Annotated in this window: 55 protein-coding genes, 1 tRNA gene and 1 riboswitch (2 of these 57 only partly in view); of the genes, 24 read left to right on the top strand and 32 right to left on the bottom strand. The window is 58.2% G+C overall.

Annotated features, from left to right (window positions below):
* The 3 genes from ADA16_RS07405 to ADA16_RS07395 all read right to left on the bottom strand — a co-directional run.
* Positions 1 to 835, bottom strand: partial view of an alpha/beta fold hydrolase gene (locus tag ADA16_RS07405; RefSeq protein WP_048760517.1) — the 5' portion only. 95 nt of this gene lie to the left of the window's left edge; only the first 835 of its 930 coding nucleotides appear in the window; the start codon lies at positions 833 to 835; its stop codon lies off the left edge, out of view.
* A gap of 92 nt (positions 836 to 927) precedes the next feature.
* Positions 928 to 2358, bottom strand: coding sequence for an adenylosuccinate lyase (gene purB / locus ADA16_RS07400; protein ID WP_048760515.1), 1431 nt, complete (start codon positions 2356 to 2358; stop codon positions 928 to 930).
* Between the two features lie 34 nt (positions 2359 to 2392).
* Entirely contained in the window at positions 2393 to 2842 is a 450-nt protein-coding gene (locus ADA16_RS07395; protein ID WP_048760513.1) for a MarR family winged helix-turn-helix transcriptional regulator, read from the bottom strand.
* Between the two features lie 260 nt (positions 2843 to 3102).
* Here ADA16_RS07395 and ADA16_RS07390 point away from each other — a divergent pair, with 260 nt between their 5' ends.
* From ADA16_RS07390 to ADA16_RS07370, 5 genes are all read left to right on the top strand, one after another.
* Positions 3103 to 4389, top strand: coding sequence for an MFS transporter (locus ADA16_RS07390; RefSeq protein WP_048760511.1), 1287 nt, complete (start codon positions 3103 to 3105; stop codon positions 4387 to 4389).
* 134 nt (positions 4390 to 4523) lie between these two features.
* Complete coding sequence (locus tag ADA16_RS07385) at positions 4524 to 5252, top strand: amino acid ABC transporter ATP-binding protein (RefSeq protein ID WP_048760510.1); 729 nt, start codon at positions 4524 to 4526, stop codon at positions 5250 to 5252.
* 15 nt (positions 5253 to 5267) lie between these two features.
* On the top strand, positions 5268 to 6209 hold the full coding sequence (locus ADA16_RS07380) for a glutamate ABC transporter substrate-binding protein (protein ID WP_048760508.1): 942 nt from the start codon (positions 5268 to 5270) through the stop codon (positions 6207 to 6209).
* 19 nt (positions 6210 to 6228) lie between these two features.
* Positions 6229 to 6915: an amino acid ABC transporter permease gene (locus ADA16_RS07375; protein WP_048733083.1), complete on the top strand. Its 687-nt coding sequence runs from the start codon at positions 6229 to 6231 to the stop codon at positions 6913 to 6915.
* Positions 6915 to 7853 (top strand): amino acid ABC transporter permease, encoded by a 939-nt coding sequence (locus tag ADA16_RS07370; protein WP_048760569.1) that lies wholly within the window; start codon positions 6915 to 6917, stop codon positions 7851 to 7853. The genes ADA16_RS07375 and ADA16_RS07370 overlap by 1 nt, the downstream gene beginning before the upstream one ends.
* A gap of 210 nt (positions 7854 to 8063) precedes the next feature.
* Here ADA16_RS07370 and ADA16_RS07365 read toward each other — a convergent pair whose 3' ends face one another.
* Positions 8064 to 9866 (bottom strand): BCCT family transporter, encoded by a 1803-nt coding sequence (locus tag ADA16_RS07365; RefSeq protein WP_048760506.1) that lies wholly within the window; start codon positions 9864 to 9866, stop codon positions 8064 to 8066.
* Between the two features lie 209 nt (positions 9867 to 10075).
* On the opposite strand from ADA16_RS07365, the gene ADA16_RS07360 reads away from it, so the two are divergent.
* Positions 10076 to 11662 carry an alkaline phosphatase D family protein gene (locus ADA16_RS07360; protein WP_048760504.1) on the top strand — a complete coding sequence of 529 codons (1587 nt, stop codon included), beginning with the start codon at positions 10076 to 10078 and terminating at the stop codon, positions 11660 to 11662.
* A gap of 36 nt (positions 11663 to 11698) precedes the next feature.
* Here the strand turns inward: ADA16_RS07360 and ADA16_RS07355 are convergent, their stop codons facing one another.
* The 4 genes from ADA16_RS07355 to thiO are packed head-to-tail and all read right to left on the bottom strand — an operon-like array spanning position 11699 to position 15183.
* Positions 11699 to 12898 carry a ThiF family adenylyltransferase gene (locus ADA16_RS07355; protein WP_048760502.1) on the bottom strand — a complete coding sequence of 400 codons (1200 nt, stop codon included), beginning with the start codon at positions 12896 to 12898 and terminating at the stop codon, positions 11699 to 11701.
* The gene (locus ADA16_RS07350) at positions 12898 to 13743 is read right to left on the bottom strand and encodes a thiazole synthase (RefSeq protein ID WP_152680740.1); all 846 of its coding nucleotides are present in this window, start codon (positions 13741 to 13743) and stop codon (positions 12898 to 12900) included. The genes ADA16_RS07355 and ADA16_RS07350 overlap by 1 nt, the downstream gene beginning before the upstream one ends.
* A gap of 29 nt (positions 13744 to 13772) precedes the next feature.
* Complete coding sequence (thiS, locus tag ADA16_RS07345) at positions 13773 to 14006, bottom strand: sulfur carrier protein ThiS (RefSeq protein WP_048760499.1); 234 nt, start codon at positions 14004 to 14006, stop codon at positions 13773 to 13775.
* Between the two features lie 13 nt (positions 14007 to 14019).
* Positions 14020 to 15183 carry a glycine oxidase ThiO gene (gene thiO / locus ADA16_RS07340; protein ID WP_239659392.1) on the bottom strand — a complete coding sequence of 388 codons (1164 nt, stop codon included), beginning with the start codon at positions 15181 to 15183 and terminating at the stop codon, positions 14020 to 14022.
* Positions 15184 to 15190: 7 nt separating this feature from the next.
* Positions 15191 to 15313: riboswitch (TPP riboswitch) on the bottom strand.
* A 70-nt stretch (positions 15314 to 15383) separates the two neighbouring features.
* On the opposite strand from thiO, the gene ADA16_RS07335 reads away from it, so the two are divergent.
* Together ADA16_RS07335 and ADA16_RS07330 are read left to right on the top strand one after the other, a co-directional pair.
* A complete protein-coding gene (locus ADA16_RS07335) occupies positions 15384 to 16142 on the top strand; it encodes a thiamine phosphate synthase (RefSeq protein ID WP_048760497.1) in 759 nt (252 codons plus the stop codon).
* 3 nt (positions 16143 to 16145) lie between these two features.
* Entirely contained in the window at positions 16146 to 16487 is a 342-nt protein-coding gene (locus tag ADA16_RS07330) for a cupin (protein WP_048760496.1), read from the top strand.
* A 10-nt stretch (positions 16488 to 16497) separates the two neighbouring features.
* Here ADA16_RS07330 and ADA16_RS07325 read toward each other — a convergent pair whose 3' ends face one another.
* Positions 16498 to 17199 (bottom strand): potassium channel family protein, encoded by a 702-nt coding sequence (locus ADA16_RS07325; protein WP_048760495.1) that lies wholly within the window; start codon positions 17197 to 17199, stop codon positions 16498 to 16500.
* Complete coding sequence (locus ADA16_RS07320) at positions 17192 to 18511, bottom strand: TrkH family potassium uptake protein (RefSeq protein WP_239659391.1); 1320 nt, start codon at positions 18509 to 18511, stop codon at positions 17192 to 17194. Before ADA16_RS07320 ends, ADA16_RS07325 begins: the two co-directional genes overlap by 8 nt.
* A 546-nt stretch (positions 18512 to 19057) precedes the next feature.
* Here ADA16_RS07320 and trpB point away from each other — a divergent pair.
* The gene (gene trpB / locus ADA16_RS07315; protein WP_053084305.1) at positions 19058 to 20383 is read left to right on the top strand and encodes a tryptophan synthase subunit beta; all 1326 of its coding nucleotides are present in this window, start codon (positions 19058 to 19060) and stop codon (positions 20381 to 20383) included.
* A gap of 66 nt (positions 20384 to 20449) precedes the next feature.
* Here the strand turns inward: trpB and ADA16_RS11235 are convergent, their stop codons facing one another.
* From ADA16_RS11235 to purD, 3 genes are all read right to left on the bottom strand, one after another.
* On the bottom strand, positions 20450 to 20605 hold the full coding sequence (locus tag ADA16_RS11235; protein ID WP_162837147.1) for a hypothetical protein: 156 nt from the start codon (positions 20603 to 20605) through the stop codon (positions 20450 to 20452).
* 811 nt (positions 20606 to 21416) lie between these two features.
* Positions 21417 to 22544 carry an aminotransferase class I/II-fold pyridoxal phosphate-dependent enzyme gene (locus tag ADA16_RS07310; RefSeq protein ID WP_048760563.1) on the bottom strand — a complete coding sequence of 376 codons (1128 nt, stop codon included), beginning with the start codon at positions 22542 to 22544 and terminating at the stop codon, positions 21417 to 21419.
* Between the two features lie 218 nt (positions 22545 to 22762).
* Positions 22763 to 24037, bottom strand: a complete 1275-nt coding sequence (gene purD, locus ADA16_RS07305) for a phosphoribosylamine--glycine ligase (protein ID WP_048760491.1) — start codon at positions 24035 to 24037, stop codon at positions 22763 to 22765.
* A gap of 81 nt (positions 24038 to 24118) precedes the next feature.
* Here purD and ADA16_RS07300 point away from each other — a divergent pair, with 81 nt between their 5' ends.
* The 3 genes from ADA16_RS07300 to ADA16_RS07290 all read left to right on the top strand — a co-directional run bounded on the left by ADA16_RS07300 (position 24119) and on the right by ADA16_RS07290 (position 26194).
* Positions 24119 to 24541: an HIT family protein gene (locus ADA16_RS07300; protein WP_048760490.1), complete on the top strand. Its 423-nt coding sequence runs from the start codon at positions 24119 to 24121 to the stop codon at positions 24539 to 24541.
* 122 nt (positions 24542 to 24663) lie between these two features.
* A complete protein-coding gene (locus ADA16_RS07295; RefSeq protein WP_239659390.1) occupies positions 24664 to 25431 on the top strand; it encodes an esterase/lipase family protein in 768 nt (255 codons plus the stop codon).
* An 88-nt stretch (positions 25432 to 25519) separates the two neighbouring features.
* Entirely contained in the window at positions 25520 to 26194 is a 675-nt protein-coding gene (locus ADA16_RS07290; RefSeq protein ID WP_239659387.1) for an esterase/lipase family protein, read from the top strand.
* A 9-nt stretch (positions 26195 to 26203) separates the two neighbouring features.
* On the opposite strand, the gene ADA16_RS07285 is transcribed toward ADA16_RS07290, so the two are convergent.
* Both ADA16_RS07285 and ADA16_RS07280 read right to left on the bottom strand, forming a co-directional pair.
* Positions 26204 to 27046, bottom strand: coding sequence for a PaaI family thioesterase (locus ADA16_RS07285; RefSeq protein ID WP_048760485.1), 843 nt, complete (start codon positions 27044 to 27046; stop codon positions 26204 to 26206).
* A gap of 131 nt (positions 27047 to 27177) precedes the next feature.
* Positions 27178 to 27552, bottom strand: a complete 375-nt coding sequence (locus tag ADA16_RS07280) for a hypothetical protein (protein ID WP_152680738.1) — start codon at positions 27550 to 27552, stop codon at positions 27178 to 27180.
* Between the two features lie 523 nt (positions 27553 to 28075).
* Between ADA16_RS07280 and ADA16_RS07275 the strand changes: the two genes are divergently transcribed.
* Positions 28076 to 29581: a DUF5129 domain-containing protein gene (locus tag ADA16_RS07275; RefSeq protein ID WP_239659386.1), complete on the top strand. Its 1506-nt coding sequence runs from the start codon at positions 28076 to 28078 to the stop codon at positions 29579 to 29581.
* A 120-nt stretch (positions 29582 to 29701) separates the two neighbouring features.
* Here ADA16_RS07275 and ADA16_RS07270 read toward each other — a convergent pair.
* A tRNA-Thr gene (locus tag ADA16_RS07270) sits at positions 29702 to 29777 on the bottom strand.
* A 360-nt stretch (positions 29778 to 30137) separates the two neighbouring features.
* On the opposite strand from ADA16_RS07270, the gene thrE reads away from it, so the two are divergent.
* The 3 genes from thrE to ADA16_RS07255 all read left to right on the top strand — a co-directional run bounded on the left by thrE (position 30138) and on the right by ADA16_RS07255 (position 32913).
* Complete coding sequence (gene thrE / locus ADA16_RS07265; protein WP_048760482.1) at positions 30138 to 31790, top strand: threonine/serine exporter ThrE; 1653 nt, start codon at positions 30138 to 30140, stop codon at positions 31788 to 31790.
* Between the two features lie 254 nt (positions 31791 to 32044).
* Positions 32045 to 32422: a hypothetical protein gene (locus ADA16_RS11185; protein ID WP_016421440.1), complete on the top strand. Its 378-nt coding sequence runs from the start codon at positions 32045 to 32047 to the stop codon at positions 32420 to 32422.
* Between the two features lie 14 nt (positions 32423 to 32436).
* Positions 32437 to 32913, top strand: a complete 477-nt coding sequence (locus tag ADA16_RS07255; RefSeq protein WP_048760480.1) for an META domain-containing protein — start codon at positions 32437 to 32439, stop codon at positions 32911 to 32913.
* Here ADA16_RS07255 and ADA16_RS07250 read toward each other — a convergent pair.
* Together ADA16_RS07250 and ADA16_RS07245 are read right to left on the bottom strand one after the other, a co-directional pair.
* A complete protein-coding gene (locus ADA16_RS07250) occupies positions 32895 to 33518 on the bottom strand; it encodes a flavin reductase family protein (protein WP_048760478.1) in 624 nt (207 codons plus the stop codon). The genes ADA16_RS07255 and ADA16_RS07250 overlap by 19 nt on opposite strands.
* A 102-nt stretch (positions 33519 to 33620) precedes the next feature.
* Positions 33621 to 34829: a LacI family DNA-binding transcriptional regulator gene (locus tag ADA16_RS07245; protein ID WP_048760477.1), complete on the bottom strand. Its 1209-nt coding sequence runs from the start codon at positions 34827 to 34829 to the stop codon at positions 33621 to 33623.
* Positions 34830 to 35146: 317 nt separating this feature from the next.
* Between ADA16_RS07245 and ADA16_RS07240 the strand changes: the two genes are divergently transcribed.
* The 3 genes from ADA16_RS07240 to ADA16_RS07230 are packed head-to-tail and all read left to right on the top strand — an operon-like array spanning position 35147 to position 37634.
* Positions 35147 to 36088: a metal ABC transporter solute-binding protein, Zn/Mn family gene (locus ADA16_RS07240; protein WP_048760476.1), complete on the top strand. Its 942-nt coding sequence runs from the start codon at positions 35147 to 35149 to the stop codon at positions 36086 to 36088.
* 2 nt (positions 36089 to 36090) lie between these two features.
* Positions 36091 to 36771 (top strand): metal ABC transporter ATP-binding protein, encoded by a 681-nt coding sequence (locus ADA16_RS07235; protein WP_048760474.1) that lies wholly within the window; start codon positions 36091 to 36093, stop codon positions 36769 to 36771.
* Positions 36771 to 37634: a metal ABC transporter permease gene (locus tag ADA16_RS07230; protein WP_048760473.1), complete on the top strand. Its 864-nt coding sequence runs from the start codon at positions 36771 to 36773 to the stop codon at positions 37632 to 37634. Before ADA16_RS07235 ends, ADA16_RS07230 begins: the two co-directional genes overlap by 1 nt.
* 558 nt (positions 37635 to 38192) lie before the next feature.
* Here ADA16_RS07230 and rlmB read toward each other — a convergent pair.
* From rlmB to ADA16_RS07215, 3 genes are all read right to left on the bottom strand, one after another.
* The gene (rlmB, locus tag ADA16_RS07225) at positions 38193 to 39137 is read right to left on the bottom strand and encodes a 23S rRNA (guanosine(2251)-2'-O)-methyltransferase RlmB (protein WP_048760471.1); all 945 of its coding nucleotides are present in this window, start codon (positions 39135 to 39137) and stop codon (positions 38193 to 38195) included.
* Between the two features lie 38 nt (positions 39138 to 39175).
* Positions 39176 to 40579 (bottom strand): cysteine--tRNA ligase, encoded by a 1404-nt coding sequence (cysS, locus tag ADA16_RS07220; protein ID WP_048760561.1) that lies wholly within the window; start codon positions 40577 to 40579, stop codon positions 39176 to 39178.
* A gap of 137 nt (positions 40580 to 40716) precedes the next feature.
* Positions 40717 to 41292 carry a CarD family transcriptional regulator gene (locus ADA16_RS07215; protein ID WP_048760470.1) on the bottom strand — a complete coding sequence of 192 codons (576 nt, stop codon included), beginning with the start codon at positions 41290 to 41292 and terminating at the stop codon, positions 40717 to 40719.
* Positions 41293 to 41446: 154 nt separating this feature from the next.
* Between ADA16_RS07215 and ADA16_RS07210 the strand changes: the two genes are divergently transcribed.
* Positions 41447 to 42133, top strand: a complete 687-nt coding sequence (locus ADA16_RS07210; protein ID WP_048760468.1) for a hypothetical protein — start codon at positions 41447 to 41449, stop codon at positions 42131 to 42133.
* Positions 42134 to 42421: 288 nt separating this feature from the next.
* Positions 42422 to 43981: a DNA repair protein RadA gene (gene radA / locus ADA16_RS07205; protein ID WP_048760465.1), complete on the top strand. Its 1560-nt coding sequence runs from the start codon at positions 42422 to 42424 to the stop codon at positions 43979 to 43981.
* Here the strand turns inward: radA and ADA16_RS07200 are convergent.
* A complete protein-coding gene (locus ADA16_RS07200; RefSeq protein WP_048760464.1) occupies positions 43978 to 44688 on the bottom strand; it encodes a hypothetical protein in 711 nt (236 codons plus the stop codon). The genes radA and ADA16_RS07200 overlap by 4 nt on opposite strands.
* A gap of 4 nt (positions 44689 to 44692) precedes the next feature.
* A complete protein-coding gene (locus tag ADA16_RS07195; RefSeq protein ID WP_048760462.1) occupies positions 44693 to 45325 on the bottom strand; it encodes a carbonic anhydrase in 633 nt (210 codons plus the stop codon).
* A gap of 29 nt (positions 45326 to 45354) precedes the next feature.
* Between ADA16_RS07195 and ADA16_RS07190 the strand changes: the two genes are divergently transcribed.
* Both ADA16_RS07190 and ADA16_RS07185 read left to right on the top strand, forming a co-directional pair.
* Positions 45355 to 46287, top strand: a complete 933-nt coding sequence (locus tag ADA16_RS07190) for an A/G-specific adenine glycosylase (protein ID WP_048760460.1) — start codon at positions 45355 to 45357, stop codon at positions 46285 to 46287.
* Between the two features lie 62 nt (positions 46288 to 46349).
* The gene (locus ADA16_RS07185; RefSeq protein ID WP_239659385.1) at positions 46350 to 47612 is read left to right on the top strand and encodes a lipase family protein; all 1263 of its coding nucleotides are present in this window, start codon (positions 46350 to 46352) and stop codon (positions 47610 to 47612) included.
* Positions 47613 to 47672: 60 nt separating this feature from the next.
* Here the strand turns inward: ADA16_RS07185 and ADA16_RS11230 are convergent, their stop codons facing one another.
* The 3 genes from ADA16_RS11230 to ADA16_RS07175 form a co-directional block, all read right to left on the bottom strand.
* Complete coding sequence (locus ADA16_RS11230) at positions 47673 to 47849, bottom strand: hypothetical protein (RefSeq protein WP_162837146.1); 177 nt, start codon at positions 47847 to 47849, stop codon at positions 47673 to 47675.
* Positions 47850 to 50534 (bottom strand): ATP-dependent Clp protease ATP-binding subunit, encoded by a 2685-nt coding sequence (locus ADA16_RS07180; protein ID WP_048760458.1) that lies wholly within the window; start codon positions 50532 to 50534, stop codon positions 47850 to 47852.
* 263 nt (positions 50535 to 50797) lie between these two features.
* Positions 50798 to 51256, bottom strand: a complete 459-nt coding sequence (locus ADA16_RS07175; protein WP_048760456.1) for a hypothetical protein — start codon at positions 51254 to 51256, stop codon at positions 50798 to 50800.
* Between the two features lie 231 nt (positions 51257 to 51487).
* Between ADA16_RS07175 and ADA16_RS11005 the strand changes: the two genes are divergently transcribed.
* On the top strand, positions 51488 to 51682 hold the full coding sequence (locus ADA16_RS11005; protein WP_016421461.1) for a DUF4236 domain-containing protein: 195 nt from the start codon (positions 51488 to 51490) through the stop codon (positions 51680 to 51682).
* Here ADA16_RS11005 and ADA16_RS07170 read toward each other — a convergent pair.
* The 6 genes from ADA16_RS07170 to ADA16_RS07145 form a co-directional block, all read right to left on the bottom strand.
* Positions 51679 to 52554 carry a hypothetical protein gene (locus ADA16_RS07170; protein ID WP_239659384.1) on the bottom strand — a complete coding sequence of 292 codons (876 nt, stop codon included), beginning with the start codon at positions 52552 to 52554 and terminating at the stop codon, positions 51679 to 51681. The genes ADA16_RS11005 and ADA16_RS07170 overlap by 4 nt on opposite strands.
* On the bottom strand, positions 52527 to 54122 hold the full coding sequence (locus tag ADA16_RS07165) for a serine/threonine-protein kinase (protein WP_048760454.1): 1596 nt from the start codon (positions 54120 to 54122) through the stop codon (positions 52527 to 52529). The genes ADA16_RS07170 and ADA16_RS07165 overlap by 28 nt, the downstream gene beginning before the upstream one ends.
* A complete protein-coding gene (locus ADA16_RS07160) occupies positions 54119 to 54712 on the bottom strand; it encodes a hypothetical protein (protein ID WP_048760451.1) in 594 nt (197 codons plus the stop codon). The genes ADA16_RS07165 and ADA16_RS07160 overlap by 4 nt, the downstream gene beginning before the upstream one ends.
* Entirely contained in the window at positions 54712 to 56331 is a 1620-nt protein-coding gene (locus tag ADA16_RS07155) for an Hsp70 family protein (protein WP_048760448.1), read from the bottom strand. The genes ADA16_RS07160 and ADA16_RS07155 overlap by 1 nt, the downstream gene beginning before the upstream one ends.
* 115 nt (positions 56332 to 56446) lie before the next feature.
* Positions 56447 to 57346 carry a hypothetical protein gene (locus ADA16_RS07150; RefSeq protein WP_048760446.1) on the bottom strand — a complete coding sequence of 300 codons (900 nt, stop codon included), beginning with the start codon at positions 57344 to 57346 and terminating at the stop codon, positions 56447 to 56449.
* On the bottom strand, positions 57333 to 57671 hold the end of the coding sequence (locus tag ADA16_RS07145) for a hypothetical protein (RefSeq protein WP_048760444.1). The gene runs 963 nt beyond the window's last position; only the last 339 of its 1302 coding nucleotides appear in the window; the start codon falls outside the window, past its right edge — the gene reads right to left on this strand; it ends in the stop codon at positions 57333 to 57335. The genes ADA16_RS07150 and ADA16_RS07145 overlap by 14 nt, the downstream gene beginning before the upstream one ends.

Genomic DNA, 57671 nt, shown 5'->3' with positions numbered 1-57671 from the left:
AGCGCACATCCTTCTTGCCCGCATTCACATACTTGCCCACGACCTCGGTCACACAGGCAGCACCACCCGCCGGGTCAACTGCCCCGGAAACCACGAAAAGCGGCAGATCATCGGGTGCTTTCTCATAGGCATCAGGCGAGTTTGCGTAGTGCGTACCGATGAGAAGGTCGCGGAAAAAGGCATTGGTGGGAACGAAGCCACACTTGTCGTCCGCAATGTAAGCGTCGACGACCCTGCTGTCGCGGGTGAGCCAATCAAATTTAGTGCGGCGCTCAAAGCCCTTGTTGAAGTCAGCAAAGCTGAGAGCATTGAGTAGCTTGCCGGGCGCGGTAGGACGAACCTTAGCCAGCAGGTTTGCAACTTTCATTCCGGCGTCGCCCTTAGCCCCTGGCCACGGCACGGTGCCCATGATAATGACACCGGCAAGCCCCTCGCCGTACTTGGCGATGTAGTTACGGGTCAGAAGTGACCCCATGGAATGGCCGAGAATATAGTGCTTGCTGCCTGGGAATTCCGCATCAACATACTGGCGAACCGCGTGTAGGTCTTCGAGAATTAGGTTCCACCCACCGTAGTCAGCGAAGAAGCCCGGGATCCCAGCATCCGTCTTGGTCATACCGTGGCCGCGATGGTCGTGCGCGACGACGGCATAGCCTTGGGACACGAGGTACTCGGCGAATTTGGCGTAGCGGTTGGCGTACTCGACCATGCCGTGGACAATTTGCACCACTCCCTTAGGAGTAATCGGTGCGCCCTTGTCATTTTCTGGAACCCAGCGCAGCACATTCAATGTGGCACCTGGGCGGGAAAGCGAAGTCCTAACAGCCGATGTCACGTCGGGTACCTTTCGCGTAGAGGTTTCGATACTTACCGCTCATCGTACCGAGGACCTCGGCTGTTCACTGGTGGTTTCGCCAACAAAGGAAGCTACAGAATCTCGCCTGGCTTGTAGGCCGCGGCCTCTGGGTACTTGTCCACGACAGCCTGCACACGTGCAACTACGCGGTCAACCTGCGATTCTGCGGCACCGATGAAAGCGTGGCGGTCTGCCAGAGCGTCGGCAAGCCCTGCGGCATCCAGCGGGAAACGCTCATCTGTAGCGAGACGTTCAGTGAGATTCTGCTCGGCGCCCTTTTCGCGCATATCCAGTGCGGTGGCGACGGCGTGCTCCTTGATGATCTCGTGGGCTTCCTCGCGGCCCATACCAGCGCGGACGGCTGCCATGAGGATCTTGGTGGAGGCGAGGAACGGCAGGTAGCGCTCCAGCTCACGGTCAATCATGGCCGGGAATGCACCGAACTCGGACAGGACGGTGAGGAAGGTTTCGAACATGCCGTCCATGGCGAAGAATGCATCCGGCAGTGCAACGCGGCGGACCACGGAGCAGGAAACGTCGCCTTCGTTCCACTGAGTACCGGCGTATTCGGAGAGCATGGTCATGTAGCCGCGCAGGATGACCTGGAAACCGTGGACGCGCTCACAGGAGCGGGCATTCATCTTGTGCGGCATGGCGGAAGAGCCAACTTGGCCTTCCTTGAAGCCCTCGGTGACGGTCTCATTACCGGCCATCAGGCGGATGGTGGTGGCCAGCGATGCCGGCCCTGCACCGAGCTCGACCAGCGCGGACAGAGCGTCGAAGTCGAGGGTGCGCGGGTAAACCTGACCGACGGAGTCAAAGACGCGGTCGAAGCCGAGGCCTTCAGCGATTTCGTTTTCCAGGGAGGCCAGCGCGGACTCGTCACCGTCAAGCAGATCCAGCATGTCCTGGGCGGTGCCCATCGGGCCCTTGATGCCGCGCAGCGGGTAGCGGGAGATCAGGTCTTCTACGCGCTCGATACCCAGCAGCATCTCGTCCGCAGCGGAGGCGAAGCGCTTGCCCAGAGTCGTTGCCTGCGCGGCGACGTTGTGGGAACGACCCGCCATGACCAGCGACTGGTACTCGGAGGCCTTCTCGGCAGTGCGGGCGGCAACGGCAACGGCCTTGTCACGCACGACCTTCAGCGACTGCAGAACCTGCAGCTGCTCGACGTTTTCGGTCAGGTCACGCGAGGTCATTCCCTTGTGAATGTGCTCGGTGCCAGCCAGTTCACAGAACTCTTCAATGCGGGCCTTCACATCGTGGCGAGTAATACGCTCACGGGCGGCAATGGAGTCGAGATCAACCTGGTCGATGACCTTCTCATACGCCTCGACAGTGCCGTCCGGAACCTCAATTCCGCGGGCGACCTGAGCCTTCAGAACTGCGATCCAGAGCTTGCGCTCGAGGATGATCTTGTACTCAGGGCTCCACAACTCCGCCAGAGTCGCAGAGGCGTATCGGTTAGCAAGGACGTTTGCAATCTTCTTTTTCTCAGCCACGCCCTCAAGTATTCCATGACCATTGCATCCGCGGTTATCTAGGCCATGGATGACCACGCATTTCTTCCACGCCTTCGTTGAATTTGCGCATCAATCGCACGAACTCCACGAGCTCCGAGTCCTCCCAGTCATGCGTAATGTCATCGACGGTTTTCTTACGCGCCTCAATCTCCCGGTGCAACAACTCCAATCCCTTATCAGTTGCGCTATGCACTTTGGCGCTTGACGACGGCGCAGACCTCTTCGCGATATACCCCTGGCGCATAGCGGCGGCCAGTTGGCGGTGCACTGTAGAAATGTCCAACCCCAGTGCATCGGAGAGCTCCGCGACTGTCATATCCGGCTGCGCTTCCAGTCGCGCTAGCAGTGCCGCGGCGGAGCGATCTAACAGGATGTCCTTGCGGTGTGGTCGGTAGCCGCTGGAACTCACCCGGGACAGCAGCATGTTCTCGTAAACGAGCGCGGCCAGGTCGTCGTTTCGCACGGTGGCAGTCAGTCCTTATGTCGCCTTATTTCGGCCCGTTAGTGGGTCTGCGAGATGTATCTGTTTGCTTAATTCCTCACCTATTCTAGCGTGCCGCGGACAGAGTTAATCCCACGGGAATGCGTTTGCATCATACAAACAAATTGTTATAATTCGACTCCTAACTGCATTTTTGCACGATACAAATACCGGAAAGCAGTTTTGCCACAGCACTAATTCCACGATTGTTTTCAAACGAGAAAAGAGACCGTACTTTCAGCATGACAACGCATACGACCACACAGACCAGGCACAAACAGAACGAGCAGGACGAGCAGCGCGGACAAGACAAGCTCTTCTCCCCCGCCTTCATAATCAGCTGGCTGATTAACTTCAGCATGTACCTGGTGTTCTACCTTTCAATCACGGTCATGGCGCTCTACGCCGTCCAGCGCTTCTCCGCCTCCGACGCCGCCGGTGGCTTCGCCGCCAGTTCTTTCGTTGTCGGTGCCACCATCGCTCGTCTCTTCTCGGGCTACTTGGTGGACACCTTCGGTGGTCGCAAAATCATGCTCGGCTCGCTCACTGTCATCGTTGCAGCCTGCGCCGCCTATATTTGGGCCGCTTCCCTGCCGATCTTAATTACGATCCGCATCATCCACGGCCTGACCTACGCTTTCGCCTCCACCGCCGTGATGGCCGCCGCCCAGACCGCCATTCCCGCTTCGCGACGTGCAGAGGGCACCGGCTACATCTCACTCGGCACCACTCTGGCCACGGCCATTGGTCCAGCTCTTGGCCTGGCTCTCATTGGCTCGGTCGGCTACAGCGTCCTCTTCGCCACCGCCCTCGGCCTGTCCGTTGTAGGTCTGGTGCTGGCGCTAGTCCTCCCACAACACACCGAGCCCACCACCGTGGCAGACAAGGCCGAGGCCACCGAGGATTCGTCGGCAAGCGAGACGAAGCGCGCGTTTTCCTTCGATGACATCATGACACCGAGCGTCGTTCCGATTGGCCTGTTCATGCTGCTCATTGGCTTGGCGTACGCGGGCGTGATTACGTTCCTGAACCGATATTCGCAGCTGGGCGGCCTGACTAAGGGCGCCAGCTTCTTCTTCATCGCCTATGCGGTGGCGATGATGGCGGCGCGTTTCTCGCTGGGACGTCTGCAGGATCGCCGTGGCGACAACCCAGTAATTGCGATTGGCCTGGTGTGCTTCACTATCTCGTTGCTGGTTCTATCTTTCGCTAGCGCTGACTGGCACGTCATTGTCGCCGGTGCGCTCTGCGGCCTGGGCTACGGCACTCTGATGCCGGCCTGCCAGACGATCTCTGTACACCTGGCCCCGGCACACAAGCTCGGCACCGGCATCTCGACGCTGCTGTTGCTTGTCGACGCGGGCATCGGCCTCGGCCCAATCGTGTTGGGTTCGGTCGCCACCGCAGTGGGCTTCGACAAGATGTACGCGGGCCTGGCGGCTGTGGTGGTTCTCGCTGCCGTTTTCTACTGGTTCGTACATGGCCGCAAGCCTGTTGCGCAGCGCCATCACGTAACTATTCAGAACTAATCAGCCAACAAACCGCTATCACGGGACATAAACCACAATCACGGACGGCTGTCTGAAAAGGAACACCGATAACAGTTATGTGCGGTGAGTCACCTATACTTTCCCCCATGACTGAATCATCCACACCACAGAGCATGATTTCGATTGCCGGGGTGAATAAGTACTACGGCGACTACCACGCTTTGCGTGATATCAACCTGGAAATCCCAGCTGGTCAGGTCGTAGTCATCCTCGGCCCCTCCGGCTCCGGTAAGTCCACACTGTGTCGAACCATCAACCGCCTGGAAACCATCGACAGCGGCGAAATTCGCATCAACGGCAAGCTTCTTCCCGAAGAGGGCAAGGAACTCACCCGCCTGCGCGCTGAGGTTGGCATGGTTTTCCAGCAGTTCAACCTTTTCAGCCACATGACCATTCGGGACAACGTCACGCTGGCGCCGATGAAGGTCCGCAAGCTCTCTAAGGCCGAGGCTCGCGAACGTGCTGACAAGCTGCTCGCCCGTGTCGGCATTGCGGAACAGGCTGACAAGTATCCGGCGCAGCTCTCCGGCGGTCAGCAGCAGCGCGTCGCCATCGCACGCGCCCTGGCTATGGACCCGAAGGTCATGCTTTTCGACGAGCCCACCTCGGCACTCGACCCGGAAATGATTAACGAGGTCCTCGATGTCATGACCGACCTGGCCAAGGGCGGCATGACCATGGTCTGCGTCACCCACGAGATGAGCTTCGCCCGCCGCGTGGCCGACCGCATCCTGTTCATGGCCGACGGTGCGATTGTCGAAGACACCGACCCGGAGACCTTCTTCACCAACCCGCAGAGCGATCGCGCCAAGGATTTCTTGGCCAAAATCGTCGGACATTAGGCAGGGCTGGTCACTATGAAGTTTTCACTCTTACGAGGAGGCCGGGGGCGCAGTCGCAACCGGGGCCGCCGAGGTGTCGTCGGCAAGCGAGTTGCGGCGGCTGTTGTAGCTGTTGCCACGACAATGAGCCTCGCGGCCTGCGGTAGCGGCGGACCCCGAAACCTGCTGGCCGATATCGAGGCCGGACACGTGACGCTGGGTACGAAGTATGACCAGCCGGGTCTCGGTGAGCGCACCCCGGATCGCGAGTTCGCGGGCGTCGATACTGATGTCTCCCGCTACGTCATCGAGTACATCGCCAACAAGAACGGTTGGGATGTGCCCGAGATGGAGTGGCGCGAGACCCCGTCCGCTCAGCGCGAGACGCTAATCAACAACGGCGAGGTCAACATGATCGCCGCCACCTACTCCATCAACGCTGGCCGCCTGGCTGCCGTCGACTTCGCCGGCCCGTACCTGGTCACGCACCAGGCACTGTTGGTGCGCGGTTCCGAGGGCATCCAGGGGCTTGACGACGTCGCCCCGGGCACTCGCCTGTGTTCTGTTTCCGGTTCCACCCCAGCGCAGAAGGTCAAGGACGCTCTGCCGGAGGTGCAGCTGCAGGAGTTCGATACCTACGCCGCATGCGCCGAAGGTGTGAAGCAGGGCGTCGTCGATGCCCTGACCACCGATGCGACTATTCTCGCGGGCTTCGCCCAGCGCTACAAGAAACGCTTCGGCGATGACTTCCGCGTGGTCGAGCTGCGTAACCCGGATAGTTCCTACTGGACCAACGAGTACTACGGCATCGGTCTACCCAAGGGCGATGATGCCAGCCGTGAGGCCATCAATGAGGCGCTGGAGTCGCTGTACGACACCGGTGAATTTCAGAAGATTGTCAAGAAGCATTTGGGCGACAAGTTCGAGCTCGATGACAAGCCGGCAATCGGTGATTTGTCGTTCGTAGAGAAGAAGTAGGAAGGGGTGCGAGCAAACAATGAATCCAGAACTATGGAGTGAAATGGGGCCGGAACTACTTCCGGCTTTCTGGGTAACCATCAAACTGACGATTGCCTCGGCAATTGGTTCCCTGATTTTTGGCACGCTTCTCACCGCTATGCGCGTGAGCCCCGTGGGAATCCTGCGTACCCTGTCGACCTGGTACATCAATATCGTCCGCAATACGCCGCTGACGTTGATTGTGCTGTTGGCCTCGATGGGGCTCTACTACAACTTGGGGCTGCTGCTGGCTGCGGAGAATGACTCCTTTATTGTCAAGCAGAACTTCCGCCTCGCGGTGCTGGCTTTTGTTGCCTACACCTCATGCTTTGTCGCGGAGTCCCTGCGCGCCGGTATTAATACTGTGCCGTTCGGTCAGGCTGAGGCCGCCCGCTCCCTGGGGCTAAGCTTTGGCCAGAGCTTCCGCTACATCATCTTTCCGCAGGCATTCCGTGGCGCTATCGTGCCGCTTGGCAACACCCTGATTGCGCTGACCAAGAACACAACGATTGCCTCGGTAATCGGTGTGGCTGAAGCGTCGCTGCTGATGAAGACCATGACCGAAAACTACGCCAGCGATATCCTGATTATCTTCGGCATCATCGCTGTCGGCTTTATTATTCTGACTCTGCCGACCGGCCTGTTCTTTGGCTGGGCTGGCAAGCGATGGGCGGTGAAGCGCTAATGGCTACTCGCGCAACAGTTCTTTATGACGCGCCGGGGCCAAAGGCTCAGCGCTTCAATCGGATTCTCACCTGGGTTGTGGCTGCCATCGCGGTTGCGCTCCTGGCGTGGATGGGAATGACGCTGGCCGACAAGGGTCAGTTCGAGGCCAATAAGTGGTCGTTCTTCCTCGAATCCACAACCTGGACCACATACATTCTGCCCGGCCTGGTCAGCACCATTGTCGCGGCTGTGGTCTCTATTGTGTTGGCACTGGTTATTGGCGCTCTCCTGGGCGTCGGCAGGCTGAGCCCGGTCGCGCCGGTGCGCTGGCTGTGCTCGGTGATTGTCGAGTTCTTCCGCGCCATCCCGGTACTGGTGCTCATGCTGTTCGCCTACTCGGTGTTCGCCATCTGGCAGCTGTTCCCGTCGAACTACCTCGGCTTTGCCGCTGTTGTGTTCGGTCTGACCATGTACAACGGCTCCGTCATTGGCGAGACTCTGCGCTCCGGCATCGAGTCGCTGCCGAAAGGCCAGCGAGAAGCCGCGATTGCGCTGGGTCTCTCCCACCGCCAGACGATGGTCACCATTTTGCTGCCGCAGGCAGTCGCCGCCATGTTGCCGGCGATTATTTCTCAGATGGTCATTGCGCTGAAGGACTCCGCGCTGGGTTACATGATTGGCTACGTCGAGGTTGTCCGCTCTGGCCGCCAGCTCGGCGAGTACTACGGCGCCATGATTCCATCGCTGGTCGTCGTGGCAATCATTCTCATCGCCATCAACTTCGGCCTGGCCAACCTTGCGGAACGCATCGAAAGCCAGCTCCGCGCCGGCCGCGCTCGACGCAACATCATTGCAAAGGTCCCGCACCAGCCCGACGTCGGTGTCACCACCAAGGACCAGGCCAACGTGGACTGGCACGATGAAGACTACAAGGACCTTCGAGGCACCCACGAGTAGAGCTGATCACGGCACAACGCTGCACTCGCTTTACGACGAATACAGCGACGCCGCCCACGGAACCTTCTAATGGTTTTCCGTGGGCGGCGTTTTCGTAGTTGGCCTCGCCTTCGCTCCTATCGATGAGCTACTCACTGATGGACAGGCTCCGGTGCATCGATAGGTGAATAACGTGGCCACAAGTGCCGGACAATTTACAACTGGGCGCACCTAGGACTCGGGCTTGGTCTCCGATTCCTCCGATTCCGACTTTTCGCCAGATTCGACCTCCCCCTCAACCACAACATCGGACTGAATAACCAAACGTCCGTCTTCATCGTGGGTGTATTCAAAGCGCGGGAGTTCGTTGCCCTCTTCGTCGTAGCCCGGCGCGGGCGCTGCTTCATTCTCCTCCAGTTTCTCCGGAGTGTCGGTCTTGCTCCACTGTCGCGTGACCGGCTTGCGCACAGCCATGTGGTCATCACTCATGCCTTTGACCAAGGAGTACATCATCACAAAGTGGAGGAAGAAGAACGGCACACCGATGACAATCACTGCGGATTGCAACGCTTCCAGCGCGGTTTCACCAGAAATCAGCAGCAGAGAAGCTGCCACAGCACCGATCATGATGCCCCACAGCACGCGGTAAAAGGTCGGAGCCTTGTTCTCCTCACCGGTGGACATCATGTCCATGACCATCGAAGCCGAGTCGATGGAGGTGACGAAGAAAATCATGATCACAAAGAGCGCAAACACACTGACAAGCGTCGTCAGCGGGTACTGCTCCAACAGAATAAAGAGTGCCGGCGACGGGTCTCCGCCCTCGACAACTGGTTCAGTCAGAATACCTGGCTGCTCGTTTTCCAGCTCAAAACCGGCACGGCCAAAGACGGAGAACCACAGAATCGACACGATTGTCGGCAGTGCAATCACACCGGCAATGAACTGGCGGACGGTACGGCCACGGGAAATACGCGCGATGAACATGCCCACAAATGGCGACCAGCAGATTGTCCAAGCCCAGTAGAAGACCGTCCAGGCACCCTGCTTCCAATTCGGGTTGACGTCGTAGGAGTCAGTCCAGAACATCACGCGCGGCAGCGTATCCAAGTAGACGCCAGCTGTATCGACGGTCTGGCGCAGCAGCGTCAAGGTCGGGCCCATCAGCAGCACGAAGACCATCAATGCCATGGCGGCCCAAATATTGGCATTGGACAGCACCTTAATGCCCTTGTCTAGACCACGAGCCACGGAGATAGACGCGATCACGATGATGATTGCGATCAGAATCAGCTGCACCGTCGAGTTTTCCGGGGTACCGATTACACGAGCAGCACCGGAGTTAATCTGCAGCGCACCCATGCCCACCGATACCGCGATACCGACGACAGTACCGATGATGGCGACGGCGTCGATAAGCTTGCCCGGCCATGAGTAGATGCGGGTGCCGAGCAGTGGCGCGAAGATGGAGGAGACGCGCGGCGGGAGATGACGCTTGTAGATGAAGTACCCCAGCGCGAGCCCCGGCAGCGCCATGATGACCCACATGTGAATACCCAGATGATAGATGGTAAATGCCATCGCGGTGTTCTGGGCCTCGCGGGTCATCGGGTCTTGACCGAGCGGCGGGTTGTAGGCGTGGTTGAGTGGTTCAGCCACACCCCAAAACATCAGCATGGAGCCAGTACCACCAGCGAAGAGCATGCCGAACCACTCGGCGATGGTGTATTGGGGCTCTTCGTCGTCATCGCCAAGCTGAATGCGCCCGTAGCGGGACACGAACAAGCCGATGAGGAAGATAAAGCTCGCCGAGACACCACCAATGAACAGCCAGCCCAGGTTAGAAGTAACCCACTCGGAAGCGGCTGAGTAGGCATCCCGAGCTGTATCCCCCAGCACGACGGTCACCGCCACAAAGAGGACAATGAAACCCATCGCGGTTGTGAAAATCAACGGATCGGTCGGCAGGTTCTTGAGAAAACCACCCGACTTCTTTTCTTGCGTGTTCGCTTGTGGCGTTTGTGTAGATCCCATTATCGGGGCCAGCGCCTTTCACTTCTAGATTGTCTGTCTTAGAAAAGACAGCTCGGAAGACACATTCCTCCCAAGTCGGTTATCTACGTTACAAAAAGAAACCCAGCCATTCTCAATATCCAAGCCTTTGTGCTGTAATTGAGACTTTTTCCTTCGAGTTCACGCTGGTTTAACTGAACGTCAAAGTGGAAAACCTATCGTTCGACTCCATGCAGCTTTCCCGTCGCAGCGCTCTACGTTTAGGCGCATCCACCGCACTTGCTACTTCAGTCACGCTCGCTCATGCCTCTGGAGCTGCCGCTTCAGTTACACCGGGTTCGCCGTCACTGGCCTCCCCAGGGTTATTGCGTTCTCGGCCACAGCTCACCCACGGCGTTGCGAGTGGCGATATCCGCGGCGACGGCGCATTAATTTGGGCTCGCTCAGACCGCCCCGCCCGCATGATGGTTGAAACTGCTGCAACTGAGAGCTTCCAGAATGCCAAGGTATTCCTCAGCAACTCTCTGTTAACTCCGGGCACCGACGGCACCGGACGTCTACGTGTCGTCGGTCTCGAGCCGGGACAGGAAACCTTTTACCGCGTCACGTTGGAAGAGGCAGATACTGGAGTTTGCTCTGATCCCGTTATTGGCACCTTCCGTACTGCCCCCAACCGCGCATCCAACATCCGATTGCACTGGTCCGGCGATGTCGCAGGTCAGGGTTGGGGAATTAACGACGAAATCGGTGGCTACACCGGCTTCTCCACCATGCTGGAGCGCAATCCAGACCTATTCATTCACTCAGGCGACACCTGCTATGCCGACGGTCCGCTGGATGAATCCGTCACGCTTTCCGACGGCACTGTGTGGCGCAACCATGTCACTCCAGCCAAATCCAAGGTTGCTGAAACTCTCGAAGAGTACCGTGGCCAGTACTCCTACAACCTCATGGACAAGAACTACTTGGCCTTCAATGCGCAGGTTCCGCAGCTGGTCCAGTGGGATGACCACGAAACAGTCAACAACTGGTACCCCAATGAAATCCTCGATGATGATCGCTATACCGAGCGCGATGTCAACACTCTGGCCAAGCGCGCCTACCAGGCTTTCCATGAGTGGCAGCCGATTGACCAGCAAATGACGGTGGATGGGCGCGTCTACCGCAAGGTTTCCTACGGCCCTCTGCTAGACATCTTCATCCTGGATATGCGCAGCTACAAGGGAGAAAACACTTCCAATAATCCGCGCTCAACAACCGAAGAACCAATCCTTGGCGAAAAGCAGACAAACTGGTTAATCGACTCCCTCAAGGACTCCCGCGCGACGTGGAAGATTGTTGCTAATGACCTACCGCTTGGAATCATCGTCCCCGACGGCGACGATGGTGACCAAGAAAGCGTATCCAATGGTGCCGCCGGTACGCCTGCAGGCCGTGAGCGTGAAATCGCTCGCCTGCTCAGCGCCATTAAAGATGTTTCAAATGTCGTTTGGCTCACCGCCGATGTGCACTACACCGCGGCTCACCACTACAGCCCCGAGCGCGCACAGTTCACTGACTTCGCGCCCTTCTGGGAATTCGTCTCCGGTCCTCTCCACGCGGGCGCTTTCGGCCCCAACGAAATGGATCTGACCTTCGGGCCGAAGGTGGAATACGTCCACGCTCCGGGTAAGGACAACGCCAACGCCGACCCCACGCAGGATTTCCAACACTTCGGTGAAGTCGACATTGACGGCGACTCGCGTGAGATGACTGTCCGTTTGCTCACCACCCGTGGCACCGAGTTGTGGTCAACGACACTGAAGCCACAGGCGTAAGCACACTGTTCAACTGGGCATGGCGGTAGCTGCTAATTAGTGCGTTCCACCACGCTTTACGACGGTCTCCTGCCCCGCAGCCTGCCAGGCCACAATACCTCCGTCCAAGTTGATGAGCTCCGGCGTGGCACCATCAGTCTCGACCTCGCCAGCCAGCAGCTCAATTGCCTGCTGCGAACGGGCACCCGAGTGGCAGTGAATGACGACTCGTGGGGAGTTCGGCTGGAGGTTCCGCTCAGCCCACGCTTCGCGAATCGCAGCCCACCTACGGCTGCGAATTTCGCCGAGCGGTACAAGCACCGATCCGGCAATGGCGGCCTCTGCATACTCTTCGGGCTCGCGTACATCGATAAGAGGCACGCCCTCGGCGAGAAGCTCACGCACTGCATGAGGACCAACGCTGCGCACATTCTGCTCCGAGCCGTCTTCATCTTCCGACCACGAAGCTGCGCATACCTGCGCAATTTCGGTCAGGTCGGAAACGGGTTCGCGCTCCGGGTCGGTTGCAAAGGACAGTGTGCGGGTGGTTGCCTCCAAAGCGTCGATAAGCACGAGCTTGCCGACGGCGGCCTTGCCGACACCGGTGAGCACCTTGATTGCTTCGACGACCATTATGGAACCAATCTGACCGACCATTGCGCCGAGGACCCCACCTGCGGCGCACGACGGCACGGAGCCGGGGTCGGGGATGTCGGGGTAGAGATCGCGAAGCATGGGACCGCGCCCCGGCCAGAACACAGACAGTTGTCCTGCGAACTGCAGGATTGTGGCCCAGACCAGCGGGGTTCCGGTCAGCTCCGCAGCATCGGAAGACAGATAGCGGGTGGCGAAATTGTCCGCGCCGTCGAGCACTACATCGTGAGTGGCGAAGAGCTCCTCGGCATTGTCGACGCTCAACCTGCCGACAATTGCGGTCACCGATGCCTCGGAATCGAGGCGCCGCACAGCATCCGCGGCGGACTCGGCCTTCGGGCGACCGATGTCGGACTCGCGGTGAATAACCTGGCGCTGCAGATTGGACTCGTCGACCACGTCATCGTCAATGATGGTGATGTGTCCGACCCCTGCACCGGCCAGGTACAACAGCGCAGGTGATCCCAAGCCACCAGCGCCGATAACGAGGACGCGGGAGGCTCGCAGGATTCGCTGCCCCTCGGCGCCAAAGCCCGGCAGCGTAAGGTGCCGCGCGTACCGGCGCAGGTCACGATCCGATAGATTGGCACTCTGCTCAGCCATTACAGAGAATCCTGCTCGCGTGCGCCGCTGATGCGCTCAGTGATGATTCCTTCAAACGACGAGCTCGCCTGTGCCAATCGACGCCGTGGGATACGGCCGGACTCACGGGCAGTCAGACCCGCCTCAACGCCGAAACGCATCGCCGTGGCCATGCCCACCGGATCATGTGCACGAGTCACAGCGGATGCCAGCAGCACTGCATCGCAGCCCAGCTCCATTGCCTGCGCTGCCTCGGAGGCGGTGCCGATACCCGCGTCCAGGATGATGGGCACATTCGCGCGGTCAACAATCAGCTCGATGTTGTGTGGGTTGAGAATTCCCAGGCCAGTGCCAATCGGCGAGCCCGCCGGCATGACCGCCGCACAGCCCAAGTCCTCCAGGCGCTTGGCCAGCGCCGGATCGTCATTGGTGTAGGCGAAAACGACAAAGTCGTCAGCCACCAGCTGCTCCGCTGCCGCAACTAGTTCAACCGGATCCGGCAGCAGCGTGTCCTCGTCGGCGATGACCTCGAGCTTCAACAGGTTGGTCTCCAGCGCCTCGCGGGCCAGCTGCGCAGTCAGCACCGCGTCACGAGCGGTATAGCACCCCGCGGTATTCGGCAGCGCCGCGATATTGTTGCGCTGCAGAATCTCAAAAACGTTCTGCTTCGTTCCGGGAGTAAAGCGGCGCATCGCCACCGTAGTCAGCTCAGTCCCCGAGGCCACCAGCGCGCGCTCCAGCGTATCCATGCTGGTCGCGCCACCAGTTCCCATAATCAGGCGGGAGCTCAACTCCAGCCCACCAACGCGCAGCGGTTCGCGTGTAAGTTCGCTCGCCGCCCCGGTTTCGTTTGCTTTTGCGGACATATTTGCTTGTGCAGACTTCTCGGTCATCTCTAGCCTCCCTGAACTGCTGTCACGATGTCGATTGCACCTGCCACGGGCGTGGTCGCCCACTTGGCACGCGGAATCACCGCGCCATTCACGGCCACTGCGATCCCCAGGCGGGTACCGTCCACGGCGGTGCCGTCGTCGTTAAGCGCGTGCCCCGTATGCTTTGCGACGAGATCTGCGACCCTCTCCCCCTCATCCGGTGTGTAGCCTTCGCCATTGAGTGTTGTGGCGGACATAAGCGAGCCTCCTCTAGTCGCTGAAGCGGAATGGATCGACGGCGGAAAGAAGCGCCGGATTGTTGTCATTTTCCCGACCGGCAACGACATCGGCCGTGAGTTTGGAGCCAATGGCCGTAAGCAGAATTCCGTGACGGAAGTAGCCGGTGGATACGGTCAGACCAGGAGCCACGCGGCCAATCATGGGGACATCGTCCGGGGAACCCGGACGGGCGCGGGCGGTCATCTCGTAGATTTCGCAGTCGAGAATGCCCGGTACCAGGCGGTATGCGTCGCGCAGTAGCTGGTGGACGCCTTCGGCGGAGACACCGGTCAGGTCATCTTCGCGCGAGGTTGCACCGAGCACGACGGTGCCGTCAGCACGCGGGACGATATAAACCGGACGCCCCTGAACAACACCGCGAATAGTGCGGGTGACCAGCGGCTGCAGACGCGCCGGCACACGCAGACGCAGCACATCCCCATAGACCGGTCGCAGTGGCAGATTCAGATTCTCCGGCAGACCGGTGATGTCGGCGGTGTTCAGCCCTGCCGCCAGCACGACCTCATCGGCGAGGTAGTCATTTCCGTCCGCACCGCGCAGACCGATGGCGCGGTCGGAATCGTAGATAACCTCTTGCGCGCGGGTGCGGATGACACGGTCTTCCAGGATGGTCAGCAGTGCGTCGGCAAGCAGACGCGGATTGACCTGGTGATCTCCCGGAATATCCACCGCACCAACACAGCCCGGCCCCAATGCCGGTTCCGCCCGGCGCGCCTCGGTAGCGGTGATGCGGTTAATCTCCATGCCCATGTCATGCTGCAGCTCAACGAGCTCGCTAAGGGTCTGCCGGTCGGCGGCATCACCCGCACAAACGAACGTGGAATTTTCGATGTATCCGACATCGTGGCCCGATTCCTCGGCGATGGCCTGGGCAAAGTCGCGGTAGAGCTTGCCCGACTCCACCATCAGCGGATACAGCGTCGGCTGATCCCATACAACTTCGGCCACCGGCGCCAGCATGCCAGCTGCGGCGAAAGTTGCGCCGGAAACGGGCTCGGCATCGAGGACGGTCACCTCGAGTCCCTGGCGAAGTAGTCTCCATGCCGTCGCCAAGCCAATAATGCCCGCACCTGCGATAACAACGCTTGACGACGGATCCCCTGTGCCACCCTCACCTATCGAGGCAGCACCCATAGCGGCAGCATTCACTGCCATTCCTCCCTCCGGCGGCATAACCCGCATCAGGTAAAAGCGGTCGGCGTTACTCGCCCTCTCAGCCAGCGGTGTCTCATCGATACCGGGCACGGCTCCCGCGGAAATTGGTACTCCCCCATCATATGACTTCCCGATGGCCGCCACGACACCGCATCCTCAACCTCGCCTAGCATGGGGACATGAACGCCTCATCTGCCGCCACTCGCACAACACGACGCGCCCTGCTTGCCGACGCCCGCCTGTACCTCTGCACCGACTCGCGCGCATCCCGCGGTGATCTGCGCGAATTCCTGCACGCCTGTTACGAAGGGGGCACCGACATCATCCAGCTGCGCGACAAGAAAGTCGACACTCGCGACGAAATTGCCGCCGTGGAGACCCTCGCCGAGGTCGCCGCTGAACACGGCAAGCTCTTCGCCGTCAATGACCGCGCCGACATTGCCGCGCTGACCGGCGCAGACATTCTGCATGTGGGTCAGGAAGACCTCACTACTGAGCAGGCCCGTCAGATCGTTGGCCCCGAGGTTCTCATCGGCCGGTCCAACCGAAATCTAGACATGTTCGCCGCCTCGCTTGCCGACGATGGCATCGATTACGCGGTAATCGGCCCGGTTTATGCCACCCCGACGAAGCCCGACCGTCAGCCCGTCGGAGTCGAGATAGTCAGTGAGGCTGCGGCACTGGTACGGAGAGTGCGGGCACAAGGATCAGCGGAGTCCCACCAGGATTCCGTGGCCGATATTGTGCGTCCACACGACCGCGGCGCAAGTGATCCCGTCAAGCCATGGTGGGCAATCGGCGGTATCAACGCCGAGACCGCCGGCGAAGTTATCGCCGCTGGTGCGGAACGCATTGTGGTGGTTCGCGCACTGACCGAGGCAGAAAATCCGGAAGAGGCAGCGCGTGCCCTGCGCGCTATGGTTACACCAAGGAGCTAAAACATGAGGATTCTTACCCACAAGGACGAGCTTCTAGCCCAGGCCAAAAGCAACAACAATGGCCGCACTGCGGAAATCGTTGTCCACGACGGCCCGCTGCGCCAGACCCTCATCGCGCTGACTGAAGGAACTGAGCTTTCTGCCCATAACTCACCGCCCGCAGCCTCGATGCTTGTGCTTGTTGGCGAAGTTGAAATCACCGGTGCCGATGAAACCACGATTTCCGAGGGCAATCTCAAGGCACTCACCCACGTCAAGCACGGCGTGAAAGCTCTAACAGATTCCGTGTTTCTGCTGACCACGGTCACAGGCGTCGACGGAATCGACAGCCACGGCGACAAGTAGCCATCAGTGACTACTCTCCGGCGAATGTTTCCAACTGCCGAATGGCACCCGAAACAATCAGGAGATCACCTGCGGTAATGCGGTCGTCGGCAAGCGCAGGACGGAATCGCTGACCACGCTTTTGCACGGCAACGACCGTAATCGGTGCGCTCTGGTTGATCTCCGCCACTGTCTTATCCAGACAGTGAATCGGCGGCGCGACCTTGCCGACTGCGTAGTCGCGATCGAATTCCAGGAAATCCTGGACCTTGCCACCGATGAGGTGCGCGATACGACGGCCGGTGTCGGCCTCCGGACGGATGACGTGGTGCACACCAATCTGGCCCAGAATTTTGGCGTGGGCCTGGTTATCGGCCTTTGCCCAAATCATGGGCACGCCCATGTCTACCAACGCGGACGCAGTCAGCAATGAAGCCTCAATGTCACTGCCGATCGCAATGACCACGCGTTCGGCTTCATCGACACCGAGCTGTTTAAGCACTTCGGGCATGGTGGTGTCGGCGGTGACCACGTGGTCAAAAGTCGAGGACAACTCCTGAACCACCTTCTCACGATGATCGACACAGAGAACTTCGATACCGCCGGCGACCAGCTCCTCACCGAGCGCCTGTCCGAAACGCCCCATGCCGAGGATGACAACAGGCGAAGAGCTGGCTTGGTTGGAGAAATGCTCCGCGAAACCTGCAAACGGGTTGAATTTCGAGTTAGCCAATGAAGGGCCTTTCTTCCGGATATTCGTAGACGCGCTGGCGTGGGCGGGCGGCCAGGGCCGTCGCCAAGGCGATTGGGCCAACACGGCCGGTGAACATCAGCACGATGAAGATTGCCTGTGCTGCAACCGGCAGGTCAGCGGTGATACCTGTGGAAAGGCCTACCGTGGCGAAGGCACTGACTACTTCAAAAAGGATTTGGTCAGTAGAAAACTGTGGCGCTAGGAAACTGACGGCGATTACTGCCAGAAATACCTGACCAATACCGAATGCAAGGACGACGAGGGCCTGGCGCAGCACCTTTGGGTTGAGGCGCCGCCGAGCCACGGATACGGAGGTGTCACCGCGAATCTCCGCGAGAACGGCGGCGAGAATGACGGCCGACGTCGTGATTTTCACGCCACCTGCGGTACCACCGGTGCCGCCGCCAATGAACATGAGGAAGTCCGTGCCCAGCAGTGTCGACGGGTGAAAGTCTGCGTAATCGAGTGCGTTGAACCCCGCGGTACGCGGGCTCACACCAGCGAAGAATGAGTTGAGTATCTTCTCCCCCGTGGTGAATCCAGACATGGCATTGGACCACTCACCAAATGCCACCATGAGCGTGCCCAAGGCAATCAGCAGGATGGTGCCTTTAATGGTGAAGCGAGTAGTCAATGACCAGCGCTTAGGCAGCTGTCCTCGAGTGCGAACGCTGAGCCACGTCTTCAGGTGCCGCCAAGCCTCGAGCAAAACCGGAAAACCCAGACCACCCACAATGAGGGCGAAGGCCAGGGGCAATAGCACCCAGGTATCACTGAAAAATCCCATGACATTGTCGGTATACAGAGCGAAGCCGGCGTTGTTAAAGCCGGAGATGGCATGGAACAAGCCTTCCCACACAGCTCTTCCCCAGCTGTACTCATAACCGAAGTGGAACCGCAGCGTTAGTACCACTGCCACCACGAACTCCACCAGCAGAGTGAAGCTGACAGCAGCACGGACAACCCATGAGATTTCCCCCATGTCCATACCGCGACCTTCGACGCGAGCACCGGCACGGCGGTTAAGGCCAAGCCTTCCTGCCACGAAAAGACCAAAAAGTGAAGCCAAGGTCATGAACCCGAGGCCTCCCAGCTGAATCAACAGCATGATGACGACCTTGCCGAAGGTTGACCAATGGGTGGCCGTGTCAACGGTAATCAAGCCCGTCAGGCTTGTTGCCGAGGTGGCTGTAAACAGCGCATCGGACAGAGCTGTAGGCAGGCACATATCCCCAGGACTCGGGGCACACTGCCCCGTGGGATGACTCTCGGCCGCCGAAATCGGCAGCATTAACAGAACCGTGCCAACGGTTATGAGGGCGGCATAACACCACACCACCAGCGTCGTGGGACGAACTCCCCGACGTGATTTAGTGGTCTGCCGCGACAGCGTAATCACCTTCGGAACGTTAGTCCTCACATCCGGTGGTGTCGAGGGGAATCTAGGAATTCCGCTCTGCGTGTACCCGACTTATAGGAAAACTGCCTTACGCCCTAGACACAGTTGAGACGCTTCTGTAAGTAACCTGTGCCAAATCCTGACCCCCACGCCCTACCCCGCTTTGGCTGCTACGGAAAGCATGAGTTATTGTGATTTCCATGATGACACCCCTGATGAACACACCCGCGCAATATGGCGCGCAGTGGTGGTGGCTCGCCTAAGTCCGCGAGCAACGTCACGTCATCTCATTAGTGTCGACGGCAAACCCGTCAAGTACGAGCTCGCAAGAAGATAAATCTGGCGGGCTCTTTTCTTTTATCGGTTCGAGACTTTTATCGGTTCGACAAAAGATCCAGGGCCCGCTGAAGTAAAGAACAGCAATGAAAGGCCCCCTCAATGACTGATTTCAACCCCAGCGCGGAAGCCGTCGCCAAGGCTGCGGCACCGACTGCAACCAGGGTTCCGTCGGCAAGCATTAACGGCGCGGGCGAGGTGCGCGAAACCCTCTTGCCTGCGTTTTTCGGCCGCTTCGGCGGACAGGAAGTGCCGGAGTTCCTGCTGCCAGCGCTCGATGAATTGGAAGCGGCTTACATTGAGGCGATGAGCGATCCAGAGTTTCAGCGGGAGCTGGAAGAACTGCGTCGTGATTTTCTCGGCCGCGCGACCCCACTGTTCGAATGCCGTCGACTGTCCACGCCGAACACGACGATTGTGCTCAAGCGCGAGGATCTCAACCACGGCGGCGCGCACAAGGGCAACAACGTGGTCGGCCAGGCACTGCTGGCAAAGCGCATGGGAAAAACTCGCCTCATTGCTGAGACGGGTGCAGGCCAGCACGGCACGGCCACCGCGATGGCCGCTGCACTGCTGGGGCTTGAGTGCGAGATTTACATGGGCGCACACGACGTCGCCCGCCAGCACCCCAATGTCGAGCGCATGGAGCTGATGGGAGCAAGAGTTGTTCCCGTCACCACCGGCGACGCTGGTTTGAAGGAAGCTATTGACGAGGCGCTGGTCGAGTGGAGCAAGACTCTCGACTCCACTTTCTACCTGCTAGGCACAGCCGCTGGCCCGCACCCATTCCCCACTATCGTGCGTGAATTCCAGCAGGTTATTTCAAAGGAATCGCGCAGCCAGATGGTCGAGCGTTACGGCAAGCTTCCCGACGCTGTCATCGCAGCCGTCGGTGGCGGCTCCAACGCCATTGGCGCATTTGCCAACTACATCGACGATTCCGATGTCGCCCTCATCGGCGTGGAACCCGCAGGTGAGGGCCTCGACACCGACCGCCATGGCGCGCCCATCAACGCGGGTAAGGCTGGCGTCCTTCACGGCATGCGCTCGTTTGTCATGCTTTCCGACGACGGCGAGGTGTTGCCATCGCACTCCATCTCGGCGGGCTTGGATTACCCGTCCGTTGGCCCGGAGCACGGCATGCTGAAGGAAAATGGCCGCGCCAGCTATGTCGGAATTACCGACGAGGAGGCGCTGGAAGCGTTCCAGCTGCTCAGCCGCACAGAGGGCATTATTCCGGCGATGGAATCCTCGCATGCGCTGGCGCAGGCCATTAAGATTGCGCGACTCCGTGAAACCGACCCTGCCGCTGGTAGCGAGCTCGGGCTTCCGGTTCACGCGGGCGATGAGCCTTTACTGTTGCTGGTGAACCTGTCGGGTCGCGGCGATAAGGATATGGAGCAGGTCCGGGAATTCCTGAACCAGTAGGGATAGCCAGAAGGGATTGTTTCCCCACTAGCTGATTAATAGGAACCGAACCAAAGTTAGTTCTTGTTAGGCAGCGCGGCGGTCGTCGGCGGCGATGCCCTGCTTCGGGTTCGCCTCCACGATGGCTTCGGCAAGCAGCGATGCCAGCGCATCCTGCTTGGATTCCTTGCCGTCCTGGAAAATTGGGGACACAGTATCCATAATCTCGTTGAATGCGTTCATCAGAGGTCACCTCTCTTAAGATCTCTTTGATCTTTATTGTTGGACTTCTCCAACCGATTCTTTGCGATTACGCAGTTGAAACGTCGTTTCATCGAATCGTTTGGAACTTATGACTTGCAACCGTAGACGACAACACAAGACCTGGCAAGCGCTAAACTTTATTTTTAGTTAACCTTTTGTTAACTTTCGAGCCCTTTTTAGCTCGTTCACAACACCCCAAAAACGGTCCCAATGCCGCCCTCCAAGCTCGCTCCACAGCCTCCGACAATGTCTTCAAAAATCTCGTTTTACACAACGAGAAGTCATGTACGGAGATTTCATTTTTGCCGGACAAAAACCGACCATCCAGCCCCGGTGCCCCACCCACCTTTGGATGCGAGTTACAAACCGCATCCAACCGTCACGATACTCAAGCAAAACGCCCATACCTCGGCAGCCAACCCCAGGCCATACAGAAGGTACCCCCCCTACCTGCACATATACCCGACTACCGGCATCTCTGACCAACAGCCAAGAGCCCACGCCAGCCGCCGAGACACCCCACAAACCCTCAGACCAGAACAGCGAGTGCAAGCACGGCCACAGAGCCCCCGATATGAAGCAGTTTCCCCGCTCGCACACGAACCGAAAGCGCACGCAAACAAGGCGACATCCAGCCGCCACGACATCCGAGCCCCACCAGTTGAACTGACGTCGACCACTGAATCAGCTAACTCCAGATAAAAACTCCGAAACTCATACACTGGGAGACTTAAAAATCACCTCTCCAGGTGTGTCGTAAATCATATTTTGAACGCCGGTAACTGACGGCTTAACCACGTCCGGTGAACACTCCAATACGCCGAACAGCCTCTTCCATCTCGGAAGTCTCACCAGCGAAGCAGAGGCGAACCCACTCATTGCCATTCTCGGTATCGAAGTCAATACCAGGAGCAACGGCCACACCTGTTGCGGCCAACAATTCCCGAGCCCACGTCATGGAGTCGACGGAGCTGGGGTCGTCGTAAAGCCCTGCAATATTGGCATAGACATAGAAACCGCCGTCGGGCGGGGCGATATTGTCAAGACCGACACGGGGCAGCCCCTCAAGCAAAACATCGCGATTACGTGCGTAGCGCGTCACGTGCAAATTCAGCTCGGCGATGGATTCAGGGCTGAACGCCTCCACCGCTGCAGCCTGCGAGATTGCCGGTGGGCAGACGGTGAGGTTGGCTTCGAGACGATCCAGGGGTGCACGCAGCCACTGTGGAACGATGAGCCAGCCCACGCGCCAACCGGTCATCGAGAAGTATTTACTGACACTGCCGACCACGACCGCCGCGTCAGAGAACTCGCGTGCTGAGGCACACTTTCGGCCATAGGTAATGCCGTGATAGATCTCGTCGGAAATAAGCAGGCAATCGTGCTGCTCGCACCACTTCGCAATGGCACGAAGCTCCTCGGCATCGATAATGGTGCCAGTGGGATTGTCCGGGCTGGTGACAATCACAGCCTTAGGCACGCGCGGGAGAGCCTGCAGGTGCTGGGCGGTGAGTTGGAAACGAGTCTCGGGACCGCAGTCGATCTCAACAATGTTGGCACCGAGAGCCTGCAGCGTATTGCGGTATGCGGGATAGCCCGGGCGCGCGAGCACAATATCGTCGCCGACGTCGAGGGCTGCGAGGAAGAGCGCTACGAAACCACCGGAAGAACCGGTAGTAATGACAACATCGGCAGCTTCCGTGGCCGTGCCGTAGTTTTCACGATGCCAGGTGGCGATGGTTTCACGCAGTTCAGGCGTGCCGACGGCCGCAGTGTAGCCCAGAACCTGATTTTCCAAATCGGCACGAGCACGGGCAATCGCAGCAGCTGGTGCCGCAGTTGCGGGCTGCCCCACACAAAGGAATAGAGCGTCACCGTGGGTACGCTGACGCTCCTGTGCGAGCGCGAGAACATCCATCACATGGAAAGGCGCGACCTCGCTGCGGCGGGATGCTAGGTCATGCTGGGGCTGGGATGCCTGCGGAGACCGCGAGAGCTGCGGCTGCGATGACTGCTGAGATTCGGCGTGCATACCTTCATCTTTGCAGCCGCCGATGTCACCCGGGAAATCCAGCTCATCCCGGGTGGGTGCACTCGCGGGGTATCCGAGTGCCGCCCATCAGCCCCGACCATTACTTAAATGGAAATGCGCCCCTCAACTGCAGGCAGTGCAATGTCGGTGCGGTAGTGCGAGCCCTCGAGCTTAATGGTCTTGATGGTCTCATACGCCTTGTCGCGGGCCTCTTCCAGCGTGTCGCCGACACCGATGACGTTGAGCACGCGACCACCTGCGGAGACCAGCTCACCTGCAGCATTGCGGGCAGTGCCCGCGTGGAGAATGCCGTCTGCCTCGCGGCCAGGCTCTGCACCTTCGATGACATCGCCCGTGCGAGTAGACACCGGGTAGCCTTCAGCGGCCAGCACAACAGTCAGAGCGAAGCCATCACGCCAGGACAGCGGGCCGAACTCCGCCAACGTGCCGGTAGCAGCAGCGTTGAGCAGCTGAGCTACCGGAGATTCCAGCAGCGCCAGTACAGCCTGGGTCTCCGGGTCGCCGAAGCGGCAGTTGAACTCAATGACAGCCGGGCCATCCTCACCCCAGGCCAGACCCGCGTACAGCAGACCCTGGAATGGGCAGCCGCGAGTGGCCATTTCACGAGCGACCGGCTCACAGACCTCGGTGACAATGCGCTCAGTTGCGCCTTCCGGTAGCCAGGACAGCGGGCTGTAAGCGCCCATGCCACCGGTGTTCGGACCCTCGTCGTTATTACCGACACGCTTGTGGTCCTGTGCCGGCAACAGCGGAACGACGGTTTCACCATCGACCAGGCAGAACAGGGAAACTTCCGGACCGTCCAGGAAGGACTCCAGCAGCACCGGGTTGCCTGCAGCCAGAACAGCCTTTGCGTGCTCGAGAGCCTCAGCGCGGTCCTTAGTGACCACAACGCCCTTGCCAGCTGCCAGGCCGTCATCCTTCACGACCCAGTTCGGGCCAAAGCGGTCAATAGCTGCCTCGATGTCCTCATCGGAAGCCTCCGGCTGAATGGCCTCGGCAGAAGCGGTCTTCACTCCAGCAGCCTCCATGACGTCCTTGGCGAAGGCCTTGGATCCCTCAATCCGAGCTGCATCAGCGTTCGGGCCGAAGACTGCAAAGCCAGCGTCGCGCAGTGCATCGGCTACACCCGCAACCAGCGGAACCTCCGGGCCAATAACAACCAGATCGGCCTCAATTTCCTTGGCCAGCGCAACAGCGCCAGCGGGGTCATCCACGACCAGTGGATGCATGGTTGCAATTTCACTCATACCCGCATTACCAGGGGCTACGTGAAGATCCGTAGCCTGCGGGTCCTTACTCATTGCGTACAACAGGGCGTGCTCACGGGCACCGGAGCCAATTACGAGGATGCGCATAGCATTCATCTTACTAATCAGCCCGGATAACTCTCATCGAGCCCAACCCCCTCAATCCGCTATTCGAGTTACCCTTGGCACATGAGCACAGTATTTACCAAGATCATCAACGGTGAACTCCCCGGTCGTTTTGTCTACCGCGACGATAAGGTCGTCGCGTTTCTGACCATCGAGCCGATTGCACCTGGCCACACGCTGGTTGTTCCTATTGAAGAGGTGGACAAGTGGACTGACGCTTCGCCTGAGCTGTGGGCTCACCTCAATGAGGTCGCACAGAAGGTCGGCCAGGCTGTTGTCTCCGCTTTTGACGCTCCACGTGCTGGCTACCTCATCGCTGGCTTCGAGGTTCCGCACACCCACATCCACATCTTCCCTGCCCACGACATGTCCGGTTACAACCTACAGTCGGTGGATCGCAGCCCTTCCGCAGAGTCGATGGATGAGGCCGCCGCTAAGCTACGGAAGGCCCTCGGGACTGACGAAGACGGAAAGTTGGTGCGCTGATCGACGCGTCAGAGAAGGATTTTCCAGACAAGCAGGCGCCAGTTCCGTCTACTCCTGAGTCCCCGGAACCAGAGGCGCACGAACCGGCTGCATCCGAAGAGTCGGCACCGCTCCCCTATGCCATCTTCCGTCCGCTACGCGGTGTTTTCGAAGATAACTGGGGAGCCAAAGTATCAAAGTCCCGACCGTGGCCGATCATCCTCCTGCATGGAACAGGCCAGGTCAAGGGCATTTGGGAGACCCTTGGTACCCAATTGAGAGAGGATGGCTGGGCTGTCTTCGCGCCAGATTTTGGGCACCGCGCAACAGACCCCATCAATCAGTCCATCGACATGCTCGTGCCCTATATCAAGGCTGTCCTGCACGCGACCGGTGCCAAGCACGCCGTTATCGTGGGGCACTCGCAAGGTGGCTTAATTGCCACCCTGCTTTCTCTGCGCATTTCCAAGCACATCAAGCATGTCGTCTGTCTCGCCGCACCCAATCACGGAACAAACTTGGGCGGTATCGCTTCCGGAATCACTAAGATTCCCGGCACAAAGTCGCTGATGAGCAACTTTGTTCAGAGCTATTGGGGTGTTTCCGGCTTGGAACAGATCACGGGTTCAAAGATGGTTTTGAACTCCAATTCCCACGATATTCTCGGTCCCGGCGTTACTTACACCTGCATTGCCACTAAGTATGACCAGCTCATTTCCCCGCCACAGTCCTGTTTCTTGGATGATGGCGATACAGGCATGGTCACCAATTTCTATGTGCAGGACACGTTCCCTCAAGCCATCGTTTTGCACGAGCAAATGGCGCACGATTGGCGCCCCCGCGCGCTTACTCGCGAGGCACTGTTCAAGTTGGTAGGCGAGGATTTTGACCCGACCGAGCAAGCGGAATAGACCGCTGCTAACGCGGATTTTTCCGCCGACAGCCGCGACTCCGTCTCTACCAAATCCGAGTCCGGCAACGGGGAACCTCAGCGACCCCGTGCCGGTTATCGCATTACATGGCACGCTCGACAGCCCTGGCGCATGGGCGCCGCTTGCCGACGGTCTCCGTGCCCTCGGCCGTCGAGTCTATATTCCGGCCTACGGAAACCGTGGCGCTGCTGCCGTTGCGGATTCGGTTGCCGAGCTCGAGACCTATATTGACCACATTTGCGCTGAAACGAACTCAAACACGGTCGATATTGTGGCTCACTCGCAGGGCGGGCTGCTGGCTTTCCTGCTGTTTACGCGCCTAGCGGACCATGAATACGAGCGCATTTCATTTCGTCGTGTCATCAGCGTGTCGGGCTCTGTCGGCGGCGTAAACCTGACTGGGTTTTCCCGCATTTTGGCCTGGCAGCATGGGTCTCTGGCCCGCTGGCTAATGGGCCAAGCTCTGGCCGATCAGATTGCGATAGCGGCCGGAACATACGAGCTTCCTCCAGCCAACACTGGCGCACACAATCAAGCCAGCAAGGCAGCTACTCCTGACTGGATTAATGTCATCAGCCACCACGACAGCCTAGTCATTCCGTGGTCCGACACCGCGCAGAGATTCCTGCCAGACAGTCGAACTATTTTGCTCGAATCCGAGCTGGACGGCAGGTCTGTTGCGCACTGGAAGCAGCAAACAGACCCCGAAGTTGTCGCCTTGCTGACTCGACTATTGGAGTAGAGCTTTGACCTAGAACTTGTTCAACGATTCGCGCGCGGTGACGACATCCGCAAGCAGCTGCTGTGCGGCCGGCGAAGGATTGTCCGAGGTGAGAGCCTCGATGACGACGTCGGGAAGCCCTGCGGCGCGGTAGTCGTCGGCAGTGACATCGCCATACTCGAGCACACCGTGGAGCCATGCAACTGCACGCGACTCTGGCGAAATGCAGCGTCGTGCGGTGCGTTCCTGCTGAACGAGCACATCACGGTTTTCCACACCGCGCATCCCCAGTCGCGCAAGGGTGCGAGCAGCCGAGATGAGGTTCTCACCTGCGACACGGTCCTGCTGATTCGGGTTGGCCGGTGGCTTCTTGCGACCACGGCGACGCACGTAGAGCTCCTGCTGGCCGATACCAACCAGGGAACCATCGCGGTTTCGGATTACAGAGGTGTATGGGACGACCGTCGAATAGCCACCTTCGGTTTCGGCCTTAAGCTTTTCGACCATTTCATCCGGCACCTCTACCTCTAGGTACGCACCGTTCTTCCCTGGGCGGATAAATTCAAACGAGCCCGTTCGGGTCCACGCCTCGTACTTCTTGGCGTCCAGGCGCTGCATAACCAGCGTGCCGAACAGCACGTCCGTCATCGAAAACAGCGCACCACCGAATGCCGCGCCGTGCATATTCGCAGTCAGAGCGTTCAGACGCAGCTCTAACCGTCCCTCAGACCAGTCGTCCGAAATCTCGGTAATTCGGATGCCGGTGCCAAACAGCGGCGGCCAAATATTCAGCAAAAACTTTGCCTTGGCCGGGGACATTTCTTTCTCAGCAAGTTTGTACAGGGTACGTCGCAGCGATGGACCAATAGTCATAGCTATATACATTAGGTGCTGACCGGACAGGCGCGGGCATTATTGTCAGAAAACAAAGCATATCCGCCCAACGCCACGCTTTACGACGGTTCCCCGCGCCGCTACCCCACTGTTTAGGCAGCGGACTTAATTTAGGCAGCGAACCGCTCCGCTAGCGTATTGACCCGCTGTACGAAATAATCTCGCAATTGCACGTAGCGAGGGTAGCCATAAATACCGCGGTCAGCCGGGTCATCATATTCCCAGCGCTCCGTTTCTACATCCGGTGCGATGTAGTCCGACACATCGATTTTTCCCACAACGATGACTACATCCGCACTGTCTGCGAGCGACGGGGTGAGTTGATGTGGATCACCATCACACCGTGCGCCAACCTCACAGAGTGCACGTCGCGCGTCTTCATCCAGACCGCGGTCGTCATCATCGATGCTGATACCTGCTGACAGAACGGTCAGCTCTGGGGCAGCTTGTCGCAGCAGCCCTTCTAGTACGCGTGAGAGTCCCATGTTTGAACTACTGACAAAGAGCACCTCTGACATAGCCCTATCGTAGAATATTTTTCTCAGAGAAATCACCCCAGCATGTGGGGTTTTCTGGAAGATTTTACAGAAAGATACCAAAAGCGCCCATAGCGCAGGCCCTTCCCCGAGGCCAGCCCCATCGACGCTTATGACTAGAAACAAAGTCCACTTTACATACGCGTGAAACCAATGTGAAGCATGGGGCTAATGCTACAGATGTAAACTACTGTGTCCTGTGATTTTCCGGCTGTCGGTGTTGCGTTGTCCTATCGATGCCATATTCACCTATCGATACGCAGCAGCGTGGCCATAAGTGAATAGCTCATCCACATGTTGACCGGGACTTCCGACAACGTGCGCATAAGTGACAGAAAATTCCCCCGCCCCCAGCCCCCGACAGGCATTTGCCCTTTAATCAGTCTTCAAACGCACCCTTTGCTCCCCGCCCAGCCCCCTTAATCCGGATAAAATTGGCAGGGACCGATTGCTCGCGAATTGGAGAACCACCGTGACCGACTCTCGCGATATTAAACCTTTTGCATCCAACCGCGGCCCCAAAGTGACCTCCATCGGTGCCATCATCGGCACAGCAGCAGTGGGCGGCCTGCTTCTCGGAGGTGTCGGTGCGGGTGCCTGCTTGGCGGTCTTTGATTCGCCCGAGCGCTCTGACTACGTCATGCAACCCGCGCAGCGTGAGGTGCAGGCTGACATCATGGACCCAGACGATGTGCTCACCCCGGAGGAAGAACAGCGCATGCTTCGGGATGTCTCCCGGATCGCCGCCCCTGACGTGGTCCAAGGGCTACACTACATGGTCTTTGCCGAGAACAAGGAAAACGTTAATGACTCCGTAGAGGAGTACCTACGCGATAACCACCAGGAGCTCATCGGCAAGGATAAGTTTGCTGATGGCCAGGTCTTCGTCGGCGTCGGCCTTGATCCGCGCCAAGCCTTCGTCTTCGCAGGTGAGGACGTGGCTACTCAAATGAAGCTACGCAAGAATGACAACCATCTAAAACAGTCCATCGAAGCTACTAAGCCGGGCGTGCGGGATGACAACATTCCTGCTGGCCTCTTTGCTGGCGCAGCGGCTGCGATCGACGTAGACCGTGCTGCGGATACCCAGTACGAGGGCGCGAAAGAGGACCGGATGGGGGCGGCCGCTGGCCTCGGGGTGGCGGGCCTGAGCGTTGGCGGCGCAGGTGTGGGCATCGCCGGCGGTGTACGCCGCAGCCGGCAGAAGAAGACACAGCAGGCGCGCGAGGACTGGGACTACGTGTCGCAGACCTACACCGATGTGGCGCAGCGGCTAAGGGAGATTGATATTCGAGCACACTCGCTCCAATCAGGGCTGGTGGATGAGCGCCTGCGCCAGGACTGGGAGGGGTTGCGCGATGACTTCCTAGCGATCGATAGTCAGGTTGGCTCCCTCATGTCGATTCCGGCGGATGCGCCAGATGAGCAATTCCGCTCACGCTCCGAGCTCATCGCCAACGCACGCCAACTGTGCGAGCGCGTGGAAACCGCTGAAGCCAATATTGAAAAGCTGCACCGCATTGAGAACGCTGATGCGGATGCTCGCCGCTATGAACTCTACGAGCTGGGGAAGGATCTGGCACAGGCAGGTTACTTGGCCACAAGCATCGACTCGGCGCTTCAGCGCCACGCGATGGAGCTGGAAGATGCCGCCACTGAATTGTCCAAGGAACCACACCATCCGCAGTTCATGGAGCGCTACCTAGAACTCTTGGATCGCTCCGCGCTCTTGTCGGAGCACGTGCAGTCCCAGCTGCAGAAGCGCAATGAGGCCGACGAGCGCCCCGAGCGCACGCGCATTTACGACTCTAATTTCTTCGCTGGCTCCGGCTACCACGGCTACGTGCCCTTCTATGTCGTGAGCACCTGGGATAACGATGCCACCACTGCCCGCGACAGCTCTTCTGATAGCAGCGGCGTCAACAGCGCTCGGGGTTTTCCGGTTCAGGCGGTTCTTCCAGCTTCTAAGCCGGCTTAAGGGGCAGAAGGGGATGCGGACGTTCTGTTAGACGATTTCATCCCTCACGCAAGTTCCCCCCCACATTTTCCCCTTTAAACCAAAGAACCCCAGGCCAGAAAACTTCCTGACCTGGGGTTTTGGAGCCGGAAACGGGACTCGAACCCGTAACCTACTGATTACAAATCAGTTGCGCTACCAATTGCGCCATCCCGGCAACTTTGAAGCGACCCTTTTGGCGTTAGCCGTCGCTGGCTCGAAAGAATCAGAGTCAACCTGAGAATCGAACTCAGCTGTGCCGCTGACAGGCGATTGTACAGGTTGGCAAGCAGAAGTTAAAAACGACACCACAGGAATACTGCAACCGCACTTCTTGAACACTTTTCTGCACACTAAAAGCGCCGCTCAGATAGGTAAATTCACCGCACCGAAAACGAATTGAGATTCTCCGCCACCGACGGGGTAGTGTGACTATCGCTAAATCACTGGGGCTATGTTGCTGCAACGTCTCTAGAACTCGTCTTTGCAATATCGCTGCAACGCACCCCAGGCAGTATCGGGGAAAGGAAGTGTCGACATGCCATTCGATGGTGGCAACAAATCCAACGCCGAAGAAAACTCCGCTGCGAAGGATGATGCCTACGATGCCGAAGCCACTGTCACTTACGGCGCTGACCCCACTGTCGCCTACGACGACACCCCGCAAACCCAGTTTCCGGCAATCGAAGATCAGCCCACGTTCAAACAGCGCGTGATTGATTTTATTTCCGGCCCAACAGCAACTGTCGACTTAGTACATTCGACCGCCACCCCACTGCCGTTGGCGCCGATTGACTATTCCGACCCCAGTCAGGTCACTGCTGTGCTCGACCTTGCCGCTCGCATCGGTGGGCTACTGCTGGCATGCGGCTCGGGTAACCGCGACACCGAGCTGCAGATTAAGGCCGTGACCTCGGCCTATGGCCTCACCCAGATCCAGGTTGACATCACGTTGACCTCCGTGACGGTCTACCATCTCATCGGCGCACGCCGTACCCCTATCACGGCCATGCGCGTTGTCACCTCACCAGTGCCCGACTTCGAGCGCTTACGCCACACCGATCGTGTCATCCGCCGAATCCGCGCAGGCCACCTGAGTTTGGAGAAGGCCATTGAGGCCATCGACAAGGTGGAGCGCGAGCCCGCCAAGTACCGTCTCCGCGTCATCTACGCTGGCTGGGCGTTGCTGGCCTCATCTGTGACAGTGCTACTCGGCTCTGGTTTCGAGGTCGCCCTCATCGCGGCTGCCGTCACACTGGCCATTGTCATTGTGATTGGCGAGCTTGCCGCCCGCGAGTTGCCCACATTCTTCCAAAACACAGTCGGCGGTCTCATCGCCACACTCTCCGCTGCTGTACTCAATGCGGCACAGGCATACCTTCCCTTTGAAATGCAGCCATCCAGGCTAATTGCCTCGGGAATCATCGTGATGCTCGCCGGCCTAACCCTCGTGCAAGCACTGCAAGACGGCATCACCGGCGCGCCAGTGACTGGCTCAGCGCGCTTCTTCGACACCATGCTGTTGACCGGCGGCATCGTCGCTGGCATCGCGATGGGCATCGAGTTTTCTGGAATGCTCGGCATTCCGCTTCCCGACGTCATCGCGGGCTCCGACCTCAACCTGGCCCAGGCGACAGTGCGGGTGATAGCGGGAACTACCGCCTCAATCGCATTTGCGTTGGCCTCGAATGCTGGATTCACCGCGTTGGCAGTGTCCGGAACGGTCGCTCTGCTGGGGTCAATGACCTACTACTACGTGTTGACTCCGCTGGGAGTTCATCCGGTGACCAGCGCAGGCGCGGCGGCGACTCTAATTGGTCTCATCGGTGGCCTGCTGGCACGACGTTGGTCCATCCCGCCGCTAATTACGGCAGTGGCAGGCGTAACCCCACTGCTTCCGGGTATGACAATCTACCGCGGTATGCACGCACTGCTGCACGACCATCCAACTAAAGGTTTTACGGCACTGGCCTCAGCGCTTGGCATTGCGACGGCGCTGGCTGCGGGCATCGTGCTCGGTGAATGGATGGCGCGCAGGCTCCGTCGCCCTCGCGCACTGCGCGAAGACAGCGGCCTAACCCGCCCAATCCGGGCCGGTATGCGCCGAATCCGACCTGTGAATCCGCGAAACAAGCCTCGCCGTCCACGCAATTACCGTTTCAAGGGCGGCATGAACCCGCGCCTGGACTAGTCATTCCGCGGGGCATCCGCTGCGTGGACTAACCACTTCCACAGAAGCATTGTCCGCACCGCGCGACCTATCAACAACGTGGTAGAATAAATATTTTGAATTGTACGTAGCGCTTCAAGCTGAAACTGCGTCATCACAATCCCATCCCTTCTCCACTGAACTCGGTTGAGCTCAGTGGCGGGAGCATGTGGCGAGATGGCTGGCAAAAGTAGGTGTATCGGGCGCAATTAAGGCCATGCTTGCCAGGAGGATTCGTGCCACCGAAGGTCACAGACACTCGCACTGCTCAGAACGAGGCTCTTCACAAGGTCGAAGAAAAGACCGCTGCTGGCGCACGGCGAATTGTGGCTACCTTCGCCGAGGACTTCTACGATGCCGTCACTCTGATGTGCATGCTCGGAGTGGAGAAGGAAGGCCTGAGCTTCAAGAAGGTTCACGAGGAGTACGAGAAGGAAAACGCTCCGAAGACCGCAAAGCGCACACGCAAGTCCACTAAGAAGACTGCGAAGAAGTCGACCAAGAAGGCAGCAAAGAAGACCACTCGTAAGACGGCGAAGAAGGCTGCTAAGAAGGCCGCCAAGAAGACGACGAAGAAGGCTGCTAAGAAGACCACCAAGAAGGCAGCTAACTAACGGGGTCACGCAGCATGGGTCGGAGCGGGAAAAAGGCGGTTGCCGCAGTAACTGTTGTTGCTGCAGTGTCCATGACGGCTACCGCGTGTCAGGCAAAGCCAGCAGCGGAGATCGTCGGCAAGCAATGGCAGATAACCGCGATTTTTGATGACCCAAACCTGCCCCACGGTGTGCCGGACGGAGCTCAGGCGCCGACTATTACGCTGGGGCAGACGACATATACCTTCGCTGATTCCTGTGGCAACGGCTCAGGCTCGCTGCAGTGGAAGGGCGAAGCGGTCGAATTCGGTACTCCGGAGCAGACTCGCAGTTTGGACTGCTCAGCCCAGGCGCAGACCTATTCGGAGCGCTTCCATAAGATTGTTGCGGGCGAATTCGTCTACACGCAGGACAGCAATGGTCTGCGTATGCGAGAGATTAAAGACGCCAAGCCTGGCGAAGACCGCCGCGGCTGGACTGCGACAACCTCGGGTTACACCGAGGGGCGCTGACGCCACTTCTGCCCGACAGGCGCATCAGTGCCGGGGTGAGAAACTCGCGCATAAGAACCGCGGTGATAAATGAGCGGATTGATTTCTTCACGCTTGCCGATAGACACAATATCCGCAGTTACGATCCAGTGATCGCCGCCCTCGTAGACATCGACAACGGTGCAATCAATCCACACAGAGCAGCCGTACAGCAGCGGATTGCCCAGCTCAGACCGGGTCCATTTCCCCATCTGGAACTTTTCGCCATTACGGCGGCCGAAGGCTGCTGAGATATCCTCCTGATCCTCGGCCAACACGTTGACTGAAAACCTGCCAGCCTTTTGTACATGCGGCCAAGACCGCGAGGTCTTCATGACAGTAAACAGAACCATCGGCGGAGTGAGGCTCAACGAAGAGAAGGACTGACAGGCAAAGCCGTACCTTTCGCCTTCGTCCTCGGTGGCGATAATGGTCACGCCAGTGGTGAACTCGCTCATCGCGCCGCGGATGGACATTTCATCTAATTCGACGGGACCGCCAAGTTCGACATGGTCGTCGCCGGTGGCATCCGGGCTATTGAGAGCCGCAGCTGATCGTTCGGTGCTCGAATTTGTTGAATCTGTCATGTAATAGACCTTAATCTGAATCCGAACACAGTAAAGACGAGGTGGGGTTTAACACCCCAAGAACCTCCGAAAGCACCACGGTGTTTCTACCTAGCCAGTCTGCTACCCGGCCGACGGTACCGACGGCGCCGCGGTTGTGGATCCAACAACGAGCTCAGTCGCCAGCAGAACTCGAGGCGCCTGCTGATCGGAAGAGTTGGCGCCCATTTCATCGGTGCCCTTTTCACCGGGGGCAACGCTGTCACCTTCGTCGCCAGTGCTGGGCGCAGCAGACGCAGGCGCGAGACCGCTTTCCTCGTGCGCTGCCTCAAGTTCCTCAGCCAGCGCGCGGCCGACTGCAATACCCTTCTGCCTATTTGGCTGAATGATAGTGGTCAGTTTATGGAAGAGCGCACGCTCAATTCCGTCAAAGCCGGTAATGGACAAGTCCTCCGGAACACGAATTCCGTTCTCCTTGGCATATTCCAACACCGCAATTGCCTGAGTATCGGTAGTACAGACTACTGCTGTCAGATCAGGGTTCTCGGTTAACAGCTGGCGAGCAGCATCGCGGTTGTTCTCGCGGTCATTGAGATGACGCTCGATGATGGGCACATCCGACTGTTGAATACCGACCTCGGCAAGCGCTTCCAGCGCACCTTCAACACGGTTCTTCTGCACCTGGTGATGCGCTCCTGTTAGCCGTTTCTCTGTGACATATCCCGAATTCGGGGTACGCGACAAACGCACCGACAGAATTCCGACCTTGCGATGCCCCAGCTCAGTCAGATGTCGCACTGCCGGCTTAATGGCCTCACGGTCGTCGATGCCCACAAACGGCAGAGCTGCCACATCCGCAGGCTGGTCGCACACGACCGTCGGCAAGCCGCGAGCGCGAACTGCGGCGAGGAACGGATCGTTGTCAGCGACGGAGTAGACCACGAAGCCGTCGACAACCGCCTGCCGAATCAGACTGAGATCCACCTCCCCGCCTTCCTCGGAAGAGGCTGGAATGACCAGCATGGAGTCGCCCATTTCGCCGAGCTCCTCCGCAAGGCCAGCAAGAAAATCCACGGACGCGGGGTCATCGAATGCGAACGGGAGGTGTTCGGTAAACAGGACCCCGATGGCGCCGACACGGCGCATGCGCAGACCGCGGGCCATTGGGTCCGGCCCCGGATAGCCCAGCCGCTCCGCAGTTTCCAGGATGTGCTCCCGCAACTTCTCCGAGAGCTGGTCAGGACGGTTGTAAGCGTTGGATACAGTCGTGCGTGAGACTCCAAGCTCTGCCGCAATGGAAGCCAAGGTGCCACGACGACGCCGACTCTGCACGGAATACCGCCCCTTCTTAAAAGCTCAACAATGGTTGCCCGCTCGAATATCTTCGCTCGGATATCTCAGGTAGAAAACTCCAGTCTTATGGAAAAGAACTACAACGAGCACCACACGCATCTAATCGCAGGCAATTTTACCCAACGAATGTGTGCGACTGTCATTTCCGCCACTCCAGCAGCCGTCCGCCTTGTTGCTGGGGCGCCGCATTCCCTACTATGTTCCTTGAACTAAAAGACAACTATTTTCAATAGCGGTTGATGCTCAGAAACTGAATAGGCACCGCAATTTAGCTCGCAACAGGATTGGATACATATATGAAGGCACGCTTTTCCACGCGCATCGCGGCACTAGTCGCCAGCGCCGGCCTCATCGCAGGCCTCGGCGCATGCTCCAGCAATGACGACAGCGCGACGCCCGCGGGCGAGTCCGAAGGCACCATTAAGGTGGTCACCTCCACCAAGGTCTGGGCAGACATCGCCGACGCTGTCACCGACGACGAGAAGGTCTCTATCGACCCAATCATCGCGTCCAACGACATCGATCCGCACTCCTACGAGCCAGCCGCAGCGGACATGGCGAAGGTAGAGCAGGCCGACATTCTCGTCGCAGGCGGCGGGCATTACGACGCATGGTTGACCGCCTCCCTGCGTGACGCCGAGGACAAAGTCATCATCTCTGCGCTGCCGCAGGAAGAGGGTCACGACCACGATCACGGCCATGACCACGAAGGCCAGGACGAGCATGGTGACCACGAGCACCACCACGATGGCGAGGCCAACGAGCACGTCTGGTACGACACCGATGCGGTTGAAGAAACTGCAGAGCAGCTCGCCGAAGCTTTGAACAAGATGGGTGCCAAGGCCGACACTAAGACCGTCGACGAGCAGCTCAAGAACATCGAAGAGGCCAAGAGCAAAATCCAGGCCGCTAAGGTCGCTCAGGTTCACCCGCTGGCCGATGACATCCTGAAGGACACGAAGGTTAAGGACATCACCCCGAAGGGCTACCGCCAGTCCACACTGAATGAGTCCGAGCCGTCGGCAAGCGATGTCAATGAAATGCTCAAGCTGATTGAGTCCGGCGAGCTGGACTACCTCATCGACGCACCGCAGACCCACGACCAGGTCTCGCAGCGACTTGTCGAGGCAGCCAAGGCAAAGGGCATTAAAATCATCAATGTTTTTGAGTCGCCGAGCGCCGACCAGTCCTTCTTTGACCTCTACAAGCAAACCCTGTCCGAAATGGAGTCCGCATAACTTTGCCCTCACTGACTTTTACTGACGCAGCCGTCGAACCACTGTGGTCCGGTCTCAATTTGGATGTCGAACCCGGTGAATTCTTGGCCATTCTGGGTCCCAACGGCGTCGGCAAATCCACGCTGCTGACCACCGCCCTGGGCATGCGCCGCCTGACGCACGGTTCAGTAAAAGTCGAAGGGAACCTGGGCTACATTCCACAGCAGCGGATGTTTGAGCCCTCGCTGCCTATCCGAGTGCGAGATCTCGTCGAGCTAGCCGCCGGCAAAAACCGCTCCGACACCGACGAAATGCTCGAATTCGTCGGCGCAACGGGCATTGCAGACCGTCGCGTCGGCACGCTCTCTGGTGGGCAGCAGCAGCTTGTCCGTCAGGCGCAGGCGCTCGTGTCGGCACCAGATTTTTTGCTTTGCGACGAGCCCTTGCTCTCCCTCGACCCTGCGGCACAGCGGACCACGGTCGAGCGCTTAGACCGCCACCGCCGGGAAAATGACACGGCAGTCGCCTTTGTCACCCACGACATCAATCCCATTCTGGGAGTCTGTGACCGCGTGCTCTACCTGACCCCACACGGACACGCAGTCGGGTCGGTCGAGGAAATAATCACCTCAGAAACGCTCTCCGAGCTTTATCAGACCAAAATTGTGGTTGCCCGCGTCGAGGGAAAGTTGGTTATCGCCTAATGGCTCAGTATTTCTCCGACACCGCTGCCCTACTTCAAGTCGGGTTCGTCCACAATGCCCTCATTGCGGCGGCTCTGCTTGGGCTGATTTCCGGGATCATCTCGCCGCTGATTGTCATGCGACAGATGAGCTTCACCGTCCACGGCACTAGTGAACTGGCACTCATGGGTGCATCCGCAGCTCTACTGCTTGGCGTCAGTGTCAGCAGCGGTGCCATTATCGGATCGGTGCTCATCGCAATAGTCCTGGCGGCACTGTCGCTTCGAGGGCGCCAAGATGCGGTCGTGGGCGTGGTCTTGAGCTTCGGCATGGGCTTATCGGTGTTGTTTATCCACCTCTACCCCGGCCGGACAAGCACGGCATTTTCACTGCTCACCGGACAAATTATCGGTCTGACAGACACCTCTTTGTGGACCATGGCCATTGTCGCCGTCATCGTCGTCGGCGGGGTCGCTTGGAAGTGGCGACCACTACTGTTCGCCTCCGCCGACCCCATCATGGCCGCCGCCTGTGGCATCAATGTCAAGACGCTGTCAATCTACTTCGCAATTCTCACCGGCCTCGTCGCCGCCCAAGGCGTGCAGATTGTCGGCTCCCTGCTTGTCATCGCCCTGATTATCACCCCTGGCGCCGCGGCCGCATTCGTCACCGCCTCGCCTGTGAAGGCCATCATCCTGTCGACCATCTTCGCCGAGATCGCGGCCGTTGGCGGCATCGTTCTCTCACTCGCGCCGGGCATCCCGGTCAGCGTTCTAGTGACAACAATCGCGTTCGTCATCTACCTCATCTGCTACGCCATCGGATCGGTGCAGTCGCGCAAGGCAACGCGTGACGACGTCCAGGCGGCCAAGTGGAGTAAGTAGCCACAAGTAAATTTCGGCGCAGTATTAGACACGCCAATGATAAAAACGCCGAGCAGCCCTTCGAGCGGCGATTATGGTGAAGACGCGTCCGTCTTCCCTCTCGCCACCGAAGGACTGCCCGTATTTTTGCTGGATCCTCAAAAGAAGATTCCAACACCCCCAGCTCTTTTAAGACTGCGAGGCTGCCGAAATGGGATGACCCGGCAGACAGAAAAACTAACGCTGAAGATGTCTTGGTCTGACATCTCAGTGACCCAAAGCTAGCTATACAAGCCACCACTAGGTCCGTGCGCATCCCTAAACTACGACCAATTACGCCCCCATTTCTAGGAGCATGATTTGCCGCCCTCCCCGCGGGAAACGACGGATAATTTTCTGTTGAAAGTGATACTAATGTGGGTATTTCCGCAGCGCACGCCGGGAATAGAATTACTTCTAAAGTATTGAACTACTGGGGGTAGCCATAAGTACCGGCCACAATCTAGAACTCAAAATGCCCCACGTAAACGCCGTTACTATAACGAATCGATAATGACGTCCACGGGGGCATCAAGTGCGCTACTCGCTGCTCTTTGCCCGGCGCTGGCGGGCAAACTCACTCAGAGTCACACCTGCGGCAACGGAAGCATTGAGCGACTCAACCCAGCCGGTCATCGGAATGGACATGATGGTGTCACAGGTATCGCGCACCAGGCGCGAAAGTCCCTTGCCCTCAGAGCCGACGACCACAACCACCGGGGTGGTGCCGTCGTAAGTGTCCAGCGTGTGGTCACCACCGGCATCCAGACCGACCACCTGGTAGCCAGCCTTCTGGAACTGCTTGAGCGAGCGCACCATGTTGGTCGCACGCGCAACTGGCAGACGCGCCGCAGTACCAGCCGAGGTACGCCAGGCCACACCCGTAATAGCAGCCGATCGGCGCTCCGGAATCACCACACCATGACCGCCGAAGGCAGCCACCGAGCGAATCACCGCCCCCAGGTTGCGCGGGTCCGTGATGTTATCCAGACAGACGATTAGACCCGGTTCGCCGGTCTTGGCCACAGAATCAATCAGGTCTTCGACTGCCACGTACTTGTACGGCGGAATCTGCAGGCCGATGCCCTGGTGCATGGTGTTGCCGGTCATGGTGTCCAGCTCGTGGCGGGGCACCTCGCGAATCGGAATACCACGCGAGTTAGCAATACGCACTGACTCCTGCAGACGCTCGTCATTGTCCGTACCCAGTGCCACAATTAACGCTGCCGCAGGCACCTTCGCATGCAAGCACTCTACGACCGGGTTACGGCCGACCACCAGCTCGGAGCCATCCCCCTCGCGCTCATGGCGCCCGGAGTCACGGCGGCGCTTCTCTTTCGCTCGTTTGTGAGCTGCGTGATAAACGCGGTCCTCTGCCTTCGGAGTCGGCCCCTTGCCGCGCAGGCCCCGCTTCTGGCCACCGGAGCCGCCGACGTTCTTCTTACTTGCCTTGCGCACTGCGCCACGACGACCGTTGCCTGCCATAGCTACCTGCTTTCTGTTGTTAATAGATTTCTTCAGCTTTAGTCAGCCACAGACCACGCCGGACCATCCGCGGTATCGGTTACCTCGATTCCCGCTTCCTTCAGGCGGTCGCGCACAGCATCAGCCGTAGCCCAGTCCTTCTCCGCACGAGCCCGCGTACGCTCTTCCAGCTGGTGCTCAACCAGCACACCGAGCGCATGCATTGCCGCATCAGAACCGGAATCGGAGGTTGCCCACTGCTCATTCAGCGGATCGAAACCAAGGACTGCGGCCATAGCGCGGACAGCGCCAGCAATCTCCTTGGCCTTGGTCTCGTCGCCGTCGGCAAGCGCCTGGTTGCCCCCACGAACGGCGTTGTGGATTTCCGCGAGGGCGCGCGGGACAGAGAGATCGTCGTCGAGCGCAACTTCGAACTCCGGTGTCCACTCACCGATTTCGATATCTCCGAGCTTATCGACGGCACGGTGTACAAACGCCTCGATACGACGGTATCCCGCCGCCGCTTCCTGCAGAGCCTCCTCGGAGTACTCCAGCACGGAACGGTAGTGGGCACTGCCGAGGTAGTAACGCAGCTCAACCGGACGAACCATGGTCAAAATGTGCGGCACAGACAAAACGTTGCCGAGCGACTTAGACATCTTTTCACCGGACATGGTGACCCAGTGATTGTGCATCCAGTAGCGGGCAAAGCCATCGCCAGCCGCGTGCGACTGCGCAATCTCGTTTTCATGGTGAGGGAACTGCAGATCGAGACCACCGCAGTGGATGTCGAACTCCGAACCCAAGTAGTAGGTCGCCATGGCAGAGCACTCCAGGTGCCAGCCCGGACGGCCTTTGCCCCACGGTGTCGGCCAAGAGGGCTCGCCTGGCTTGGCCGCCTTCCACAGTGCGAAGTCGTGTGCGCCGCGCTTGCCCGGGGTATTGGTCTCGCCCTGCTCCATCTCGTCAACGCGGTTGCCGGAAAGGCTGCCGTAGTCACTACCCTCAGCCTTCGACCAGGCGTCCACATCGAAGTAGACGCTGCCATCGACCGCGTAGGCGAAGCCGTTATCCATCAGGCGCTGCATGTACTCGACCATCTGAGTGACATGCCCGGTAGCGCGTGGCTCCACGCTTGGCGGGAGAACACCGAGCTGGTTGTAGGCCCAGGTAAATTCGCGCTCAAAGCGGGAGACCCACTCCCACCAGGGGCGACCGTGTTCGGTGGCCTTGTTCAAAATCTTGTCATCGATATCGGTGACGTTGCGCACGAAAGCGACGTCATACCCCTTGGCAATCAGCCAACGGCGCAAGATATCAAAGGCCACGCCGGAGCGAACGTGCCCGATGTGCGGCTGAGCCTGCGGAGTCGCACCGCACAGGTAAATGGAGGCATGCCCCTCGCGGAGAGGCTCAAAATCCTTCAGTTGGCGGGTTGCGGTATCGAAGATTTGAAAAGTCACAGCCCCGAGCATAGCGGGGAAATAGATGCGGGTGAAAAAGAGAAACGGCTAGCGCACACGGACAATGTGTGTGCGCTAGCCGTCAACCGGAAAAGTGCAGAAAATCGCTACTGGGAGGAACCGGGAAGGGAATCGACTTATGCGCCTGCGTCCAGATCCACCGGCTTATCGTCGGCTTCATCCTTCTTCTCACCAGCGACACCTTCCTGGGCCAACGCGCGGTGACGCTCGATAGTGGCATCGACGCGGGCAAAGACTTCCTCAACCTTGGCCTCATCAACGCCGTCGGCAAGCGCCAGTTCACCGACGAGGACCTGGCGAGCCTTGCTCAACATACGCTTTTCACCGGCGGAAAGACCGCGGTCCTGATCGCGGCGCCACAAGTCACGGACAACCTCAGCAACCTTGTTAATGTCGCCAGAGCCCAGGCGTTCCTGGTTGGCTTTGTAGCGACGGGACCAGTTGCCAGCTTCTTCCACGTCGGTCTCGCGCAAAACGGAGAAGACCTTCAGCAGCCCCTCTTCACCGACGACATCGCGGACACCGACCAGCTCGGCATTCTTGGCTGGCACCTGGATATTCAAATCACTCTGCAGAATCTGCAGTACGAGGTACTGAACGGTCTCACCGTTAAGCTCTCGTTCAATGATGTTTTCGATTTTCGCAGCTCCGTGGTGCGGATAAACTACGGTATCGCCAATGCTGAATTCCATGTAATGCACACGCCCTTTCCAACGGCCTTCCACCCTATCATGTCCCCCCATGATTTTACGGGTAGTATGAGAACATCTTAGGAAGACACTAAGGTGTTCTTTAAATACTGAAAATCCTATCGCCCATCCTCAAGCTACTGGAGGAAATCTAGTCATGGCCTTCAAGTCCGTACTTCGCCGCAGCGCCCTCGTCACCGTCTCCGCAGCATCTGCAGTTGCACTTGCTGCCTGTGGCGCCGGTCAGATTTCGCAGACCGCAAATCAGCACCCGGCTGTCGACGGTGCGATGAACGCTGGCGAAGATGCTGCCGGCAAGGGTGCTGAGAACAGCAACTCGGCTCTCGGCTTCATCAATATTCGCGACGCTCACATCCTGGTTGACCCGGAGGCTGGCACCGCTGGCCTGAAGTTCTCCGCCAGCAACCAGCAGCGCGCTACCGAGTCGGTCTACAAGCTGGAGTCCATCACTATCGAGGGCATCGGCGAGGTTGAGCTGAAGAAGGTCGCTGAGACTCCTTCCTTCGCTAAGTCCGCAAAGGGCGAGAACGCCCTTCCGCGCGAGTGCCAGATTGTTGCCGGCCCGAAGTCCGTCATCGACCCGCTGGCTAAGACCGCTAAGGACAACGCCGGCTGCATCGCGTACTACACCAACGAGCTGAATCCGGCCACCCTGGTTGGTACCAACAGCAGCGCTGCAGGCCAGAACCGCGAGGCCACCTTCGAGTTCACTGACCCGCAGGGCAACACCAACACCTACGACCTGGACATCACCGTTTCCGCTGACATTCTGGAAGCTGGCGCACCGAACCGCGGTGCTGACGGCATGATTGAAACCAAGTAAGCGCAGTACAGCGCGTTCCCTGCGCTGTTCGTGCGCAGCGCACTATTAGCGCTCGTACAGCGCAGTCCTGTCCGCAATTACGCGAGGAGCTTCATCGAGCGGGCATGGGGCGATTGGTCGCTTGATACGGGCCACGGCAGTACAGTCAGTCCTTGACACATGTCATTGACTCTGCCCTGGCCCGCTCTCGCGTATCTGGGGCAATTTTTTAGCGACATTTCCCGCACATACCGCACCAAAAGTTGTCGGGTCTGTCGCCCCCTCGTTTGAAGCAAAGGCGGTTGCACCGTGGCCAAGACCAAAGACGAAGCCTACGAATGCTCGGCATGCGGTTGGCAGGTGTCGAAATGGGTTGGTCAATGTCCCAACTGCAAAGAGTGGGGCACGCTGGAGAAGGTCACTATCCGCTCCAGCAGCGGGAAGTCCGGTTCCACTCTTGAGGACAAAATCGCCGCCCGGGCAGCCAAGCAACGTCGCCGTAGCGCTGCCGCAACGGAGCCCGGCGCGCGGGGTGGCCGTCGTAAAGCATCTTCCACTTCCGTCGCGGCGGAGAGTCAGCGCCTGACGCGGCGCGCGCTTGACGACGAGGCGGAGGAACGTTTCCTCGCCGAGACCTCCGCAACAGATCGAATCCCCACTTCATCTTCCGAGTTGACCGCAATTACCGGGATTTCCGCCAAGGCTGCGCACGCGGTGCGCACGGGCATCGGTGAGCTGGATCGAGTGCTCGGTTCGGGTATTGTACCGGGTTCGTTGGTGCTCTTGGCCGGCGAGCCGGGGGTTGGTAAGTCGACGTTGCTGCTTGAAGTGGCCTATCGCTGCGCGGACGGCGATTTGGGGCCGACGCTTTACGTCACAGGTGAGGAGTCGGTAGGACAGGTGCGCTTGCGTGCCGAGCGCACTGGCGCGCTGTCGGACTCGCTGTACCTGTCGGCGGTGTCGAATATCGAAGATGTCATCGACCTGACGCTGGAGCTCTCCCCCGGTCTGCTCATTGTGGACTCCGTGCAGACGATGCGTGCCGACGTCGAAGGTGCTCGCGGTGGCGTTGCTCAGGCTCGCGCCGTAACCTCCGCCCTGGCAGCGCTGGCAAAGGAGACCGGGACTGCGATTTTCCTGGTGGGGCACGTGACCAAGGACGGCAATGTGGCCGGCCCACGCACTATGGAGCACCTGGTTGATGTGGTGCTCAACTTCGAAGGCGATAGACACTCGGGGCTGCGCTTCTTGCGGGGTCTGAAAAACCGTTTCGGCAGCACCGATGAAGTGGGCTGCTTCGAGCAGACCGCGGGCGGTATTGCGGAAGTCGAGGATCCCTCAGGGCTGTTTTTGCATCACCGAACGCCGACCTCGGGAACTGCAATTACCGTGGCCATGGATGGCCGCAGACCGCTACTGGCGGAGGTGCAGGGTCTGGTAATCAACACTGAGGCACATAATCCACGACGCAATGTCTCTGGTCTCGACCCGAGGCGCGTGCCGATGGTCGCGGCCGTGCTGACTGAACACGGTAACTTCAAGCAGTTGGCCCGCATGGAGATGTACGTGTCCACCGTCGGCGGAATGACGCTGTCGGAGCCTGCCGCGGACCTAGCGATTGCGCTGGCACTGGCCTCATCCATGACCAAGCGGACGTTTCAGGACAAAACCATTGCACTCGGCGAACTGGGGTTGGCCGGCGAAGTGCGGCGAGTGACCGATTTGGAGTGGCGCCTTAAGGAAGCTCATCGAATGGGCTTCGACACGGCAATTGTGCCCAGAGGCGCAAAAGGCCCGGCAGGGATGCGGCTGCTGGAAGCAGGCACCGTTGCCGAGGCCATTGAACTTGGGTTGGGAGCTAAGCGCTAGCGGATGTTGAACGTGTAGGCGTCAGAGTTGTTGTCACCAATCACGCCGTAGAAGATGTATGCCCCGGAGGGCACCGCGACGCGGTCTTCTTCAGAGCACTTGTTCGGCGCCGAGGTCAGACGCGACCAGGTGGCGGCATAGTTGACTTCCTCGCCCGGCGCCAATACCAGTTCGCCGTGGCCTTCGGAGTCGTTGCAGTCCACATCCGACCAGACTCGCTCATACGTTGCCAGGTCATACACCTCGAAGCGCAACTGCTGCTCATCGAGGTTCACGCGGCATTCGCCACCGGTGGGATTGTGGACGGTAATCGCCAGCGTCGGCTGCTCATCGCCGTAGTTCGGCTGATCCGAGGTGGCTGTCACCTGCAGATCTGCAAGGCTACAGTCCTTTTTGCTCGCAAGCGCCGCCTGAGCGTCATCCTTCGCGGAGTCTTCGCCTTCCTTGTCACCCTTCTTGGCGTTCTTGTCGGACTTGTCGTTCTTCGAGTCCTTGTCAGACTTAGGCGCGTAAGGTTCCTTGGGCTGTTCCGGAGGAGTCACCTCTTTCCCGTCATCCCTGGTGACATTCACCGGTTCAGAATCCTCGCTGTCCCGGTTTACCAGTGCGGAAATACCCCAGCCCAGGAGAACGAGGATGATAACGAGCAATACCGCCGCGGCGATACGCCGACGCCGGTAGATTTCTGGAGGCAGCTTATTGGTCACACATTTAGGTTAGCGGGTTCTCACTGACTCCATGGGTAACGACAGTCTCAGCGCGTCCGTCCTCCAAGCGGTAGCGCATACCGACAACGCCCACCTCGCCGGTCACCAACCGCGATGAAATCTCTGGCGAGCGATCAATAATGTGATTAACAATCTCGCGCACGTGACGACGCTCAAATTCGTCGATTTCAGTCTCGCCATCCTTGCGAGCGGCGAGCAGCGACGGGGTGACCTTCTCAATCAACACACGCTGGAAACCACCCGGCAGTTCGCCACCGTCCAGCGCATTCTTCGCCGCAGCCACAGCGCCGCAGGACTCGTGACCGAGAACAATCACCAGCGAAACTCCCAGACCATCAACTGCGAACTCCAGCGAAGCCAGCACCGACAAGTCCGTGATCTCACCGGCGGTACGGATCACAAATACATCGCCCAGCCCCTGATCGAAAATGATCTCCACCGGAGCGCGGGAATCCGAGCACGCCAGCACAACGGCCTTCGGCTTTTGTCCCTGAGTCAGCTGCTTACGACGAACCAAGTCCTGGCGGGGATGCGCAGTCTTACTCTCGCAGAAGCGGAGGTTTCCGCGCACCATCGATTGCCATACACTTTCAGGAGTCCTCTCAGAATTGCTCATAGTTATATTGTGCAACGACTCCGCTGTTTATGGGAAAGCGAGAATGTAGATTGACCTCTGCAATTAGCCAATCCGACGACTTCGACGAACACGTCGATGCCGCCTTACGTGATTGGTATCGCGCCAATATGCGGCCACTTCCCTGGCGCGAAGAAGGCACTTCACCATGGGCTGTGCTCGTCAGCGAAGTGATGAGTCAACAGACTCCTGTCGCCCGCGTCATCCCCTCGTGGCACGCCTGGCTGGAAAAATGGCCCACCCCAGCCGCCTTGGCCATCGCGCCCAAGAATGAAGTCCTGCGTATGTGGGGAAAACTCGGCTATCCCCGACGTGCGCTCCGACTGCGTGAGTGCGCAGAGACAATCGTCGAAAAGCACGACGGCGAGGTACCGAGCGACGTGGACACGCTGTTAGCCCTTCCGGGGGTAGGAGACTACACCGCTCGGGCGGTAGCGGCGTTCGCTTTTGGCGCGCGCACGCCGGTGGTGGACATCAACGTGCGCCGCGTGCTCCGGCGACACCGCCAGGGCACGTACCTTCCCGGCACCGCCAAACGCGCCGACATGGCGCTCGTCGAAGAGTTCCTGCCACGCGACCCCGCAACCGCAGCCGAAACCTCTGTCGCACTCATGGAACTCGGCGCTACTGTCTGTCGAACGACACCCGAGTGCGAGGTCTGCCCCATCGCTACCAGTTGCGCCTGGGTTGCCGCCGGTCGCCCCGAACCCGAAGACCACGAAATCGACGCCGCTAAACGGCGTGTGCAGAAGTTCGAAGGCACCGACCGCCAAGTCAGAGGCTTGCTTCTCGACGTGCTCCGCGCCGCCAACTCCCCCGTCGAACAGGCCGCTCTCGATGCGGTTTGGGATGATGCGCATCAGCGTTCCCGCGCACTGTTTTCCCTGCTTGACGACGGCCTTGCGGAGCAAACTCCTGATGGCCGCTTCCAGTTGCCAAGTTAAACCGGAGGCAATGCTTCAGTAATGACCAGATTCGAACAAGTTCCTTGCCTAGAATTGGGAACATGAATGCCTCGTCCCATCGATTTCAGCGCCAGCGCTGTCTCTTTGGGGCTCGTAAGCGCAGAATTGCGCTGAGCGCGGTGCTTGGAGTTGCTCTTCTGGGCTCTAGCGTGGGAACGCTCGGTGGTTGCTCGGCGGTGGATGGCCTAGGAGCGACTGGCTTCGGTTCCTCGGACTCTGACTCTTCTACGGTGAAGCGGTTGCCTCCAGGACAGGTAATTACGAAGACGCCATTTCCGGTCAATGCGCCCGCACGCGCACAGCGGGTTGTGTTTTCCTCCACAGGCGCACGCGATCACCGCCAGACAGCGGTGTCCGGTACGATTTTGCAGCCCTATGCCCACTGGTCGGAGAAGTCCCCACGCCCCCTGGCGGTGATTGCGCCGGGAACTCTCGGGATGGCCGATAACTGTGCCAGTTCGGTTGCGCTGCGCTACGAGGCACCTCCGACACCCCCGGCACCGCAGCTGCTAGCACAGGGGTGGAATGTCGCCATTGTGGATTACCAGGGGCTCGGCACGCCTGGAGTACATCCGTATCTCAACCGTGAGATTGCCGGGAATAACACGCTCGATATGGCAAGAGCGGCTATTGAAACTTTGCAACTGCCTACAGATACTCCCATTGCGCTGTTCGGCTACTCACAGGGCGGAAGCGCCACCGCTGCAGCGGCGGAGCTAGCTGCGGAATACTCCTCCGAGCTAAATATTCGCGCGGTCTACGCCGGCGCGATTCCCGCCGATCTCACCGACACCGCACTGCATATTCGCGGCTCGGCGCTGGCGGGGCTCGTCGGATACTTTATGAACGGATTAATTGCTGAGTACCCAGAGACCAAAGAACCAATCGAGCGCATGCTCAGCCCGCTGGGGCAGGACTTCCTGAAGCTCACCGCCGATGAATGCATTGGCGCTACTGTCGAACGTTGGCCCCGCAATGACACCAAGGCATTTACAGCCAATGATTTAGGGATAGCGGAGAATCTGCGCTCGTCGGAGCTCTCCCCCGTCGTTCGCCGCCACGTGGACGAACAGGCCCTGGGGACAAAGACGCCCAGTATGCCCGTATTCGTCACACATAACGCATTGGATGATGTGTTACCGGTGACGTCGGCACGCGAACTTGTGCAGAAATGGCAAAAGGCCGGCGCCGACATCACCTATGTGGAGGTCGACACTGACCTCGGTGATGGGACACACGGCCTTGCCTATGTGCTCACCCACGACGAGATGCTTGCGTGGGTAAATCAGAAAATGGGTTACTAGCGTACTTACGAACTGGCAATGCTGACGGTGAAATGCTCACCGCCAACCACCAGCAGCTAACTACTTCTTCTTCCAACGACCGCGGAAGGTCAACCCCTTACCCAGTCGGACGGTGTAACCGCCACGGCTGTTAAAGGTCACCGGACCAATGCGCTTAGAACCGGAAACGCCAGAGCCGGAGTAGTTCAGCCACGTGTTCTTGTCCAGGTTCTGCTTCTTGCGGTAGTTGAGTCCCATTTAGTTTTCTCCCTCGGAGTTATCAGATTCGGGCTCTGCCTCAGCAGCGGCCTGGTCTGCGGCACCCTCGATGTCGTCGGATTCAACACTCAGGGTGCCTTCAGCACTCCCGAGAACATCCTTGTTTTCCTCGGACTCAGCCAGAGCACCGCCGTCGGCATCAACGTTACCGACCTTGCCCTTGTTGGTGAAGGTGAACTTTGCCTTGTCGACATCCTTGGACTCGCCATCCCAGCCCTCGACATCGATGAAGACCGTCTCGCCGAGACCAATCTCACCGTAGAGAATCTTCTCGGAAAGCTGATCCTCAATCTCACGCTGGATGGTACGACGCAGCGGACGAGCACCGAGCACCGGATCGAAGCCGCGCTTGGCCAGCAGATTCTTGGCGCGGTCGGAAATCTCCATAGTGATGCGCTTCTCGCCGAGCTGGTCGCTGACGCGGGCCAGCATAAGGTCGACCATCTGGACAATCTCGGCCTGGCTCAGCTGCTTGAAGACCACAATCTCGTCAATACGGTTCAGGAACTCCGGACGGAAGTGCTTCTTCAGCTCGTCGTGGACCTTGTCCTTCATCCGCTCGTACTTGCCATCTTCATCGGCCTCGCCGACACCCGAGAAGCCCATACCAACAGCCTTGGAAATGTCGCTGGTGCCCAGGTTCGACGTGAAGATCAGGACCGTGTTCTTGAAGTCCACCACTCGCCCCTGCGAGTCAGTCAGACGACCGTCTTCCAGGACCTGCAGCAAGGTGTTGTAAATCTCCTTGTGGGCCTTCTCAATCTCGTCGAAAAGCACGACGGAGAACGGCTTGCGGCGCACCTTCTCGGTGAGCTGGCCACCCTCCTCGTAGCCAACGTATCCGGGAGGAGCACCAAAGAGACGCGATGCGGTGAAGCGATCGTGGAACTCACCCATATCAATCTGAATGAGTGCGTCTTCCTCGCCAAAGAGGAACTCGGCCAGGGCCTTCGACAGCTCGGTCTTACCAACACCGGACGGACCGGCGAAGATGAACGAACCGGACGGGCGCTTCGGATCCTTCAGACCAGCGCGGGTACGACGAATAGCGCGGGAGACAGCACTGACGGCCTCTTCCTGACCGATAATGCGCTTGTGCAGCTCATCCTCCATGCGCAGCAGACGCGAGGACTCTTCCTCGGTGAGCTTGAACACCGGAATGCCAGTCCAGGAAGCCAGGACCTCCGCAATCTGCTCCTCACCAATCTCAGCGATGGTGTCGGACTCGCCCGCACGCCACTTCTTCTCGCGGTCACGGCGTTCTTCGCCCAGCTTGCGCTCCTTGTCGCGCAGACCAGCTGCCTTCTCGAAGTCCTGCTCGTCGATGGCGGCCTCCTTCTGGCGACGCACATCAGCAATCTTGGAGTCAATCTCCTGCAGGTCAGCCGGGGCAGTCATACGCTTAATGCGCATACGAGCACCGGCCTCGTCAATCAGGTCAACGGCCTTATCCGGCAGGAAACGGTCGTTGATGTAGCGGTCGGAGAGCGTAGCGGCAGCAACCAGAGCCTTGTCCGAGATGGACACGCGGTGGTGAGCCTCGTACTTATCGCGGACACCACGCAGAATCTCGATAGTGAGATCCACACTTGGCTCCGGCACGTTCACCGGCTGGAAACGGCGCTCAAGAGCAGCGTCCTTCTCGATGTGCTTACGGTACTCATCCAAAGTGGTAGCACCGATGGTCTGCAGCTCACCGCGAGCCAGCTTCGGCTTCAGAATCGAGGCTGCATCAATTGCGCCCTCGGCGGCACCGGCACCAACCAGCGTGTGAATCTCGTCAATAAACAGGATGATGTCACCGCGCTGGTTAATCTCCTTGAGCACCTTCTTCAGACGCTCCTCGAAGTCACCGCGGTAACGGGAACCCGCAACCAGCGAGCCCAGGTCGAGAGAGTAAAGCTGCTTATCCTTCAGCGTCTCCGGCACACGGCCGTTGACAATGTCCAGTGCAAGCCCCTCCACAACGGCGGTCTTACCAACACCAGGCTCACCGATCAGCACAGGGTTGTTCTTGGTGCGACGAGAAAGAACCTGCATAATGCGCTCGATTTCCTTCTCGCGGCCGATGACTGGATCCAGCTTGCCCTCGCGCGCAGCCACGGTCAGGTTCCGACCAAACTGATCGAGCACCAGCGAACCGGACTGGTGGTTGCCCTCCTGCACACGAGCACCGGAGGTGGCACCGACCGGACGCTGCTCCGGAGAACCGTCGGATTCATCACCCTGGAAGCCGCTGAGCAGCTGAATAACCTGCTGGCGTACGCGCGGCAAGTCAGCGCCGAGCTTAACCAGAACCTGAGCGGCAACGCCCTCGCCCTCGCGAATCAGGCCGAGCAGTAGGTGCTCAGTACCGATGTACTTGTGGCCCAGCTGCAAGGCCTCGCGCAGAGAGTATTCCAGCACCTTCTTTGCACGCGGGGTAAACGGCACGTGACCGCTCGGCGGCTGGGAGCCACGGCCAATAATGTCGACTACCTCCGAACGCACAGCATCCAGGGAAATACCCATGGACTCCAGCGCCTTGGCAGCCACACCGTCGCCTTCACTAATCAGGCCGAGCAGGATGTGCTCCGTGCCGATGTAATTGTGATTGAGCTCGCGTGCCTCATCCTGTGCCAGGACGACAACGCGACGTGCTCGGTCCGTAAACCTCTCGAACATCACTGCCCTTTCAAGTGTCTATTTTTGCCGTAATTCAATAAAGGTTGTTTCACCTAGCTTAAACGCGACGCGACGCAGATTAATCCCTATAGCCGTACGCCAGTAGCGAACAGGCTGGTCAATAGAGGTATCACTGCTCGTACGGCAGCAAAAGCTCCCGGTGGCAATGCCACCGGGAGGAAACGAATGTGGGAATGAATTACTCCTGCGCGTTAAGCCGTACGCCAGACAAGAAGGAGTACTCGGAGTACTCGCACGGGATATCAGTCAGTCTCCATAATCTCCCACTCATACGGAGTCACTTCACCGCGCACCTCGTGGTACGGAGAACTGAAGTACAGGGTGCCATTCTTATTCAGGACCACGATCCCGTGGAAGCTGTACTTCTTCCCTTCCTTCAGTCGGAATGGCGGGCGCGAGGCATCCCAATTTCCACCGCTCATTCCGGCTTCCCAACTTCCAGATGCATCCTCGAGATCAAAGGTGACCAGATTGTGGGCGTTCTTCTTGTTACCCCACTTAGCTGTGGTCTGGCAGCGGAACATGTCCTGATTTACCGACCCACCACAGACTACGGTTTCTCCGTCTGTGGAATAGCTGACATAGTCACGGTTGATCTTGGGGTAGTTCGTAGCTGCATCGGCGACGGACGGATTGACAATAGCAAGCGCAGCGGCGGCAGTGATTGCGGCGGCTACAGCGGAAATCTTCTTGGTGAACATGATCTCAGATTAAAAACTCTCGGACACAAAAGAAACGGGAGTTCTCCCCGGGGAGTTCTCCCCTAGCCAAACCATGCTGGACTGCCCAAATCTGGACAGTGGTGCCATCAAACGCACCACGATTTATCCGCTTATGTCACCGGCACAATGCAGTCAGATAGCGATGCTGTCCAAAACAGCACGGCCAGAGCGCATGGCAGTCTGTGACGCACCGAGAATGGACTCATATCAATGGCTTTCAAACTATTCAGCTTCCGAAAGACCTTCCGCCCCACCCGCAACTCCCGGGTTACGCTATCGCGTTCTGGCCTCGGGTATTCCTATCGCATGGGGCCCGTTCGGTGGACGAAGAATGCCCGTGGCGGCCGAACCACCACTGTGAACACGCCAATTAAGGGATTGACTTATCGCAAGTACCGTCGTTAAGCCAGCAATTTCAAGTCGTCTGCAGTGACCAATCGTGCTTCGATTGCAGCGACAACTACCAGCTGCAGACGGCTCTTTTGATTAACCCGTTGCCACTCCTTGCTTGAGACCAGCCCCTTGCTCAAAGCGGATTCAAAAAGTGCGGTGCGGTAATGCTCGACTGCCTTTGCGGTCTTGCCTCCCAGCTTTCGGCCGGCCTCGGCATCGGTGCATGAAACCATAATGGTGTCGATTCGGCCGCGCAGATAATCCTCCGCGTATGCGGCGATTAGAGCACGCTGGCGCTCCGGCAGCTCCCCAACCGAGATGGTTTCAGTCCCGTCAGTTGGCAGCACGACCTTTGCATCGGCGTGCTCAATATCCTGTTTAATCTGAATTTCGTACTGGTCATCCTTAACGGAAAAGCGGATGAAATACTCCGGGTAGCTCAAATCAAAACGCTGTTGCGGAGCCAGCCGGAATGACCGCGACACCTCCGGAATGTGCACCATTGCAGTCACGTGCTCGCAGTTATTGAGCAAAAACCACATTCCGGATTCCGCATACACATACATTGCTATGCGGTGCATGTAGCGATTATCTTCGCCCACTTTGAGGTCGGCGTCACGCCCGATGGTCAATCCCTCACTCGGATTGGCAACAATCGCATCCCCACACAAATTATCAACCACAAGTGTCGGGAGCGATGTCACGTTGACCAGGCCTTTCTCTCGCACCACCAGCCACCAACCGCGAATCAGGAACCCTACCCAACGCTCCTGGGGGGAATCGCCCAACGACGGCTGAAGTGACTGGCATTCATGATAGTTATCCGAAATATAACAAATATTCTCGGCGTTATCGCTTAATTCGTCGTAGTTTGCATTGCCCACGCCGCCACCGTGTCATAGGCAGCAGGACAAGGATCGCCTTCAGTCAAAACGACAAATACCGGACGAAGCACTTCGGGACTGGATGGCGCAGAACTTTCCGCCGGTTGAACCAAGCAGTAATTAATCGGTCGTGCTGCCTCGGAACCTTCGCTGTTCACAGCTTGAAATGAACCTGACGTTTGTAGGACATCCAGCCGGCGACCATCGGGCTCCATTCGCAGTTTCACCACTTCAGAGCCAGCTGGTTCAGCCACTGACCGGTTCTTGCTCACGGCATCCAGAATTTCACCACGCCATTTGTCATTTTCAGCCTCTGCAATCGGCTTCTTCTCATCAATGCCGTGGCGAAATGGCAGCAAGAATTCATCTGCTGAAGCAAACTGCGTCGCGTGATATGCAGCACCGTTGAATGTTCCCATCCGCTGAATCCCCTGCCAGCTCTTCTCGCCGATGGGGACGTCGCTTAACGACGTAAGGGTCCATCGGTCACCCACCGGAATCCGAGGCCCCTTCGCCAAATCGGGAGCGCGAAGTCGCATTGGTTCCGCAGAACCCCCGATAGCTACTGGCTGTGCCAAGTGCTTGGCACTAAAGAGACCGCCATCTCCAATGCCGCTACGTTCGGCAACAACAATGCCGCCACCAATAAGGCCTAGACATGCCACTACAGAGAACGCTGCAAGCGCTTTCTTCCGGTTCTTCGGATTGCGAACCTCGACGGCACCACCATTTAGCGCAGCAATGAGATCGCTAATAAACGCATTGCAGGATTCGTAGCGTTCATCGGCGTCAACCGCCAACGCCTTGGCGAAGACCGAATCAACTACCGCACCGAGGTTGGTAACCGGTCGCTTACCGCAGTGCAATTGCCGCGCACTGGCCGCGTCAGTAGCTGGAAATGCCTTATATCCCTGCAACAGCTCGAATATCGTGCACGCAAACGCATACTCGTCACTAGCTGCACTAATGCAACCCTTAGTGAAGATCTCTGGCGCCATGTAGGGCAATGAGCCGGCAACACGATTGGTCACGCCAACACTGTCGATTTCAGTGGCGGTTGATACACCGAAATCCACAAGCGTCGCACTTAACACAAGCCCCGACGAATCCCGCTCTACGACGATGTTTGATGGTTTTACATCACCATGAATCACCGCTGGTTCGTGCTTTGCTAGCCGATCTAGCGCGGTAGCAATCTCCACACCAATCGACATGACCTCGCTCTTATCGAAAGTGCGCGGAGGATACTCGGCCAGCTCAGCGCCCAACGAATTACCGCTAATAAGAGTCATGGTGAACCAGAGCAGGTTCCCGGCTCGCCCGCCATCGAACACGGTCACAACGTTGGGAACGTGAACAGTGGCTGCGATAGAAACCTCGTTCTGGAACAGTGCCTCCATTCGCTTAGAGGCACTGGCCTCTTCCGGCAGTGGGACGATTTTCAGTGCTTCGTTTCGGCCCAGCTTGGGATTCCGTACTCGAAAAACCGTCCCCATATTACCGGCACCGATGAGAGCTTCAACCTCGTAGCCCTCAAAAATATCGCCTACCTGGGGAAGATCAGTCATCGGTTCCGTTGCCCAGACCCATCGAGATTACCCACCATAATCTGAATCCCAGACTCAGAGCGGCAATCATAATTAGGCGAAACTTCTTGGCATTCCATCGTCAGTGGCTGACCGTCATACTCAATCTCGATTGTCGTCTGCTTTGGCAGTGTTCCTTGCTCTTGCCGCTGTTTACTGAGCGCCCGCACTACCTCGTAATATGCTTCACAGTCCATATCGGAGCCCTGATTTGACCAGGCACTCTGCAGCGTCGGGCACGTCGGATCAACGGTCGAAGCTAAGACCTCTGGGTCTACGAACCGATCGTCGGCAGGCGGTGCGATTGTGGTCGAGGTTGGTTCCTGATCATCGCCCACATAGTAGGACGGCGAGACTTCCACTTCGGTGCTTTCAGTGGTTTCAAACAACCCGTCGGCGTTATCCTGCTGGTTAGAGCGGAAATTTAGGATCCAGACCACCATTGCCAGGATGACGACAACCAGAATGGCGAGCACGAACAGCAGAATCTTCCGATTTCGACCATCAGTATCGGAATTTGCACCGCTGTCAATGTCATCGACGCCCGGGATTAGAGTGCGATCGTCGGTCATCAGTTATCTCCTTGGCTGACAGAAACCTTCATCATCGTCGTGCGAGCAGCCGAAATCTCTTCCTCATTCATCACACCAATTCGTACGTGTGACTCGATTGAGCGACCCGATGGAACGTGAGTACCTTCCACGGTAATCATGCCGTCTGCCGCTACAAAGAACTTAACCTGAATTGGCTGGCCCTTGGGTAACGGTGGGATTCCTGTCAGCATAGATTCCGAACCACTAATGATGTCATTGAGAGCGACATCTTCGGATGGAACGTCGCTGGCCTGCTGGTACAGCGTCAAATCTACTTCCTCTTGGCCATCAGCTACGGTCGAATACTCCCGGACCACCGGCTCAGACAGCGGAATCATGTCATTCTGGTTGACCAGATAGTCGATGTACGGGTTGTTCAGGTGATCAACAACTCGAATGCCAATCGACTTTGGCAATACATTTGCCACCTTCTTCTCCGACAGCGCGGCTAGCTGCCCAGCGTCAATCCCTGTCTCAGCCGCAATCTGCGCAATTGACTGCTGTTGGACAGCAGGGCTGGACTCAGCATTAACCACTCCCCCGAGCTTGCTGATCATCGCAGCAAGGGCAGCACCCTTAGCAACGGCTAGATCAGGCTCAACCAACAGTGGCTTCTTACCCGTCAGACGCTCCACCAGTTTGGTTACGGCGGTCATTCGCGAAGATCCACCCACCAGGATGACCTCATCAATTGTCAGTCCCGGCTCCTTTTCCTTTGCCGTCTCCAATACACGGGTCAAAGGAATCTCCGTCTGCTCGAGCAATGGCGCCGTGACACGCTCCAAGTCTTCGCGGGTAACGGCAATCTTGGCGCGGGAACCGGAGTCACTGGCAAGTCGCACAGTGGCGCTTTCCGCATTACTCAGCGCCTCTTTACAGTTCACCGTCTGCTCATGCAACTTAGCGACGAAGGTCTCATCGTTTTCCGCCTCCTCGTCACCAGTCTGCTCAATGAATTTATCCAGGATAAATTCACCAAGCGCCTTATCCCAGTCAGCACCGCCCAGTCGAGCATCACCGTCGGTGGCAATAACCCGGAAGGTGTTGTCAATCCCCTGCACAATCGTGGCATCGAATGTACCGCCTCCGAGGTCATACACCAGCAAGGTCTTGTCCTTTAGAGGCTGCTTGGAGTCGTAGTAGAGGGCCGCAGCAACCGGTTCTGCTACCAGCTCCAACACATTGAAATTAGCAATCTGCCCTGCGTTGCGAGTTGCCTCGCGCTCCTTCGCACCAAAATATGCCGGCACAGTAATAACTGCCGAAATTTCGTCGTCAGCTGCTTCGTCTGGAACCAACGAGCGCAAAATCAATGAGGAAATCTCCTCCGGGGTGTACGCCTTCCCGCTGAAATTCCATTTCTTATCGGTGCCGATGCTCCGCTTCACCAGCTCGACAACGTCATTGGGGCTGAAGAGCTTCTCTTCACGCGCTAGCTTTCCGACAACGGTATTGGCCTGCGATTCAAACCACACCACACTTGGTGTCGACAGGTCACCGTCGAGGTTTTCTTGAATGACAGGAACACCCAGTGAGTCCACGTAGGAAATTGCGCTATTGGATGTGCCCAGATCGATGCCGTAGATACGTTCAGCCATGATTTTTCTCCTTATTCTGAAATCTGTTGGATTCTTGACTTCTTTTGCCGTGTCAGCGCTCTAGTTGTGTGCTGGCCGGACTCGAGCTGTGCTCTGTTCAGACTCGAGTTTTGGCCTAGTTGCCGCTCTGCCGGTACACCGTGACCGGCGCCTTGGCCACCACAATTGGGCTGGTAGAACTGGTGAAGGTGTAGTAGTGCGAGATTCGTCGTGATGGCGCTAGCGTGCGGTGCAGCGCGGGGTTATCTGAATCCGCGAATTTGGTACGACGGTGAATTGAAGAATCAAAGGCATCGCCCACCTTCGCCTCTGTAATTGCCACTCCCATGGACTGAAGCGCATCTGCAATCGAGTCCTGCAGGAAATCCAAGGTCGAATACAGGTCACTGCCATCAGTTTCGGTAGTTTCTTCGAGCCGCGAAAGGTCAGCGCAAATCCCGTCATGGATGGCCGCCAACTTTTCCGCCAGGGGCATCAACTGGGCGTACCAACGACGATCAGTCAGCGCTTCCAACTCTTCACTTTGAGAGCGCAGTACTGCGTTCATTGTGTCCAGCCGAGTTTGAATCAAATCCAACTGCTTTACGACGTTCCCGGCCGCAACACCTGCGGTACTTTCGGCATCCGTTTCTGGGAGCTCTTCCACTGTCGCGGGAGGAATGTCCTGCTGGGCTGGAGCTCCTTCCGTCGTGTCTTCATCATGGCCAAACTCGGCACCACCAAATTCAACACCGCCAAATTCGGCGTTCTCAACCTTGGACCATGCAGCTTCGTCGGTGTCTAGTTTTGGATCTCCGGAATACTCGACCGGCTCCTGACCTGTGGTATCACCGTTGTCGACCGTGCCCCGGGGACCGAAGGACTCATCAAAATTCGGCAGCGGGGCGAAATTATGCGCTCCACCGAAGTCAACCTCCGGATACTTAGGATCTCGTTCCTGATACTCATCAGCACGACCGTCTGAATGTTTATCCGACCTTTTATTTTCATCCTTTTTGTTATTAAAGAACCCCATTTTTATACTCCTTACCCTTAGCGAATAGATAGGCAATCGACACAAATGTAATGATAAATATAGAAAATAGAACCCATCCTAATTCATAGAAATTATCATTTATAACCCCCATGGCAATGAAATATACGATTCCAAAAACAGCAATCCATCGTTTTGCCACTCGCTTCTTTACCAACGCCCACAAGATACCGACAAAAATAGCCAGAACCGGTACAGCAATAAATCCATTACCTTCCTGCATGAACTGCACTATTAAACCGAGCACAACAAATGGAGAAAGAAATCGTAATAACTCCTTGGCAATCGCATCCCCTTCATCGGTATG

This window comes from Corynebacterium vitaeruminis (genome assembly GCF_001054325.1).
Classification (GTDB): Bacteria; Actinomycetota; Actinomycetes; order Mycobacteriales; family Mycobacteriaceae; genus Corynebacterium; species Corynebacterium vitaeruminis_A.
This window is presented reverse-complemented; position numbering and strand designations above follow the sequence as displayed.

Coding starts and splice junctions, on each gene's coding strand:
- ADA16_RS07390 (WP_048760511.1), top strand. CDS start 3,103: ATGACAACGCATACGACCACACAGACCAGGCACAAACAGAACGAGCAG.
- ADA16_RS07385 (WP_048760510.1), top strand. CDS start 4,524: ATGATTTCGATTGCCGGGGTGAATAAGTACTACGGCGACTACCACGCT.
- ADA16_RS07380 (WP_048760508.1), top strand. CDS start 5,268: ATGAAGTTTTCACTCTTACGAGGAGGCCGGGGGCGCAGTCGCAACCGG.
- ADA16_RS07375 (WP_048733083.1), top strand. CDS start 6,229: ATGAATCCAGAACTATGGAGTGAAATGGGGCCGGAACTACTTCCGGCT.
- ADA16_RS07370 (WP_048760569.1), top strand. CDS start 6,915: ATGGCTACTCGCGCAACAGTTCTTTATGACGCGCCGGGGCCAAAGGCT.
- ADA16_RS07365 (WP_048760506.1), bottom strand. CDS start 9,866: ATGGGATCTACACAAACGCCACAAGCGAACACGCAAGAAAAGAAGTCG.
- ADA16_RS07360 (WP_048760504.1), top strand. CDS start 10,076: ATGCAGCTTTCCCGTCGCAGCGCTCTACGTTTAGGCGCATCCACCGCA.
- ADA16_RS07355 (WP_048760502.1), bottom strand. CDS start 12,898: ATGGCTGAGCAGAGTGCCAATCTATCGGATCGTGACCTGCGCCGGTAC.
- ADA16_RS07350 (WP_152680740.1), bottom strand. CDS start 13,743: ATGTCCGCAAAAGCAAACGAAACCGGGGCGGCGAGCGAACTTACACGC.
- thiS (WP_048760499.1), bottom strand. CDS start 14,006: ATGTCCGCCACAACACTCAATGGCGAAGGCTACACACCGGATGAGGGG.
- thiO (WP_239659392.1), bottom strand. CDS start 15,183: ATGGGTGCTGCCTCGATAGGTGAGGGTGGCACAGGGGATCCGTCGTCA.
- ADA16_RS07335 (WP_048760497.1), top strand. CDS start 15,384: ATGAACGCCTCATCTGCCGCCACTCGCACAACACGACGCGCCCTGCTT.
- ADA16_RS07330 (WP_048760496.1), top strand. CDS start 16,146: ATGAGGATTCTTACCCACAAGGACGAGCTTCTAGCCCAGGCCAAAAGC.
- ADA16_RS07320 (WP_239659391.1), bottom strand. CDS start 18,511: ATGCTGCCGATTTCGGCGGCCGAGAGTCATCCCACGGGGCAGTGTGCC.
- trpB (WP_053084305.1), top strand. CDS start 19,058: ATGACTGATTTCAACCCCAGCGCGGAAGCCGTCGCCAAGGCTGCGGCA.
- ADA16_RS11235 (WP_162837147.1), bottom strand. CDS start 20,605: ATGAACGCATTCAACGAGATTATGGATACTGTGTCCCCAATTTTCCAG.
- ADA16_RS07310 (WP_048760563.1), bottom strand. CDS start 22,544: ATGGATGTTCTCGCGCTCGCACAGGAGCGTCAGCGTACCCACGGTGAC.
- purD (WP_048760491.1), bottom strand. CDS start 24,037: ATGCGCATCCTCGTAATTGGCTCCGGTGCCCGTGAGCACGCCCTGTTG.
- ADA16_RS07300 (WP_048760490.1), top strand. CDS start 24,119: ATGAGCACAGTATTTACCAAGATCATCAACGGTGAACTCCCCGGTCGT.
- ADA16_RS07285 (WP_048760485.1), bottom strand. CDS start 27,046: ATGACTATTGGTCCATCGCTGCGACGTACCCTGTACAAACTTGCTGAG.
- ADA16_RS07280 (WP_152680738.1), bottom strand. CDS start 27,552: ATGGGACTCTCACGCGTACTAGAAGGGCTGCTGCGACAAGCTGCCCCA.
- thrE (WP_048760482.1), top strand. CDS start 30,138: ATGCCATTCGATGGTGGCAACAAATCCAACGCCGAAGAAAACTCCGCT.
- ADA16_RS07255 (WP_048760480.1), top strand. CDS start 32,437: ATGGGTCGGAGCGGGAAAAAGGCGGTTGCCGCAGTAACTGTTGTTGCT.
- ADA16_RS07250 (WP_048760478.1), bottom strand. CDS start 33,518: ATGACAGATTCAACAAATTCGAGCACCGAACGATCAGCTGCGGCTCTC.
- ADA16_RS07240 (WP_048760476.1), top strand. CDS start 35,147: ATGAAGGCACGCTTTTCCACGCGCATCGCGGCACTAGTCGCCAGCGCC.
- ADA16_RS07230 (WP_048760473.1), top strand. CDS start 36,771: ATGGCTCAGTATTTCTCCGACACCGCTGCCCTACTTCAAGTCGGGTTC.
- rlmB (WP_048760471.1), bottom strand. CDS start 39,137: ATGGCAGGCAACGGTCGTCGTGGCGCAGTGCGCAAGGCAAGTAAGAAG.
- ADA16_RS07215 (WP_048760470.1), bottom strand. CDS start 41,292: ATGGAATTCAGCATTGGCGATACCGTAGTTTATCCGCACCACGGAGCT.
- ADA16_RS07210 (WP_048760468.1), top strand. CDS start 41,447: ATGGCCTTCAAGTCCGTACTTCGCCGCAGCGCCCTCGTCACCGTCTCC.
- ADA16_RS07195 (WP_048760462.1), bottom strand. CDS start 45,325: ATGAGCAATTCTGAGAGGACTCCTGAAAGTGTATGGCAATCGATGGTG.
- ADA16_RS07190 (WP_048760460.1), top strand. CDS start 45,355: ATGGGAAAGCGAGAATGTAGATTGACCTCTGCAATTAGCCAATCCGAC.
- ADA16_RS07185 (WP_239659385.1), top strand. CDS start 46,350: ATGAATGCCTCGTCCCATCGATTTCAGCGCCAGCGCTGTCTCTTTGGG.
- ADA16_RS11230 (WP_162837146.1), bottom strand. CDS start 47,849: ATGGGACTCAACTACCGCAAGAAGCAGAACCTGGACAAGAACACGTGG.
- ADA16_RS07180 (WP_048760458.1), bottom strand. CDS start 50,534: ATGTTCGAGAGGTTTACGGACCGAGCACGTCGCGTTGTCGTCCTGGCA.
- ADA16_RS07175 (WP_048760456.1), bottom strand. CDS start 51,256: ATGTTCACCAAGAAGATTTCCGCTGTAGCCGCCGCAATCACTGCCGCC.
- ADA16_RS11005 (WP_016421461.1), top strand. CDS start 51,488: ATGGCTTTCAAACTATTCAGCTTCCGAAAGACCTTCCGCCCCACCCGC.
- ADA16_RS07165 (WP_048760454.1), bottom strand. CDS start 54,122: ATGACTGATCTTCCCCAGGTAGGCGATATTTTTGAGGGCTACGAGGTT.
- ADA16_RS07160 (WP_048760451.1), bottom strand. CDS start 54,712: ATGACCGACGATCGCACTCTAATCCCGGGCGTCGATGACATTGACAGC.
- ADA16_RS07155 (WP_048760448.1), bottom strand. CDS start 56,331: ATGGCTGAACGTATCTACGGCATCGATCTGGGCACATCCAATAGCGCA.
- ADA16_RS07150 (WP_048760446.1), bottom strand. CDS start 57,346: ATGGGGTTCTTTAATAACAAAAAGGATGAAAATAAAAGGTCGGATAAA.